Origin of the sequence: Arthrobacter sp. NPDC080031 (assembly GCF_040702485.1) — a bacterium.
Classification (GTDB): Bacteria; Actinomycetota; Actinomycetes; order Actinomycetales; family Micrococcaceae; genus Arthrobacter.
This window is the reverse complement of sequence record NZ_JBFBLA010000007.1, coordinates 115,343-173,013: the sequence shown is the minus strand read 5'-3', so window position 1 is coordinate 173,013 and position 57,671 is coordinate 115,343. Positions and strand designations below refer to the sequence as shown.

The window sequence follows — 57,671 nt, the reverse complement described above, 5'->3', positions numbered from 1 at the left end:
GGGGAGGGAAATCCGTGCGGCCCGTAATTGTCTGCACGGTAGCGGGTATCGACCCCCCGGAATCCAAAACCGTGAGACAATGGTTGCCGAGACCCGGTTGGGTCCGTGTTTCAAGTGCCGTAAACGTCCCCTGAACCAAGGGAACATTAAGGCGCCGTCGGGAGTTTTACCTAAAGACTCTGCAGTCGGCGATGGCACTTGATGTTGATCGCGGACTTGACAGGGTCATAGTGGTGTTGCCCCCATGGTGATTCCACAGACCGCCGCTAGAAAGGTTTTCTGTGACCCCGTCTTCCGCCGAGAAGGAACCCGCCGCCCTGGCCGAACTGTCCGCCGAAGAAAAGAAGGCGGCTACAGCTGCGAAGCGTGCGGCAACGCGTGCTGCCAGTGCTTCGACTGCAGGTGCAGAGAAGCCGGCACCCAAGAAGCGCGGGCCCAAGCCCGGCGCCAAGGCCGCTGCCGAAGCAGCCAACAAGTCCGCCGGCACCGACGAGGACTCCGAGGAAGAAGCCGAGGATTTTGACGCCGTGGTTCCCGACGAAGCAGAGCTCACGGAGGAACTCGAAGAAGGCGAAGAGGGCAAGAAGCCTGCCGCGACAGGTTCCGGCTTCGTTTACTCGGATGCCGACGACGACGATGCACCTGTCCAGCAGGTCATGTCAGCCGGTGCCACGGCCGACCCCGTCAAGGACTATCTGAAGCAGATCGGCAAGGTTGCCCTGCTGAACGCGGAGCAGGAAGTCGACCTTGCGCTCCGTATTGAAGCCGGCCTCTTCGCCGAAGAGAAGATCAACGCCGACGACGGCTCCATGGATCCGAAGCTCAAGCGTGAGCTCGAGTTCATCATCCACGACGGCAAGAGGGCCAAGAACCACCTCCTCGAGGCCAACCTGCGCCTCGTTGTCTCCTTGGCCAAGCGCTACACCGGCCGTGGCATGCTGTTCCTGGACCTCATCCAGGAAGGCAACCTGGGCCTGATCCGTGCAGTGGAGAAGTTCGACTACACCAAGGGCTTCAAGTTCTCCACCTACGCCACCTGGTGGATCCGCCAGGCCATCACCCGCGCCATGGCCGACCAGGCTCGAACCATCCGCATCCCCGTGCACATGGTGGAAGTCATCAACAAGCTGGCCCGCGTCCAGCGCCAAATGCTGCAGGACCTTGGTCGTGAACCTACGCCTGAGGAACTGGCCCTCGAACTGGACATGACCCCCGAGAAGGTCGTTGAAGTCCAGAAGTACGGCCGCGAGCCCATCTCGCTGCACACCCCGCTTGGCGAAGACGGCGATTCAGAATTCGGTGACCTCATCGAGGACTCCGAAGCCGTTGTGCCGGCGGACGCTGTGAGCTTCACCCTTCTCCAGGAGCAGTTGCACTCGGTGCTCGATACCCTGTCCGAGCGTGAAGCAGGCGTCGTCGCGATGCGTTTCGGCCTTACCGATGGCCAGCCGAAGACTTTAGACGAAATCGGCAAGGTCTATGGAGTCACCCGCGAACGCATTCGTCAGATCGAATCGAAGACGATGTCCAAGCTGCGCCACCCCTCGCGGTCGCAGGTTCTGCGCGACTACCTTGACTAAAGCAACGGACGCCATGCTTTAACCGGCACAGCCCGTCAAGAAGTGGACCCCCGGATGTTCCGGGGGTCCACTTCTTGCATCTAGGGGCTGTTCCGTTCGAGTGCTTTGCCGAGGATGCGGGCGCCCTCCGGGAAGGCGGAGGGGTTGGGTCCTGCGAAGTTGAGCCGGATGAACGGTCCCGCCGGTTCGGCCGGGAACCATTCCGTACCGACCGCGATCATTACCCCGGCACCCTCGCACTCACGGGTCAGACCTTCGAGGTCCGTCCCGTCGGGCAGGCGTGCCCAGAGATTCAGTCCTCCCTTCGGGATAAGGCTGAGATGGGCCCGGGGGGCGTGCTCGCGCAGGCTTGAGACAAGGAGGTCGCGGCGTGACTGGAGCTGATGGCGGAGGCTGCGCAGATGCGTCTGCCAGGCCGGCTGGGTGACGACATCGAGTGCCGCGGCCTGCAGCAATCCGCTGACGTACATCGACTCCGCCGCGCGGTCCGAAAGAATGCGTTCGCGGGCGGGACCGCGGGCGATGACGGCGGCAACGCGGATGGCCGGTGAAACGCTTTTCGTGAGGGAGCGCAGATAGACCACGTGGCCGGAGTCGTCACGGGCGGCAAGGGGTACCGCCGTCGACGTGATGCCGAAGTCGTGGGCCCAGTCGTCCTCGACGAGGAACGCGCCGTACTGTCGGACGACGTCCAGGACTTCTTCGCCCCGACGGCTGGACCATTGCGCTCCTGTGGGGTTGGCAAAGTTCGGTTGGGCGTAGAACAACCGTGCGCCCGTATCCTCAAAGGCCCTGGCCAATTCCTCGGGCTCCGGCCCATCGGCTCCGCTGGGCACCGGGACGATGCGGACTCCTGCTTGCGTCGCGGCAAGGATGGCTCCCCAGTAGCTCGGAGATTCCATGAGCAGCGGCTGCCCGTGGCCCACCAATGCAGTGAAGATGGAGCTGAGGCCGCCTTGGCTTCCAGGCAGCACGATGACGTCGCTCGGTGTTGGCGGGGTGAGCCCGGCATGCGTCGCGCTGCCGAGTTCGTGCGCGAACCAGGACTGCAACTCGGGAAGGCCCGCCGCCGGAGGCCGGGACAAAGCAGCGTCGCCGCGCGCCGCGCGGGCGAGGGCGGCCCGCACAAGCCGCTCCGGCAGGAGTTCCCGGTCCGGGTATCCGGAGTGGAAGGCAATAGTTGCGTTCGACGTGTCCCGCATCGTGGTGGAGGCTGAGCGCGGAGGCGCTTGCGGTGCGCGCAGTGCCGCAGTTTGCCAACCGTAATCCGAGGGGCGTGCTGTCCGGACCGCCCGCACGAAGGTGCCGACGCCGGGCCGGCTCTCGATCAAGCCCTGCGAGGTGAGTGCTTGCAAGGCTTTCTGCACCGTCACGGGGCTGGCCTGGTAGTCGGCAACCAGTGACCGGGTGGACGGCAGCCGGGATCCCGGCGCGGCCCCGGCGATCCATTCCCGCAGTCGCATCGCAATCCTGGAACTGCTATCGTTGTTCATGAGAGACAATAGTAGCGCTACTACGATTAATCGCCCAGTGATACTGTCCCGTCCCGCAACGGGCCTTTGGTGGGGCCTCCTGGGAGTAGCGGCGTTCTCGTTCACTGTTCCGTTCACCCGGGTGGCGGTTGGTGGCCTGTCGCCCTTGTTCATCGGCTCCGGCCGTGCCGTCGTCGCGTCGATGCTCGCGGCATCGGCCCTCTCGCTCACCAGGCAGCGGCTTCCTCGAGGCAGGCAATGGGCGCGCCTTGCCGTGGTTGCCGCCGGGATTGTTGTCGGATTCCCCTTGCTCACCTCGTTCGCACTCACGACGGCGCCAGCCAGCCACGGTGCCGTCGTGATCGCCCTCTTGCCGGCAGCAACGGCAACCGCCGCAGTACTCCGCGGACGCGAGCATCCGCCCGTCGCCTTCTGGCTCGTGACGGCCGTGGGCGCTGTTGCGGCCATTGCGTTCGCTTTCGCACAATCAGGCGGGCTAGGGCAGCTGAACTGGGCGGATGTGCTGCTCCTCGGCGCCGTCGTCGCAGCGGCCATCGGTTACGCGGAAGGCGGACTGCTCGCCCGCGAACTCGGCGCATGGCAGACCGTATCCTGGGCGCTCGTCCTGGCATTGCCGTTGATGGCCGGCCTGGCCGCCCTCTCCATGGCCCAGCAGCCGCCGTCAGCCTCACCGGGCCAGTGGGCTGCTTTTGCATATCTCGGAGTCATCAGCATGTTCTTCGGCTTCTTCGCCTGGTATCGGGGCCTCGCCGTTGGGCCCATGGCCAAAGTCAGCCAGGTACAACTCATCCAGCCCGTGCTGAGTATCTGCTGGGCAGCTGTGCTGCTGGGCGAATCCCTGGGCTGGGCCACGATTGTGGGCGGGCTGGCCGTCGTCGCCTGCGCCGGCGTCGCCGTCCGGGTCCGGCTCAATCCGCGGCCGGAACAGCATCGCTGAAGACCAACAGAACAGTTCGCCCGTCCCAAGATAGGAAGAATGGAACCATGTACATCCCAGCGCATTTCGAGGCCGGTCCTGACCTCGTCCACGACCTCCTGACCCGGCCAAGTGCAGCGAATCTGGTCACCATGACGTCGCAGGGCCTGCTCGTGACCCTCCTGCCGCTCATCTACGATCCCTCGATCGGCGAACACGGCGCGCTCCACGGACACCTCGCCCGGACCAACTCCCAATGGTCCGAGCCGGCGATCGGAGAATCACTTGCGATCATCCAGGGCGCGGACGCCTACATCTCGCCCTCCTGGTACGCGTCGAAGGCAGAGCATGGACGCGTCGTCCCGACGTGGAACTACTCCACAGCCCATGTCTACGGCACGCTTGCCGTCCATGACGATGCCGCGTGGCTCGGCAACCATGTCAGGCAGCTGACCAACCTCAACGAAGCCCGCTCCGAGCGACCGTGGTCCGTGGATGACGCGCCGGAGCGCTACGTCTCCGGCCAGTTGCGTGCGATCGTCGGCATCGAGCTGGTCATTACCCGTATCGAAGCGAAGGCCAAACTGAGCCAGAACCGGCCCGCCAAGGACATCGACGGGGTCGTGGCCGCCCTTGATGCCCAAGGGTACAAGGAGATTGCTGCCGACGTGGCCCGGGCCAGGAAGGGAAGTTAACGCAGCAGGGAAGTTAACGCAGCGGCCCCCTCCGTCCGGAGGGGGCCGCTGTCTCTCTGTGAAATTATGTCAGCCGGGCTGGCGCTGGGGCCGGCCCCTGATGGCTAGTCGGCGAGGACGGGTTCCTTCTCCTGAAGGCGGGCCGTCTCGTCATGCCAGTCCGAGGTCAGCGGCCGCAGCGTGGCCTCTACTGCACGTGCGTGGTGGCCGCAGAAGAGCAGCTCACCGCCGGAGGACTCGAGTACAACGCGGACATATGCCTGGGCCCCGCAACGGTCGCACCGGTCGAGTGCATTGAGTGTGCGGTCTGCAACTGCTGTTGTCATGTTCGGCCTCCTTAGTAGTTCTGTGTATCCATATAACCAGCATTCGAGGCAAAACCATGGCAAGGATGGGTCACGTTCGCTGTCCGCGTATCACATGTGCGTAACACCGGGAAGTGGCGTCCAGCACGATTGGGAGTGGCAGCTCTCGTCCTGGCTCCGGGGCGGCTAGCCTAGGAGAAGTGTTTTTTGCCTCTGTTACACCCCCGAAGGAGCGCCCCGCCCGTGGCACCGAGTTCTGAATACAACGCCCGGCACCTTTCCGTCCTGGAAGGCCTGGAGGCGGTCCGCAAGCGTCCGGGCATGTACATCGGCTCCACCGACTCGCGCGGCCTCATGCACTGCTTGTGGGAGATCATCGACAACTCCGTGGACGAAGCGCTGGCGGGCTTCGGGCATGACATCCAGATCATCCTGCACGCGGACAATTCGGTGGAAATCCACGACGACGGCCGCGGCATCCCCGTGGACCTGGAACCCAAGACCGGGCTCACCGGCGTCGAAGTCGTCTTTACCAAGCTGCATGCAGGCGGAAAGTTCGGTGGCGGCTCCTACACGGCGTCCGGCGGTCTGCACGGCGTCGGCGCGTCCGTCGTGAATGCGCTCTCTGCCCGCCTTGACGTGCAGGTGGACCGCGGCGGCAAGACGTACCAGATGTCTTTCCGCCGCGGCGAGCCCGGACGATTCAAGGACACGGGCTCGAAGCCCAGCCCGACGTCGGTCTTCGAACCGTTCATCGAGAACTCGGTGCTCGACGTCGTGGGCAAGGCCAAGCGGGGTGTCACCGGTACCCGGATCCGCTACTGGGCAGACCGGCAGATCTTCACCCCGGACGCGAAGTTCGCCTACGAGGATCTTGCGGCGCGCGCCCGCCAAACGTCTTTCCTGGTTCCGGGCCTCAAGCTCACGGTCCGCGACGAGCGCCGGCTCCCGGGTACCCCCGGCGAAAACGGGCCGCACCAGGAGGTCTTCCATCACGACGGCGGCATTTCCGAGTTCGTCGAGTTCCTCGCCGCGGATTCGGGCGTCACTGATGTCTGGCGGCTCCACGGTGCGGGCAAGTTCAAGGAAACCGTTCCGGTCCTTGACGAAAACGGGCACAGCAAGATCGCCGAAGTGGAACGCGACTGTGAAGTGGACATCGCGCTGCGCTGGGGGATCGGCTACGAAACCACCATGCGGAGCTTCGTCAACATCATCGCTACGCCCAAGGGCGGCACGCACCAGGCAGGCTTCGAACAAGCACTCCTGAAGACCTTCCGCAAGGCCGTCGAAACGAACGCACGCAAGCTCAAGGCGGGCAACGACAAGATTGAGAAGGACGACATCCTTGCCGGCCTGACAGCAGTGCTGACGGTCCGCTTGGCAGAGCCGCAATTCGAGGGCCAGACCAAGGAAATCCTGGGCACTTCAGCCGTCAGGGCGATCGTTGCCAAGGTGGTCGAGGAAGAGATCACGGCGCGCCTGAACTCGGCGAACCGCAACGACAAGGCCCAGTCCGCACTCCTGCTCGAGAAGATCGTCAGCGAGATGAAGTCCCGCATCTCGGCCCGCGTCCACAAGGAAACGCAACGCCGGAAGAATGCGCTGGAGACGTCGTCGATGCCCACCAAGCTGGCAGATTGCCGCACGGACGATGTTGGACGCTCGGAGCTGTTCATCGTGGAAGGTGACTCCGCGCTCGGCACTGCCAAGCTGGCGCGGTCCTCGGACTTCCAGGCGCTGCTGCCGATCCGCGGCAAGATCCTCAACGTGCAGAAGGCCTCGGTGGGGGACATGCTCTCCAACGCGGAGTGCGCAGCCCTCATCCAGGTAGTGGGTGCCGGCTCGGGCAGGAGCTTCGACATCGACGCCGCCCGTTACGGCAAGGTGATCCTGATGACCGATGCGGACGTCGACGGCGCCCACATCCGCACACTGCTCCTCACCCTGTTCTTCCGGTACATGCGCCCCATGATCGACGAGGGCCGGGTGTACGCTGCGGTACCGCCGTTGCACCGGGTGGAAGTCATCAACGCCGGCCAGAAGGCCAACGAGATGATCTACACGTACTCGGAGGCTGAGCTGCACGTCCTGCTGGCCAGGCTCGCCAAGGAAGGCAAGCGCTACAAGGAGCCGATCCAGCGCTACAAGGGCCTGGGTGAGATGGACGCCGAGCAGCTCGCCGAGACCACGATGGATCCGCGCCACCGCACCCTCCGCAAGGTGGGGATTGAGAACGCCAAAATGGCGGAGGACACCTTTGACCTCCTGATGGGATCGGACGTCGCCCCGCGCAAGGACTTCATTATTGCCGGGGCCGCGGACCTGGACCGCGAACGCATCGACGCCTGATTTCGGGTGGGCATGTCCCGTCCCGGCAGCGTGGAGTGGACATAGTCCGAATATGTCCACTGCGTTCTCCGGCGGCCGGACATGTCCGGTGGCCTGGATCAGCCCAGCAAACCCGGTACGATCAGCAAGCCTGTCGGCACTGCGAGCAACATGGCCGACGCCGCGAGCACCAAAGCGCGCTGAGCTGCCGGGAGCGGCGGCTTGGGTGAGAGCAGCCGGCTGACGCGCGACGCCGTCGTACGCGGTGAATCGGCACCGCCGGTGCCGCTCAAGGAGCTGCTTTCGGGGGAAGCGTCCGGATCGCTTGTCCGGGGGAGCGCGAATTGCTCCACGGGGCGGGCGGAGCCGCTGGCCACGATCGCGATCGCCTTGATGAGCGTTCCCTTGCTCTCGGTGCGCAAGGCCACATCGTCGGCGAGCATTTCGATCAGGGAGTTGACCGCAACCTGGGCCAGTCGCGTGGTGGGGAACCAGGGCAGTGCCTGGCGCCATGCCGCGAAGGCCCACAAGAGGAGGTCGTGGCGTTGCGAGAGATGGGCATTTTCGTGGATGAGGACGGCCCGCAGCTCGGCAGGCTCCAGGGCGGCCATCAGGCCGTCGGACAGGACGGTCACTGACCGGGCGCCGCCGGGCAGGCAGTACGCCACGGGGGAATCGTGGTTGATGACCACGGTCCCTGGGCCGTCGGCGGACGGCGAGGCCAGAAGCGCGAGGAGCTCGCGGTGCCTCCGCCGCTGCCGCTCGATCTTGACGTAGGTAAGCAGCAGGGTGAACACGAGATGGGCGCTCAGGAGCGCCGCGGCGGACAAGGCGAACAAGTGCCAGAAGCCCAACGCCGTGGTGGGCTCGTTGTGAAGCACCATGCCGGCCAAGGAACGCAGGCCGGCAATGAGGTTGTCGCCGATGGGCTCAAGCCCGTAGACCAGCATGGCCCCGATCATCGAGAGGCCACCGGCGAGTGCGATGGCTTGCCATAGGACCATGGCCATGAAAGGCGCGCGCGCCGGCCACTCAGCGCGCGACAAAAGGACGGGAACCGGCCATGCCAGCACCAAAGAAAGGACCGCCAGAAAATATGAGGTCCAGAACACGGGTGCTTAGTTTTCGCCGAGCAGCTTGCGCAGCGTGGCAGCTTCACTCTCGCTCACGGAACCGATGAACCGGGCCAGCACGGCTTCGCGGTCCGGGGCGGAACCCAGGGCCTCGTGCATGAGGTCCGCCGTGTGGTCCGCGCGGCTCGAAACGGCCTGGTAGCGGTGCGGGCGGGTGCCGCGTTCGCGCTCCACGAGGCCCTTCTTCTCAAGGCGGGACAAGACCGTCAGGACCGTGGTGACTGCGAGGTCCTTGCCTTGGTGTCCTGCAATGCCATCCGAGGCGGCAGAATCCTGCGCCAGCAGGTCACGAAGCTTGTTGGCTGTTGCAGCTTCCTGGCCTGCCCAGAGGAGATCCATGACCGCCCGTTCCAGTTCGCCAAGACTTGCCATCAATGCATCCCTACTTTCCGCGCTTCCCCGCCCCGTTTCCCAGGCTGAAGGAGCGCGATAATCCAACATTCCACCCTCAATCTACCGTTTTTTGGCCCGCGATTCTACGTGAGGTAGAACATGCGGCGTGGCGTGTCCTTGCGGCACTGTTACGCCACTGGAAGAGTGGTGAGCAGATCCCGGGGGGTTTGTTCTACACTGTGTAGAAGAAGTCAGTTCTACGCAACGTAGAAGAAAGGCGCCGCAAGCGGGCGTCGGGACAATGCCGGATAAAAAGGACAGCCATGGACGCCTTGGAAATCGCACGCTGGCAATTTGGAATCACCACGGTCTACCACTTCATGATGGTGCCGCTGACCATCGGGCTGGGGCTTGTCGTGGCCGTCATCCAGACCCTCTGGTACCGCACGGGCAAAGTTGAATACCTGCGGATGACCAAGTTCTGGGGCAAGCTCTTCCTCATCAACTTCATCATGGGCGTGGCCACGGGTATCGTGCAGGAATTCCAGTTCGGCATGGCGTGGAGCGAATACAGCCGATTCGTCGGCGACGTCTTCGGTGCGCCCCTGGCCCTGGAAGCGCTTCTGGCGTTCTTTGTGGAATCGACCTTCCTGGGGCTATGGATCTTCGGCTGGAAGCAACTCAAGCGTGGCGTCCACCTCGCGTGCCTCTGGATCGCCGTGATCGGCTCGGTCTTCTCGGCCTACTTCATCATCGTGGCCAACTCCTGGATGCAGCACCCTGTCGGCGTCACGATGGTCAACGGGCGTCCCGTCATGACCGACGCCTGGGCAGTCTTCACCAACAACACCGCCATGGTGGCCGTCCCTCACACGCTCTTCGGTGCGCTCGCCGTCGCCGGTGCGTTCCTCCTGGGCATCGCCTGGTACCACCTCTGGCGCCGCCGCCACGACGGCATTGACACCGTCGGAGCGGACGGCCGGGCCATCGCGGGCGAAGCCGACATTCCCGGACGGGACAAGGCCGACTACAAGGTGTGGATCAACTCGCTGCGGATCGGCGCCGTCGTCGCCATGATCTCTTTCGCCGGCACCGCCATTACCGGCGATTTGCAGGGCAAGCTGATGTTCGAACAACAGCCCATGAAGATGGCCGCGGCCGAAGCCGCCTGCCACGACGGTACGGGCTTTTCCGTGCTGAGCATCGGCAACCTCGGGTCCAAGAACTGCAACGACATCGTGGCCGTGATCGAGGTCCCCGGCATCCTTTCCTTCCTAGCCAAGGGCGATTTCAACACGGAAGTGAAGGGCGTCAACAGCCTCCTCGACGAATACCAGGCCAAGTACGGCACCCACCTGCCGAGCAATCCCCTGTACGGCGACCGGGCAGGCCAGCAAATCCAGTACGTACCCGTCATGGAAGTGACCTACTGGGGCTTCCGCATGATGATCGGCTTCGGCGGGATCGCCGCTCTTGCCGCATTGCTTGCCCTCTGGGTCACACGCAAGGGCATGGTCCCGCAATCCCGCTGGATCATGCGCCTGGCGGTGTTCGGCATCCTGGCTCCCTTCGGGGCCAACGCCGCCGGCTGGATCTTCACCGAAATGGGCCGCCAACCGTTCGTCGTCGCGCCCAATCCGGACGCCAGCGGCGTCGACCAAGTGTTCATGTTCACCGCCGCGGCCGTCTCACCAGGTGTCTCCGCCGCCGAGCTGATCACCTCGCTCGTCGCGTTGGCCTCCATCTACGCGGTCCTGCTGGTGGTCGAAGTCCGGCTCCTGGTCAAATACGCCCGGGGTGGCGTGGCGTCCGCGATGCCGGAGCTCGCCGAGGCTCGCGGGAGCGAAAAGAAGGAAAAGAAGGACGACGACGGCGGGACCCCGGGCGCCCCGGGCCAACCCGGCGACAGCGACGACGTCCTGGCATTCGCCTACTAGGAAGCAGAGGAATCTTTCGAATGGAACTGTTGCCTACCGTCTGGTTCGTGGCCATCGCCGTGCTGTGGACGGGATACCTCTTCCTGGAGGGCTTCGACCTGGGTGTCGGAATGCTCATGAAGCTCTTCGCCCGGAACAACACCGACCGCCGGGTGCTGCTGAACACGATCGGACCGGTGTGGGACGGGAACGAAGTCTGGCTCCTGACTGCGGCCGGTGCCACCTTCGCCGCCTTCCCGCTGTGGTACGCCTCGCTGTTTTCGGCGCTCTACCTGCCGCTCCTGATTGTCCTGGTGGCCCTGATCTTCCGGGCCGTGGCTTTCGAGTACCGGGGCAAAGTGGACAGCCCGCGCTGGCGGACCGCCTGGGACTGGGCTATTGCCTTGGGCTCGTTCGTTGCCGCGTTCGGCATCGGCGCCGCGCTGGCGTTGACCACCACCGGGCTGCCGATCGACGCGAACGGCGACCGCGAGGGCGGCCCCTTTGCCTGGTTCAGCGGATACGCCGTACTGGGCGGATTCGCCGTCGTCGCGTTCGCGCTGGTACATGCCCTGGCGTTCCTGGCCCTGAAGACCGACGGCGAAGTGCGCCACCGCGCGCGCCGCTGGTTTGTGCGGCTCGCACCGCTCGCGTTGCTTCCGCTGCTTGCGTGGATGGTGGCCGTACAGCTCCTCAACGGCAAACCGCTGACGTGGATCCTGGTGGTCCTCGGAGTCCTCGCAGCTGCAGGGGCCTGGGTACTCGCCCGCAAGGGGGCCGAGGGCAAGGCCTTCGGAGCCCTGGGTGCGTTCCTGGTGTGTGCCACTGCGTCCATTTTCGGTGCCGCGTTCCCCGTGGTCATCCCTTCCACCCTGAACCCCGCCTTCAACCTCACCATTTCCAACGCCTCGTCCTCCGCCTACACCCTGGGGCTGATGAGCATCGTTGCCGCCGTCGGCTTGCCCCTTGTCATCGCTTACCAGGCCTGGACCTACTGGGTGTTCCGCCGCCGCGTGAGCGCGGCACATATTCCCGCCGCACATGGCTTCCTCCCGGCCATCGCGGCCAAGGTCCTGGCCGGCCATGCGGCGCCGGGCGGACCAGCCGCCAAAAACGCATCCCACGACGCCGGCGAGTAACGGATGAAGCCCCAGCTGCCCGCCGGACCTGCCACCCGATCCGCCTTGTACGTCCTTGGCCTGCTGTCCTCACTCAAGGCCTTGTCCCTGGTTCTGATTGCGCAGGCCATCGCGGGAATGCTGTCCGGACTTGCAGCGGGCGGCATGGGGTGGCGCGAAGGACTCCTCTGGGGCGCCGCCGGTGCGGTCCTGCGGTCGCTGACGGTCTGGGGACAGGGCGTCGCGGCGCGCCGGGCGGCCCTTGGGGTCAAGGAAGAGCTGAGGTCCAGGCTGCTGGGGCGTGCCCTCGGCGCCGGGGCTGCGGGACGGGTCGGCGAAGTGAACGACGGCGGGCTCGCCGTGCTCGCGACCCGCGGACTTGATGCACTGGACAACTACTACACCCAGTTCCTGCCCGCTTTGGTCAATTGTGCAGCGTTGCCCCTGCTCCTTGGCGCGCGGATCCTCTTCGCGGATTGGGTCAGCGCCGTGGTTGTGGTGCTGACCTTGCCGCTGGTCCCGCTGTTCATGGTGCTGATCGGCCGCCACACCGAGGACCGGGTCCACGAAGCCCAATCCGCGCTGCGGAGGCTCTCGGGACACATCCTGGAGTTGGCCAAGGGACTTCCCGTGCTGGTGGGACTGGGCCGCGCGGGCGAACAGCGCGCCGCCCTTGAGGACCTCTCCGAGGAATACCGCTCGCGCACCATGGGAACACTGCGTACTGCCTTCTTGTCCGCGCTCGCCCTGGAACTGATAGCCACCATTTCCGTCGCGGTTGTGGCCGTCTTCATCGGCGTGCGGCTGGTGGCGGGCGACATGGGACTGGAAGCAGGCCTGCTGGCCCTCATCCTCGCCCCCGATTGCTATCTTCCCCTGCGCGAGCTGGGCACAGCCCACCACGCCAGCGACGACGGGCGCGAGGCCTTGGCCGCAGCCAACGCCGTGCTGGAGTCGCCGGCGGGCCGTCCGCTGAGCAGTTGTTCCGGCACCGAAGAGTCCGCCGCCGTCGTGGTCACCGGACTGACGGTGAGGTATCCGGGAAGGGTGGCCGCCGCCGTCGGGCCCATCGACTTCAAGGCGCCGGCGGGACAGATCACCGCCCTTGACGGCCGGAGCGGTTCGGGCAAGAGCACCATCCTGGGCGTCCTCGCCGGAACGATCGGCGACGGTCCGCTGGCAACCATTGAAGGTTCCGTAAACGGACTGGGCGCCGGCACCGTGGCTTGGGTACCGCAGCATCCGGTCATGGTGGCCGGAACGGTGCTGGACGAGGTCGTCATTTACCTGAACGGCGGCAGCCAGGACGTCGCGTCGTTGGACCCTGGGTCCACGCCGGAAGCGGACATTGCGAGGGCCATGCGTTGCCTGGAGCAGTCTGCCGCGGAGCACCTCGCGTTCAAACATCCTTCCGAGTTGAGCCCCGGCGAGGTACGGCGGGTGGCCGTGGCCCGCGGCTTGGCGCGGCTCAACGCGGGAGCCGCCGTCCTGCTGCTCGACGAACCCACCGCGCACCTCGACGCCGCATCCGCGGACGCGATCCGTTCGGCCATCGCCGGGCTGCGAGGGGCCGCGACTGTCATCATGGTGGCCCACGACGCCGCGACCCGGAAACTGGCGGACAACATCGTTAAAGTCGACGGCGGGACAGTCGACAGCGGGATGGTCGACGGCGGGATGGCGCAGGAGCGAACCGGGCCCTTGGGCCGGGAATCCGCCGCAACTGTGCCGGCTCCGCGCCAGCACGACGCGAATCCCGGCAACACACCGGACAGGGGAATCGAACCCCCCACCACCACCATCTCCACGCTCAAGGCCCTGGCCCGTATCCTGGCGCCCGTCCGCTACAAGTTCGCCGGTGCCGTGCTGCTCGCGGCGCTCGCTGCCTTGTTTGCCGTGGCGTTGTCCGGGCTGTCCGGCTGGCTCATCATCCGGGCCAGCGAACAACCGCCCATCCTGTACTTGCTCGGAGCCATCGTGGGCGTTCGATTCTTCGGCATTGGCAGGGCGGTGCTGCGGTACTCCGAACGGCTCGTCCTGCACGACACCGTCTTCGCCGCGATGACAAGGCTCCGGGGGGCGCTCTGGGCGGCGCTCAGCGCGCGGGCGCTGTCACTCCGCCGGCTCCTGCAGGGCGGCAATGTCCTCGGAGCGGTGGTGGACGACGTCGATACCCTGCGGGACGTGTTGCCGCGCGTCGTCCTGCCGCCCCTGTCCGCGCTTGCCGTCGCGGCCTCGGCCGTGGTCGCCTCGGCCCTGCTGGTTCCCGCCACTGTGCCGGCGGTTGTCGCGAGCGCCGTGGTTGGCCTTGTCCTGGCTCCTCTTCTTGCCCTGATGGCGGACCGCAACGCGGCCCGCTCAGAGCAGCAACTGCGCTCACTCGTTCTGCGCGACGTTGCCGCAGCCCTCGACGCCCGCGCGGAGCTCAGCGCAAACGGCGTGGCCGGAACGGTTCTGTCCTCCCTGACCCGGAGGGACAACTCAGCCACTGCGGCCGCGCAGCGCTCCGCGTGGGCTGACGGCATCGGCCAGGGGTTGACCGTGCTGGCCTGCACCCTGGGAGCGCTTGTCGCCGGCATTCTCGCGGCACCGTCGGTGCAATCCGGAACTGTCGCGCCGGCTGTGCTCGCCGTCGTCGTCCTGGTTCAGCTGGCGCTCGCGGAGCCCTACGGGGCGGTAGTGTCTGCCGTGCGGCAGGGTCCGGCTTTGGCCGCGGTGCTGCTGCGGATCGCCCAGTCAGGAGCCTTTGACGCCGCAGATTCCGACGGCGGTGTGCTGAGGCTGCCGAAGCGACCCGACGGCGCTGCGGGACTGCAGCTGGACGGACTCGCGGCTTCCTGGCCCGGCGGCGCGCCCGTGTTCAGCGGGCTCAGCGCCGAAGCGGCCCCCGGGCGCTGGCTTGCGGTCACGGGTCCCTCCGGCTCGGGGAAATCCACGTTGCTCTCCGTGCTGCTTGGCTTCCTGCCGGCATCATCCGGGAGGGCCTACGTCAGTAGAAATGCTGCTTGGTGTCCCCAGGAGGCCCACCTCTTCGACTCCACTATCCGGGGCAATCTGTTGCTCGCCCGCCCGGCTAGCCGTAAGCCTTCCGAAGCGGACATGTACCAGGCCTTGGGCGCCGTCGGGCTTTCAGGATTGGTATCCCGGCTTCCCGGGGGTCTTGACAGTCGCATAGGCCCCTCGGGTTCGTTCCTGAGCGGCGGCGAACGCCAACGGCTCGCCATGGCCCGCACGCTCCTCACCGGCGCAGCTGTCCTCCTCCTGGACGAGCCGACGGCCCATCTCGACGCCGAGGCCGGCCGCCTCATGATGGCGGAGCTGCGTGCCGGCCTGAAGGACGTCACGGTGGTCCTGGTGACGCACAATCCGGCCGACATTGCCGGGGGAGACTCCCTTTTGGATCTCGGTTCGCCGTCGGCGCTGCCGGTGCTCGTGCGTGGAAACTAGCCGTGGAGCCGTTCGAAGGTGGCGTCCACCGATTCGACAATGGTGTCCACGAGCTTCCGCGCGTCGTCTTCCCGGATGAGCGGAGTCGACTGACCTGCCCATAGGGACATCACGTCCGGTATTCCCTGTGCTGCCGCGGCGGGCCGGAACTTGCCCGTCAGCCAGTTCTGGATCGGGAACGGGGCATACGTGGCAGGATCGGCGAGCTCGGCGATGATCCGGTTGGGGATGCCGCGCGCCAAGCGGCCGCTGAGGGCGCGCGTCAGGACGGTGCGGGCGGCGTCGGGCCCGCGCATCGCGGCGAGGTGCGCGGGACTGATGGCTGACTGGCGCGTGGCCAGGAAGGCAGAACCGATCTGCACCGCGTCCGCGCCGAGCGCCAAGGCGGCAGCGACCCCGCGCCCGTCTGCGATGCCGCCTGCGGCGATGACTGGAACCGGGACGGCATCCACCACCTGGGGTACCAGGGCCATGGTCCCGACGAGCGAGTCCTCCGGGGCCCGCAGGAAGGAAACCCGGTGTCCGCCGGCCTCCATGCCCGTGGCCACGATGGCGTCCACGCCGCCGGTAGCCAAGGCCACGGCTTCGTCAACAGTGGTGGCAGTACCGACCACCACGATGCCGTTCCGGTGTGCCTCCTCGATGACAGCTTCGGACGGAACCCCGAAGACGAAACTCAGCACGGTCGGGCGGGCAGCGATGGCCGCTTGAATCTGTTCCTGCAGATCGGGCAGGTAGGTGTCCGGTTGCGCGGGTGGTTCCACGCCCACCAGCTCGAAATACGGCCGTAGTACGTCCACGTAGGCGGCGAACTGCCGGGCGTCCACGGTTGGCGGCTCTTCACCCTCGATGGGGAGCCAAAGATTCAGTGCGAAAGCTTTCCCGGTGGCCTCCCTGAGCTCGCGGGCCGTCGTGGCAATCCTCTCCGCATCGTATCTGTAGAGGCCGTACGAACCGAGCCCGCCGGCCTCGCTGACGGTGGCCGACAGTTCCACCGAGGACAAGCCGCCGAACGGACCGAGGACGATGGGCAGGTCAATCTTGAAGAGGCGGCTGGCCCGTGTGTCTTTCCAGGACATCGCAGCGCCTAGCCGTCGACGTCGTGCAGGTGATGGACGACGTCGTGCAGGAAGTACTGGGCAAACGTCAACACGGTGAACGTGGATCCGTTGCTGCGGACCCCCGTGCGGGGCCACTCGTCTTCGTGGACAGCGGCGAAGGAGTTGGCAATTTGAGTGCCCTCGGCGGCCAGCTGCGCAGCCACTTCCCCCGGATCCGCGTTGGCGTAGTCGCCGTCGATCGCGGCCTTGTCCTGGTCCCAATTGGCGAAGTGGGCGTCGTCCTCCCGCAGCATCAGGTTCAGGCGCTGGTCGAAGAGGCTGAAGACATCCCGCACGTGGCAGGCATACTCCAACGGCGACCACGTGTGCTCGTCAGGACGGGTGGACGCGTCTTCCCGGCGCAGCACGGCCCGCCAACGCGGCAGCATGTTCAGGACTGTCCCCGGGACGGTGGACGGGGTCACAGTGGCGGCGTCGAAGCCGCATTCGGGGCAGGGCGTCGACAGAACCCAGGTCCAGTCCTTGTCATCGGGAATGATCGGCATGGCAGTAGTCTAGGGCCCGGATTCCTGATCCGGTCACGCGACCTGCGAGAGGCTGAACCCCCGTCCGATCGGCCCGATCAGGAGTAAGGTTATGAGCTGGGGAAGCCTGGAAAGTGAAATTGCCATGCTTAAGGATCTAAACGTCGCCGGAGTGCTCCCTGCCAGCGATATCGCCCGCGCCCGCGACTTCTACCGCGACAAGCTCGGTCTCGAACCGGACAACCCGGAGGCCAAAGACAACCTGATGTACAAGTGCGCCAACGGCACCGGCTTCCTGCTCTATGAGACGCCCAACGCCGGAACCGCCAAGAACACCCAGTTGGGTTTCCAGAGCACGGACCTGGACAAGGACATGGCCGATCTCAGGGCCCGCGGAGTCGTTTTCGAAGAATACGACTTCCCGGGCCTGAAAACCGAAAACGGCGTAGCCACCTTGCCGGACGGCGAACGGGGAGCCTGGTTCCTCGACTCGGAAGGAAACATCCTCAGTATCGCCACGATGTAGCCGGGCGCATTCGGGTTTCAGCCTTCGACGGCTGCTACTTCGCTTCCGTTCCCTTCGTCCCACGCCATGCTCGCACCAATGGCATCCACGGGCTGGGAGAGGGGAACGCCGGAGCCGTCACGGCGGCCGTGTTCCTGTGGCAGGGCACGGGCCACCCCGGCGCTGGATGATGCCTTCGCCGGACCGTGCCCCGCCCACCCGAGCAGCAGTGTGTCTTCGCCCTTGAGGAAACGGTGGGCCCGGACCCCTCCCGTCGCCCGGCCCTTGGCGGGGTATTCCTCGAACCGGGTGATCTTCGCCGTGCCCGGAGCAGTCCCCGGCAGCGCGCCGTTGCTGCCGGCAATCGTCACGACGACGGCGGCCGGGTCGTTGGCGCGCACCGTGCCGAAGTGGATGACGTCGTCGCCGTCCGCAAGCTTGATGCCCGCCATGCCGCCCGCGGTACGGCCCTGCGGCCGAACGGCAGAGGCGCTGAAACGCAGGAGCTGCGCAAGCCGGGTGACGAAGACAAGGTCGACGTCGTCGTCGGGGGCCGGCTCCACCCCCACCACCGTGTCCTTGTCCTTCAGGGCGATGATTTCCCAGTCTTCCCGGTTCAACGGGTAGTCCGGCTGGACGCGCTTCACCACGCCCTGGACCGTTCCGATGGCCAACACGGCATCCAGCGGTACGAACGCCACGAGAGTTTCGCCCTTGAGCAGGGTGATGAAGTCTTTTGCCGCGACGCCCCCGGCAAGATTGGGCAGGCCGGACATGGGCGGCAGCACCGGCATGTCCATGACTTGTACCCGGAGCATGCGGCCCTGCGAGGTTACCGCGCCGATTTCGCCGCGCGCGGTTGTCTTGACCACGGATCGGTAGACATCATGCTTGCTCCGCGGGCCGGATTCGGCCAGCGGCTCCTGGTTGGATGTGCGTGCGATCTGGCCCGAGGTGCTGAGCAGTGCCCAGCAGGGGTCATCGGGGATCTCGAGCGGAAGTGCTGCAGCCTTCCCCTTGCCTGCCGGGACGGCTGCTGCAAGCGCGGCGGCGACCGTGGGGGATACGGCCTCGGACTCGAGGAGAACCGTGCGTCGCGGCGTGCCGTACTTCTCGGCCACTTCGGCCAATTCCCCGGACACCAGTTCGCGCAGGAGCACGTCGGACCTCAGGATCGCTTCGAGTTCGGCGATCTCCCGGCGCAGTTCTTCCTGCTCTTTCTCAAGTTCGATGCGCGAGTACTTGGTCAGTTGGCGCAGGCGGAGTTCCAGGATGTAGTTGGCCTGGATTTCGGACAGGTCGTAGATGGACATCAGCCGTTCGCGGGCCGCCGCTGCCTCGTCCGAGGAGCGGATGATCTGGATGACCTCGTCGATGTCCACGATCGCGATCAACAGGCCCTCCACCAGGTGGAGGCGGTCCTTCTTCTTTCCCAGGCGGAAGGCCGTGCGGCGGCGTACGACGGACAGGCGGTGGCCGACATACACCTGCAGGAGCTGGAGCAAGCCCAAAGTCTGCGGCTGCCCGTCCACCAGGGTCACGTTGTTGATGCCGAAGGAGTCTTCCATCGGGGTGAACCGGTAGAGCTGCTGGAGCACGGCGTTGGGGTTGAAGCCGTTCTTGATCTCGATCACGAGCCGCAGTCCGTGCTTGCGGTCAGTGAGGTCCATGACATCGCTGATGCCCGTCAGCTTTTTGGCGTTTACGGCATCCTTGATCTTCTCGATGACCTTCTCCGGACCCACCATGTAGGGGAGTTCGGTGACCACCAGGCCGGTGCGCCGCGCGGTCAGTTGCTCGATCTCCACCTTGGCGCGGGTCTTGAATGAACCACGCCCCGTGGCGTAGGCATCACGGATTCCGTCCAGGCCGACGATCCTGCCGCCTGTGGGCAAGTCGGGGCCGGGCACGAACCGCATGACGTCGTCCAGCGTGGCGTCCGGATTGGCGATGAGGTGCCGGGCGGCCGCGATGACTTCCACGAGGTTGTGGGGAGCCATGTTGGTGGCCATGCCGACCGCAATGCCCGTGGTGCCGTTGACCAGCAAGTTCGGGAAAGCCGCGGGCAGGACATCCGGCTGGGTGAGCTGGTTGTCGTAGTTGGGGACGAAATCCACCACGTCTTCGTCGAGGTGCTCGGTCATCGTCATCGCTGCCGCTGCGAGCCGGGCTTCCGTGTAACGCGGCGCGGCCGGGCCGTCGTCGAGCGAACCGAAGTTGCCGTGCCCGTCAATCAGGGGCAGGCGCAGCGAGAAGTCCTGTGCCATGCGCACCATGGCGTCATAGATCGCCGCATCACCGTGGGGGTGCAGCTTTCCCATGACTTCGCCCACCACGCGGGCGCTTTTCACGTGCCCGCGGTCCGGGCGCAGGCCCATGTCGCTCATCATGTACAAGATGCGCCGTTGGACGGGTTTGAGGCCGTCGCGCGCATCGGGGAGCGCGCGGGAATAGATCACCGAATACGCGTACTCCAGGAAGGAGCCTTCCATTTCGGAAGTGACGTCGATATCGATGATGTTCTCGGTGAAGTCCCCGTCGACGGCGGCCGAGGCTGCGTTTGAGCGGGAGGGACTTTGGCTTCGTGCCATGGAGTCGGTGGATCCTTAAACGTGTACTGCGGAAGACTTAGCTAGGCTAAGCCTATGGTGGATCAGCCCGGCACCGGCGTATATCCGGAATATTGGGAGGCCGATGTCGTGCTTCGCGACGGCGGAACGGCCCACTTGAGACCTATCTCACCCGAAGATGCCGACGCGCTCCAGGCCTTCCACACGGCGCAGTCCGAGACTTCCATCTACATGCGGTTCTTCTCGTTCAAATCCAGGCTCTCGAGCAAGGAACTGCGCCGCTTCACCGAGGTGGACCACAAGGACAGGGTGGCGTTCGTCATCACCATCGGAGGCGAGATCGTGGGCGTCGGCCGGTACGACCGGCTGGATGACCCCACCGAGGCCGAGGTGGCCTTCAATATTTCCGACGCCCAGCAGGGCCGGGGCATCGGCTCCATCCTGCTCGAACACCTGGCTGCGGCTGCCCGGGAGAACGGGATCCGCCGCTTCACGGCCGAGGTCCTGCCGGAGAACCGCAAAATGCTCCGGGTCTTCGCCGACGCCGGCTACGAGCTCGCGCGCAGATTCGACGACGGCGTCGTCAGCGTCGAATTCAACATCGACCCCACCGAAAAATCGCTGGCCGTCATGGAATCGCGGGAACACCGCGCCGAGGCCCGCAGCGTACGGGACTTGCTGGCGCCGTCGTCGATCGCTGTAGTGGGCGCCAGCCGCCGGTGGGGGACGGTCGGGCACCAGTTGCTTGAACACATCCTCGAGGGTCGCTTCACCGGCGCGGTCTATGCGGTCAACCCCGAAGCATTCGAACTGGCCGGCATGAAGTCCTTCGCCCGGATCGCCGACGTCCCCGGGCCGGTGCAGCTCGCCGTCATCGCGGTTCCGTACGAGGAAGTGCCGAAAGTCGTGAATGAGTGCGGGGCGGCCGGTGTCAAGGGCCTTGTGGTCGCCACAGCAGGGTACGCGGACGACGGCGAGCGGGGGCTGCGGAGGCAGCGGGAGCTGGTGCGCCAGGCCAGATCCTATGGCATGCGCGTGATCGGCCCGGAGTCCCTGGGGATCGTGAACACGAACCCGGAGGTTTCGCTCAACGCGTCGATGGCCCCGAGCCTGCCCCGGCGTGGAGGACTGGGTCTGTTTTCGCAATCCGCGGCCATCGGGGTTTCCGTCTACGCCGCGGCGAGCCGCCGGGGAGTGGGCATCTCCTCGTTCCTGTCCGCCGGCAACCGTGCCGATATCTCCGGGAACGACGTCATGCAGTTCTGGGAAGACGATCCCGACACCGTCGCCGTCGGGCTCTATCTGGAGTCGATCGGCAATCCCCGCAAGTTCTCCCGCCTGGCCCGGCGCTTGTCGCGCAGCAAGCCGGTCATCGTTGCCAAGTCGGATGTCACCGGGCTTCGCCTTCCGGCGGGGCATGTCGTCCGGACCACGCTGGCGCCTGCGGCGGCCCTGGATGCGATGATGCGCCAAGCCGGCGTCATCGCCGTCGAAACCATCGAACAGCTCATGGACGTAGCGCAAATCGTTTCCAGCCAGCCCCTGCCCAAGGGCCCGGCGCTCGCCGTCTACAGCAATTCCGCGGCCTTCGGGAAGGTCGTGGCGGACAACGCGGCGCCCCACGGACTCATCGTCGACAGGATCGTCACCGACGTGGACCTGGACGCGGGAATGTCCGCGGCGCGGGAAGGTCTGCGGCGCAGCCTCCGGGAGAATCTTGCGGACGATTCCGTGCATGCGGTGGTGGCGGCGATGGTGCCCTCCCGCAGCCTCACTATGGACGCGATCGCGGCAGTGCTCGCCGAATGCGCGGCGGAGGCAGGCAAGCCCGTCGTGGCTGCTTTCACGGGGATCCTCGACACTTCCGTGCAACTGGATGGATTGCTTGCCCGGAACCGTGAATCCGGTGAGTCCGGACCGTCCCTTCCTTGCTACTCCAGCGCGGGCAGCGCGGTGGCGGCCTTGGCGGCAGTGGTCCGCTACGCGAAGTGGCTGGACCGGGACCAAGGCATGTTCGTGGAGCCGGCGGGTTGCGACCGCGAGAGTACCCGCGAACACATTGAACGGCTCTTATCTTCTGTCCCGGGGGAACAATTGGTACGGCTCGACGACGGCGAAGCGGCCGCGCTGCTGTCCCGCTATGGCATCCCCGTGGTGCCCTCGGCCGTATTCGAGAGCGACGACGAAGCGGTCGCCGCTGCCGAACGGCTCGGCTGGCCCGTGGTGCTCAAGACCACTGATCCTGCCCTCCGGCATCGCCTGGACCTGGGTGGTGTGCGGCTCGACATCGAAGACGCCGACTCGCTGCGGCGCAACATCGCGCAGATGCGTCGCGCCCTCGAGCCCTACGGTTCATCGGCCATAGAAGTGCAGGCCATGGTTTCCGTGGGGCAGGCCTGCACGTTCCGGGCCATCGAGGATCCGCTCCTGGGGCCCGTGGTGTCCTTCGGTTTGGCCGGAGATGCCGTGAACCTCCTGGACGACTGGGCGCACCGGGTGCCTCCGCTGTCCTCCACCGATCTCCACGACTTCATCAGGGCCCCCCGGGCTTCCCTGAAACTCTTCGGCTACCAAGGGCTGCCGGCGGTGGACGTGGCGACCCTCGAAGACCTGGGAGCACGGTTGGCCCGCCTCAAGGATGAACACCCCGGTATTGCCTTGGTGGAGTTCAATCCCGTCCTGGCCGGGACCCGGGGCGCGAACATCCTTGCCGCGGAGGTGTGGATCGGGAACGCCGCACAGCGTACGGACAGTGCCCGGCGTGCGATGCTCGGCTGAGCTGACAGTTGACCGCCGAAGGGCCGGACGGTTATGAAGTCCCCAGCCGATCTGTGAAAATGGGGGAATGAGCTCGAAGTCCCCGACGCCTCCGTCCGGTCCGGCTACCACCGGGCACCATGCAGCACACAACCACAGCTCGCAGGGGCAGAGCCTGGACCAGGCACTTCAACGGGCAGGTTTTTACCCTGTCCTGGTTGCCGATGTTGTGGCCGACGCCTTGGACGGGCGCGATTGCCTTGCGCACCTGGTGCATTTGGAAACCCATTTCGACCGTGCCGAGGTCCGGCGGCACATCACGGTCCTGGTGCTCACCGAGGACATGCTGGTGATCACCCACGTCGACGACCAGCAGCTCGACGAAGCCGGCGAGCAGATCGTCGCCCAGATTTCCACGGAGTCCGTGCCTGTGGCACAAATCCGCTCGGTGGTCCTCAGCTACATGTATGCGCAGCCGCAGAACTACACTCCAAGCGACCCTGTCAGGGAGCTGACCCTGTCCATTGCCTGGTCCGGGGGCCAGCGACTGGATGTGGGACCTGCCAGCTGCGGCGATCCCCAGTGCGAAGCCGACCACGGATACACGGGCACCATCTCCCAGGAGGACATCGTGCTGCGGATCAGTTCCGAGGCCGACGGCCCCAGGGCTGTCCAGGACGCGAAGGTCTTTGCCCGCGCGCTGCGGGCTGTGAACACAGGCGCTCCCGGGCCCTCAGTCCACACGGGCACGATCTCCGCTCCACGACTCCGCTCGGGGGTCTTCGGCAACAGGCTGAGCCGCGGGCACCAGCGCTGATGGCGACGTCGGAACCCGTCGCCCAGGAAGCCGTCCCCGTTTCCAGCGCCGTCCCTGGGCTTCCAGGCGCGCCGCTGTATGGCAGCAAATCGATCGCCGAGGTCTTCAGCAGCGCAGCAGCGAGCATGGGCCTGCCCGGCTTCGAAAACAAACTGCAACTGCCTGCATCGCAACGCGTGTGCGTGGTTCTCGCCGATGGCCTGGGGCGCAATCTCCTGAAGCAGAAGGCCGCCCATACTCCGTTTCTGAGGTCAATTGCGAATTCGGAACAGGGCGCCGTCCCGGTGTGGCTTGATTCAGCTTTTCCTTCCACCACGGCATCGTCCTTGGCCAGCCTTGGAACCGGCCGGACGCCCGGTGAACACGGCATGGTGGGCTATGACGTCCTGGATCCTGACCAGGACAAGGTAGTCAACCTGCTCGGCAACTGGGACGCCGGAGTCGACCCCCTGCGCTGGCAGCCGTTCCCGACAATTTTCGAACGCGTGGCTGCCGACGCCGACGTCGTCACCGTGAGCTTGCCCCAGTTCGGCGCGTCACCGATGACCCGCGCGGCGCTCCGGGGAAGCCGGTTCGTGGCCGGCAGCTCGCTCCACGCCCGGACCGCAGCGGCGGGGGAGGAAATGGCCGCGGGAACCCCCTCGCTCATGTACTTCTACGTCAACGAGCTGGACAAAGCCGGGCACCGCTACGGCTGCCAGTCCGATCGCTGGGAGCACCAGCTCGAAGAAATCGATTCAACGGTCAAAAGGCTCTCCGCCTCACTGCCCGCGGGGACAACCATCCTCCTCACCGGCGACCATGGAATGCTCGACGTCCCCGAGTCGCAGCGCATCGACTACTCCGCCGATCCCGCCCTCATCGCCGGGGTCCGGCACACGGCAGGGGAACCGCGCATGGTCCACCTGTACCTGGAACCCGATGCAGGAGAGCGTCACCGCGAAGCGCTGTTGGATGCCTGGCGCGCCCGCTTCGGCGGGAGGATCTGGGCCTTCACCCGCGAGCAGGCCCTTGACGCCGGATTCTTCGGGACCCTTCGGGCAGAGGTTTCCCCCCGGATCGGGGACGTCATGATCGCCGCCCGGGACACTTTGGCGCTCTACGACGTCCGCCGCGTCCGTCCGACTGCCTTGGAGGTGGTGGGACAACATGGTTCGCTGACCAAAGCGGAACGCGAAGTTCCGCTGCTTTGCTTCCAAGCCGGGGGTCCCAAGGGCCGCCGTGGCTGAGCTTATTTTCTTCTCCGGAACCATGGACTGCGGCAAGTCCACCCTTGCGTTGCAGATGGACTACAACCACCGTGCGCGCGGCCGGGGCGGGGTCCGCTTCAGTTGCAACGACCGCGCCGGCGGTTCCGTCATCTCCAGCCGGCTCGGCCTCCAGACGGACGCCGTGGAAGTCATTGGCACCACAGATTTCTGGGACGAAGTTGTCCGACGCCGGACCACGGGCCTCAAGGTGGACTACCTGATCTGTGACGAAGCCCAGTTCTACTCACCGGAGCAAGTGGAACAGCTGGCGCGCGTCGTTGATGAGATGGGCGTCGACGTCTTCGCTTTTGGCATCACGTCCGACTTCCGCACGCGGCTTTTCCCCGGATCCCAGCGTTTCGTGGAACTCGCGGACAGGGTCCAGGTCCTGCAGGTCGAGGCCCTCTGTTGGTGCGGCCGCCGGGCAACGCACAATGCGCGGACCGTGGACGGCATCATGGTGGTCGAAGGCGAGCAGGTCGTGGTGGGAGACGTTGCCACGGACGCCGACAGGGACGCTGCACCGGAGCAAGCCGAAGGGTCGCACCCGGTCGTCGGATACGAGACCCTATGCCGCAGGCACTACATGCGCCGGGTGACGGCGCACGGGGCCAACCTCATGGCGAGCCGGGATCAGTTGCTGCCGTTCGACGTCGACGCCTGCCTTTGGCACGGCACCAGCTGAAGCCGCAACGAACTGAAGGCTGCCTAGTCTCCGCGGGTCCCGAAGACGATCTCGTCCCAGCTGGGAATACTGGAGCGCTTGGGCCGTGACGGCTGGCGTTCGGCCGCCCCGGCGTCGGAAGCTTCTTCATTCTTCTGCCCGGCGCGGGTTGGCTTCGGCTCTTCGCGTTCCCGCCGGGGAGCGCCGCCGAGAAGTTCGTCCAGGCCCGCCCGCGGTGCTGCCGCTCCCGGGTTTCGTGCCTCGTCGTGGCCGGTGTGCGTGTCGTTCTCGTTCCGGCCGCGCAGCATGGTCACGGGGCGCAAGGCAGCGGGGATCAGAGTGATTTCACGGGTGTCCGTGCTCACGCCGTCGTGAAGATGGAGGGAATCGTCTTCCTTGTCGTCATGCTTCGGGGCCAGGCTCAGCCGCGACATCATGGATGCGCGCGCGTCACGGCGGCTGGGGGCGGGTTCGGCTTCAACCTGCTCGTCCGTGTCTGTGTCGGCGGGCTCTTTGTCAGCTGTTTCGCTGTCTGCGGGTGCGTCTTCGACATCGCCGGGCCGCGGATGCGCAGCCGGAACGCCGCTGCTCAGAAGTAGCGCCAAAGCGTCGTCACTGTCTTCGTCAAGCCCCAGCCTCTGTCCGCGACGTGAGCGCAACATGTCAAGGAGGCCATCGGCTTCCTTCGTCGCAGCGGCGGCGGCCGCACGGGCGGCGGTCCCGGCGTCGGCCTCAAAGTCAAAGGGCCGGTCGGAGACGGCCGCGAGCCGCCGGGCCGGTACGGGTCCGTCAAGGGGTTCCAGTTCGCTGAGCTGCTGGGCCCAGCGGTTGGCATTCTGGATGGATTTGCGGGCGGGATGGAAGGTCCACATGGCAGGCGGCTCTTCGCCGATGCTCTCCAAGCTGCCTGGCTTGGTTTCGAAGCGTGCGACGACGGTCCACGTGCCATCGGTCCGGCGCCAGGAATCCCATTCCACCGTAGCGGAATCGATCCCGTGGGCCGTGAGCCGGTGTGCAACCATGTCGCCCAGGCTCGCGGGTTCGTCGCCGAACGCTGCGCGGTAGGTGTCCTGGCCGGGGGCCGGGGCGGCGACTTCGACTTTGCGGGCTTGCTGGGCGATGTACTCGCGCTCGGCAAGAACAGGACCCTCATAGCGCTGCACGTTGGCGAGCGGCAGCCCTGACAGTTCCGCCACTTCCGCGGCCGTGGCGCCGCTGCGGATACGTGACTGGATGTCACGGGGGGACATGGCGACGGGCGTGATGGAAGCGCGTGCGGCCACCTGGGCAGGTGTCCGGCTCGCTGCAGCCCGCAACGCCTCATCAATCGGAAGCTGGAACATCTCGCCGCCGGTACTGCTCAACAGAAGATGTCCGCCGTCGTCGTGGACGCCAACCAGCCGTAGATCCCGCATAAAATCCTCCACCATGGCCTATCTGACATTCGAAACTCTGCCACCCGGTACGGCCTTTTCCTACTAGGACAAAGGGCGCGCCGCGATATTCCGCGAATTCCGGCATTCCCTGCGCAGGCGATCGGAACATGGGTATGGACATTCGAGTCCGCCGGGAGGACAATCTGCCCGGTATCGGGCACAAAAAAGCGGCCTGCTGCGTTACACCCTTAGACCGGAGGAGGCTCTGGTCGACAGGACCGCAAGCCCTGCGTGAAGCACAAGGGAGAATGAAGAAGGGACCATGGCAACGGACTACGATGCCCCTCGGAAGACCGAAGAAGACACCGAGGACTCGATCGAGGAACTCAAGTCGCATCGCACCGAGAAACAGTCATCATCGGCTGTCGACATCGATGAGACTGATCTGGCAGATGCCTACGAGCTCCCCGGGGCGGACTTGTCTGGCGAAGAGCTGCTGGTCCGGGTGCTGCCTCCGCAGGCGGACGAATTTACTTGCTTCAACTGCTTCCTGGTCAAACACCGCTCCCAGATTGCGCGGGAGAAAGACGGGCACCTGTACTGCAAGGAATGCGAAAGCTAGCCTCGGGAGGCCTGCTTGGCCAGCGCCGCCACAAGTTCTTCGGGGCGGCGCGTGGACGTCAGCCAGTACGGGGTACGGTCCGCCGGGTCGGTGATTTCAATGCGGACCACGGGGTCTATCCAGCCGCGGAGGCACAGGAACGCGAGTCCGTGGAGCCGGGTACCGCGCTCTGCCGTGGCTTCGTCCTTGCGGTATGCCGTGACAGCGCCGATAAACTCGCGCTGGATGGTGGCCCGTCCCACCTGGACGGTGTCACGGTCCACCACAATCGCGGGAGTGGACACCACAAGCATGGTGGTCATGATCGCGAAGAGAACCAGCGCGGCGATGATGCCCGCGGTGATGCTGATAGGCGCGAACATCAGGATGCCCGCGGCGGACAGTCCGAGCACCACGATCCAAATCCAGGGCGAGGGCCAGAGCTTTTCCGTAAACAGGACGCCCGTTCCACTCGAGGAATGGTGCGGCACGGGTACGGAAGCAGTCGATTCAGGCATGCCACCAGCTTAAGGGACCGTGACCCCGGGAATTAACGCCCCCGTTGCAGTGCGACTAACCTGCGGCCGCAACCGGGGGAGTGTTCCGTGGGCGATAGAATATGTGACTGTGAGCCACGAGACAGCAGTAGCCAACCCAGCAGACACCTCCGCCGAATACGGTGCGCCGACCCTTCAGGTCCAGCTGAAAATGCTCGACGCCGGTTTGGAAGCGCCGTCGTACGCCCACCCCGGTGACGCGGGCGCGGACTTGCGGGCCCGCGCGGACGTATCCCTCGCGCCGGGAGAGCGGAAGCTCGTTCCCACGGGCGTCTCAATCGCCCTGCCGAACGGCTTTGTCGCACTGATCCACCCCCGGTCAGGGCTGGCAACCAAGCACGGACTCACCGTGGTGAACGCTCCCGGAACGGTTGATGCCGGCTACCGAGGTGAAATTTCCGTGACGCTTTTGAATACCGACCAAAACCACGCAATCGAACTCAAGCGCGGCGATAGAATTGCTCAAATGGTGATACAGCGCGTCGAGTATGCGCAGTTCGTTTCCGTGGAGGAGTTGTCCGACACCTCGCGGGGCACCGGCGGCTTTGGATCCACCGGGGGCTTCGCGCCGGCCGTGAGCTAGAAACAACCCTCGACAATCGGCGCTGCACGGAGCTGATTGCCATGCTGCCCGCGAGTTGACGGGCAGTCTGCGGTTTACTGGGGGATGGACCACTACTAAGGAGAAAACCCGATGCTTTTTGGGCGCGGAAAGAAGTCCAAGGCTGAGCAGCCGAAAGACAACGGCACTGAGCAGGCCGATGCCGCGACGACGCGGCAGGACGACGGCCCGGTAGCCGGTGGAGCCGCCAAGGGGGACTTCCGCCTGTCCAAGGGGCCATTCGACGCCAGCGAAATTGACAGCCAGGATGGCTACGTGGATCTTGGCGCCCTGCTGATCGAACCTTCCGAAGGCCTTCAATTGCGCCTCGAAGTGGAAGAGGCAACCCAACGGGTGGTGGCGGTCACTATGGACCTCGATGGCTCGAGCCTCCAGCTCCAGGCGTTTGCCGCCCCACGTTCCGAAGGGCTGTGGGACGAGATCCGCGAACAAATCGGCCAATCCGTATCCAGCCAAGGAGGGGAAGTCGAGGAGATCATCGGCACCTTCGGCACGGAACTCATCGCCAAACTTCCTACGGAATCCGCAGACGGCGGACGTGGCTTCCGGGCTGCCCGGTTCATGGGCGTCGATGGGCCCCGCTGGTTCCTTCGCGGAGTCATCGGCGGCAACGCGGCTTTGGACAGGAAAGCGGCCGAAGGACTGGAGAACCTCTTCCGGAAGGTTGTGGTCGTTCGCGGAGACAACCCCATGCCGCCCCGTGAGCTGCTTCAGCTGAAGCTGCCCAAGGACGCCGTAGCGCCGGGGCAGCACGGTGCTCCCCATGAAGCGCCGCCGCTTCAGCAACCCGAACGCGGCCCGGAGATCACCCAGATTGGCTGACGAAGCGGGGCGTTCCGCTTCCGCCCCAGGCAGCCCGGCGCCCGTGCCCCTCACTGAGCTCCCGGTTCGGGGCCGGGTCGACTGCACGGGTTTCATCGAGTCGGTGACCTACCAGCCCGCCAGCGAGCAAGCACACTTCTCTGCGATCGTCGTTGACCGGATTGCGCACAGGGGCGACACGGGTCCGTTGACCCGGCTGCGCGTCATCTGGCTCGGGCGACGCAAAGTGCCCGGGATCGAACCCGGGACTGTCCTGCGGCTCGAAGGCATGGTCACACAGCGGGACGGGATGCCCACGATGTTCAATCCGCGCTATGAAATCCTCTCCCGGCAGGAGCACCAATGACAGTCGCCAACGGATCCGGCCCCCACGAAAAGCCGGCCCGGGGAAAGCCCGGTCCGGAGGAGGAATCCAGGCGGGGCACCCAGGGCCCGGGCATTGCGGACATCGCCGCCGGCTACGCCGAAAAAGCGGGACTCCAACGCAACAGCCACGGGCATGTGGACATCCTCAAATCGGCCGGAGGTGTCCAGGGGATAGCCGAGAGCATCGTACCCGGCCTCGTATTCCTGATCGCCTTCATGGTCACCCGCGACCTTCCGGCGTCCCTGATTGCCTCCCTCGCCGCGGCAGCCGTCTTCACCGTGGTCCGGCTGGTCCAACGGCGCCCGTTGACCCAGGCGCTTGCCGGGATCGCCGGCGTCGCCATCTCCGCTTGGCTGGCGAACACCACGGGCAAGGCCGAGGACTTCTACGTCCTGGGTTTCTACACGAATATCGCCTACATCGTGGGAATGGTGCTCTCGATCCTGCTCAAGTGGCCGATCGCCGGCCTGCTGTTCGGCTTCGTCCGCAACGAAGGCTTCGAATGGCGGAAGAACCCGGAGCGCTTGCGGGCATATGCCATCGGCACGTGGGTGGTCATTGCCGTGCTGGCACTACGGCTTGTGGTCCAGGTGCCCCTGTATTTCCTGGGCGAAACCGGCCTGGCTGCGCTCGCTACCATGAGGTTGATCATGGGTGCTCCGCTGTACATCCTGGGTCTCTGGATTGCCTGGCTCCTGACCCGGCCTGCGCCGGGCCCGAAGCCGGAGCGCGATCCTCAGCCGTCGAAACCGTCGTCGTCGGACTGATCCGAAAATTCCTCCTCGACGCCGGCCGAACCGTGGTCCCCGGCGGACGGGGAGAGCAGGGCCCTGAGGCCGTCTTCGGCCTCGATGGTCGTGACGAAGAACAGTTCGTCGCCGCCGTCGATCACGTCGTCGCGGCTTGGTGTGATCGGCGCGTGGTCCCGGAGGATCGCCACCAGGGTCGCGTCGTCGGGCCATTCGATGCCGCCCACAGTGCTGCCGATGATGTGCGAGTCGTGGGGAACCGTGAATTCGACCAGCGAGGACACGCCTGTCTGCAAGGTCAGCAAACGGACGAGGTCACCGATTTCCACGGCTTCTTCCACGAGCGCCGTCATGAGCTGCGGGGTGTTGACTGCGACGTCGACGCCCCAGGAATCGTTGAACATCCAGTCGTTCTTGGGATTGTTGACCCGGCCCACCGTGCGGCCCACACCGAATTCGGTCTTGGCAAGCAAGGACACCACAAGGTTGACTTTGTCGTCGCCGGTCGCGGACACGACGACGTCGGCCCCTTCCAATTTCGCGTCCTGCAGCGTGCTCAATTCGCACGCATCGCCCACCAGCCAGCGGGCACCGCGGAGCCCGCTGCGCCCGATGACCTCCGGTTTGAGGTCGATCAGCATGATCTCGTGTTTGTGGGCGAGCAATTCGCGCGCGATCGATGAACCGACGCTGCCTGCGCCGACAATAACGACTTTCACTCAGACTCCTTGGCGGGTGCGCTGGAAAGGATGCGCGCCACCTCGGCGCTGCGGTCAAGATTCAACATGGCGTGCACGGTGTCGCCCTCCTGGTAGGCCGTTCCGGCCTGCGGCAGGACGCCTTCGCCAAAGCGGGTAAGGAAAGCGATGCGGATGCCGGATGCTGCTTCGATGGCAGTCAACGGGTGACCGATCCAGCCTTGGTCAAGGTCGACTTCGGACAAAACCAGCCGACCCGAGGGTTCGCGGTAATCGCCTGCCAGGTGCTGCTCGGGCAGGATCCGGCGCAGGACCTGGTCCGCGCTCCAACGCACGGCGGCGACCGTGGGGATGCCCAGGCGCTGGTAGATTTCGGCGCGGCCGGGATCGTAGATGCGGGCAACAACATGCGAAACATGGAAAGTTTCACGCGCTACCCGGGTGGCGAGGATATTGGAATTGTCACCGCTGGAAACGGCGGCGAAGGCGTACGCCTCCTCGCAACCTGCCTGCTTGAGGGTGTCCCGGTCGAATCCGACGCCCGTGACTTTCCTACCGGTGAATCCGCTGCGCAAGCGGCGGAAGGCACGGTCGTCCTGGTCGATGATTGCCACCGAATGGCCGGCGTCTTCCAAGGTGTGCGCCAACGTTGCGCCAACTCGTCCGCAACCCATGATCACAAAGTGAGCCACGGTTTCTCCTTCACTCTTATGCATGCCGCTCGGTAAGACTCTACCGGGGCAAGTCGCGGAAGCCAGTCCGCCGTCATGACATCGCGTTCGATTCAGAGTAGCTTTGCGGAGTGCTGACAATTCTCAACGCCGCGAAGCGGGTGTTGGTGGGGCGGCCGTTCCGGAACGACCGCCTGGCCCACACCCTGCTTCCCAAGCGCATTGCGCTGCCGATTTTCGCTTCGGACGCCCTGTCCTCCGTGGCGTACGCTCCCGATGAAATCCTGCTGACGCTGGCCCTCGCCGGCGTGAGTGCCGTGGCCATTTCGCCGCTCGTAGGCCTCGCAGTCATGGTGGTCTTGCTCACGGTTGTTGCCTCGTACCGGCAGAACGTCCACGCCTATCCCTCAGGTGGCGGCGACTACGAAATCGCCAACGTCAATCTTGGGAAGTTCGCTGGCCTGACGGTCGCCGCTGCCTTGTTGGTGGACTACGTCCTCACCGTCGCCGTGTCGATGTCCTCCGCGGCGGCGTACCTGACCACGGCGATCCCCTCGATGCACGGGCAGCAGGCGCTCATCGCCACAGTCGGCGTCGTCATCCTGGCACTGGTGAATCTGCGCGGAATCAAGGAAGCCGGCAGCGTCTTCGCGATTCCCACCTATATCTTCATGTTCTCCATCCTTGGCATGACGGCCGTCGGTATCTTCCAGGCAGCCATAGGACAACTCGGCCAGGCTCCCTCGGCGGCCTTCACCATCGTCCCGCAAGAGGGATTCGACCAGGGACTCGTGGGCCTGGCAGGCGCGTTCCTGCTCTTGAGGGCCTTCTCCTCCGGCGCCGCCGCCCTGACCGGTGTGGAGGCCATCAGCAACGGCGTGCCGAACTTCAAGAAGCCCAAGAGCAAGAATGCGGCCACCACGCTCTTGCTGCTCGGAGTCATCGCCTCGGCCATGCTCGCGGGCATCATCTATCTTGCCAACGCCACCAAGGTCCACATCGTGCTGGATCCGGCCAAGGAATTCCTCCTGAATGGCCAACCGCTCCCGGACGACTACATCCAGAACCCCGCCATCAGCCAGATTGCACAGACGATCTTCGGCGCCGGGTCCATCCCGTTCTACGTTGTTGTCGCCGCCACGGGGGTCATCCTCGTCTTCGCCTCCAACACCGCTTTCAACGGATTCCCGGTCCTGGGCTCGATCCTCGCCCAGGACGGCTACCTTCCCCGTCAGCTTCGGACCCGCGGAGACCGCCTGGCCTTCAGCAACGGCGTCCTGGCCCTCGCGGCGGGGGCCTTGGTCCTCATCATTTCCTTCAACGCCGATGTCACCAAGCTCATCCAGCTGTACATCGTTGGCGTCTTCATTTCCTTCACGATGAGCCAGCTGGGCATGGTGCGTCACTGGGGCAGGGAACTCAAACTTGCGCAGGACAAAGCCGTCCGCCGCAGGATCGTGAAGTCCCGGACCATCAACATGCTCGGCTTTGCCATGACGGCGTTGGTGCTGACCATCGTGCTGATCACCAAGTTCGAGCAGGGCGCCTGGATCGCCCTTTTGGCGATGTTCGTGCTGTTCCTCATCATGTGGAGCATCCGCGCCCACTACGACAATGTGGCCAAGGAATTGGCCGTTGATGAGGATTCATCCCCGCGCGCATTGCCCACCCGGGTCCATGCGGTGCTGCTTGTTTCCCATGTCCGCAAACCGGTGCTGCGCGCACTGGCCTACGCGCGGGCGTCGAGGCCGTCCCGGCTGGATGCCATCATCGTGGATATCGACCACGAGGAGACGGCGCGCACCGTGGAGGCTTGGGAGAAGCTGGACATTCCTGTCCCGTTGACCGTGTTGGCGAGCCCGTACCGTGAAACCGTCACGCCCATCCTGGACTACGTCAAGAACATGCGCCGCGATTCCCCGCGCGACCTGATCGTCGTCTACATCCCGGAGTACGTCGTCGGCAAGTGGTGGGAACAGCTCGTGCACAACCAGACCGCCTTGCGCATCAAGGCCCGGCTCCACTTTGAACCCGGCGTCATGGTGGCTAGCGTTCCATGGCAATTGAAGTCCTCCGAAGAAGCAAAGGCATTGCAGGATACCTGATGACCCACCCCAGCAACACCGAATCCAGCTCGCCCACGGCCCAGGACGGAGCTGCCATGGAGCTGGTGGTGGACGTCGGCCCCGTCGCCCACGGCGGCCACTTTGTCGCACGGCACGAAGGCCGGGTCATTTTTGTCCGGCACGGCATCCCGGGGGAGAAGGTCCGGGTCCGGCTGACCGATGCGGGGGAGTCTTCCCGTTTCTGGCGTGCCGACGTCGTCGACGTCCTGGAAGCATCAGAGGATCGGACGCGCCATTTCTGGCCGCTCGCCGACTCGCTTGCCGCCTGGCGCAAGGGCGGTCCGCCCGTGGGCGGCGCCGAACTGGGACACGTGACACTCGAACGGCAGCGCCTGCTCAAATCCGAAGTCCTCGCCGAGCAACTGAAGCGGCTCGCCGGCGTCGAACTCCATGTCGAGGTGGAGCCGGCGGCCGCCGGTGACCCGGGCTCCGACCGCGTTTCGGGCTCCGACGGCGATACCGGGCTCGGCTGGCGGACCCGTGCGAGCTTTGCTGTCACCCCCGGTGGCCGGCTGGGGATGCATGCCCACCGCTCCGACGTCGTGATTCCGGTCCACGAGATGCCTTTGGCACTACCGGGCATCAACGAGTTGCGGCTCTGGGACATCGACCTGCGGGGAATTTCGCGGGTGGAAGTGGCCGCGCCTGCCAACGGATCGCGTCCGCTTGTCCTTCTTGCCCCGGAAGCAGGTGCCGATGCCCGGCGCCTCAACCGGATCCTGGGCCAGCTCCCGCACGAAGTGTCGGTGGCCAGCTTCGACCCCGTGGGCGGAGAAGTCCTGCAGCTGCGCGGCAGGACGTGGGTCCAGGAATCGGCTGCAGGCCACGAATACCGCGTAACGGGAGAAGGGTTCTGGCAGATCCACAAGGATGCGCCCGGGACCCTGGTGGGGGCGGTGACGGGTTTCCTGCACGACGGCGGCTACCTCCTTCCGGGATCGGCCGTCGCCGACCTTTACGCGGGAGCCGGATTGTTTACGGCGCCCTTGGCGGATGCTGTGGGGGTCACCGGTTCGGTGCTCTCCGTCGAAGGATCGCCCGGGACGAGCCGGGATGCCCGCAAGAATCTGCATGGAGAGACCCAGGTGGAAATTGTCCAGGGCAGGGTGGAACGTGTCCTCCGGCAGCGCCCCCGCAGCTTCGACGCCTTGGTGATCGACCCGCCGCGGGCCGGCGCTGGCAAGGCCGTGGTCAGCCAGCTCATCGAGTCCGGGCCGCGGGCAATCGCCTATGTGTCGTGTGATCCGGCCTCCTTCGCTCGTGATCTGGGGTACTTCCGGAACGGCGGATGGCGGCTTGAATCCCTCCGGGCCTTCGACTTGTATCCGCACACGCATCACCTCGAGACCGTTGCGTTGCTGGTGCCCGCGGCATAGCCGCCACTACGATGGTGGAGAAGTCCTACGTCGCGCTTCATTTCTCCATCGGCCGCCCGACGCCCAGATTAGGTTTGCCTAACTAGCTAGCGGTCAACCACGCGACAAAGATGAAAGCTGTTGCGAGAGGAGTCCTGCCATGAGCACTGTGGACAGCTTCGGTTCCAAAGGCGTACTGAATGTAGCCGGCACCGATTATGAAATTTTCCGGTTGAACTCCGTTGAGGGCGCAGAAAGCCTTCCGTTCAGCCTTAAGGTATTGCTTGAAAACCTCCTGCGGACGGAAGACGGCGCCAATATCACGGCCGACCACGTCCGCGCCCTGGCCGGCTGGGACCCGGATGCTCAGCCAGACACCGAGATCCAGTTCACCCCGGCCCGCGTCATCATGCAGGACTTCACCGGGGTTCCCTGTGTCGTTGACCTTGCCACCATGCGTGAAGCCATCAAGGACCTCGGCGGCGACCCCAAGCGCGTCAACCCGCTGGCTCCGGCTGAGATGGTCATCGACCACTCCGTGCAGATCGACGCCTTCGGCAACTCCGGCGCCCTTGAGCGCAACATGGAGATCGAATACCAGCGCAACGGCGAGCGTTACCAGTTCCTGCGCTGGGGCCAGACTGCTTTCGACGACTTCAAGGTTGTTCCCCCGGGAACCGGCATCGTCCACCAGGTCAACATCGAATACCTGGCACGCACCGTCATGACGCGCGAAGTTGACGGCGTCCTCCGCGCATACCCCGACACCTGCGTCGGCACGGACTCGCACACCACCATGGTCAACGGCCTGGGCGTGCTGGGCTGGGGCGTAGGCGGCATCGAAGCCGAGGCTGCCATGCTGGGCCAGCCCGTCTCCATGCTGATCCCGCGCGTTGTCGGCTTCAAGCTCACGGGCTCGATCCCCGCGGGCGCTACCGCCACGGACGTCGTCCTGACCATCACCGAGCAGCTGCGCAACCACGGTGTGGTCGGCAAGTTCGTGGAGTTCTACGGCGAAGGCGTTGCGGCTGTGCCGCTGGCCAACCGCGCCACTATCGGCAACATGAGCCCGGAGTTCGGCTCCACGGCAGCGATGTTCCCGATCGACGACGTCACGCTCGAGTACCTGCGCCTCACCGGCCGCTCCGAGCAGAACGTCGCCCTGGTCGAGGCCTACGCGAAGGAACAGGGCCTCTGGCACGATCCCTCGCACGAGATCAAGTTCTCCGAGTACCTCGAGCTCGACCTGTCCACGGTTGTTCCCTCCATCTCAGGCCCGAAGCGTCCACAGGACCGCATCATCCTCACGGAAGCCAAGGCCCAGTTCCGCGAGGACCTGCGCAACTACGTGAAGGAAGACCTGGTAGGCGGAAGCCTGGACGAAGCGATCGACGAAAGCTTCCCGGCCTCCGATTCGCCGTCGTTCACCGCCTCCGCGACCCACCTGGCCGACATCGCGCCGCACGCACACGGCCCGAAGTCCAACGGTCGTCCGTCGAACAAGGTGAGCGTCACAACAGCTGACGGCCGCGAATTCGAACTGGACCACGGTGCCGTCTCGATCGCTTCCATCACCTCCTGCACCAACACGTCCAACCCCTCCGTGATGCTGGCCGCCGCGCTGCTCGCCCGCAACGCCGTTGACAAGGGCCTCACGTCCAAGCCGTGGGTCAAGACTTCGGTCGCTCCCGGCTCCAAGGTTGTCACCGACTACTACGAGAAGTCCGGCCTGACTCCCTACTTGGAGAAGCTCGGATTCTACATCGTGGGCTATGGCTGCGCCACCTGCATCGGCAACTCCGGACCGCTCGACGCCGAAATCTCCGAGGCCATCCAGGCCAACGACCTTTCCGTCACCGCTGTGCTCTCCGGCAACCGCAACTTCGAAGGCCGGATCAACCCGGACGTCAAGATGAACTACCTGGCTTCGCCGCCGCTGGTCATCGCCTATGCCCTGGCCGGAACCATGGACTTCGACTTCGACGCCGATCCGCTGGGCCAGGACCAGGACGGCAACGATGTCTTCTTGAAGGACATCTGGCCGAACCCTGTCGAGGTCCAGAAGGTCATCGATTCCTCGATCGACAAGGAAATGTTCGCCCGCGGTTACGAAGGCGTCTTCGACGGCGACGACCGCTGGAAGGCACTCGAAACCCCGGCAGGCGACACCTTCGCCTGGGACGCCAAGTCCACGTACGTCCGGAAGCCCCCGTACTTTGAAGGCATGAAGGCCCAGCCGGATCCGGTAACGGACATCGCCGGCGCCCGCGTGCTGCTGAAGCTCGGGGATTCGGTCACCACTGACCACATCTCCCCGGCCGGTTCCTTCAAGTCGGACACCCCTGCAGGCCAGTACCTTCTGGCCAACGGTGTGGAGCGCAAGGACTTCAACTCCTACGGTTCACGCCGTGGCAACCACGAAGTCATGATCCGCGGAACCTTCGCGAACATCCGCATCAAGAACCAGCTGCTCGCGGACTTCAACGACGGCGCGGGCGTCGAGGGTGGCTTCACCCGCGACTTCACCCAGCCGGACGGCCCCCAGGCCTACGTCTACGACGCTGCCCAGAACTACCAGGCAGCCGGCACCCCGCTGGTGGTCCTGGCCGGCAAGGAGTACGGCTCCGGCTCTTCCCGTGACTGGGCTGCCAAGGGAACCGCGCTTCTGGGCGTGAAGGCTGTCATCGCCGAAAGCTACGAGCGGATCCACCGCTCCAACCTCATCGGCATGGGCGTCCTCCCGCTGCAGTACCCGGCCGGCGAATCCGCTGCGTCGCTGGGCCTGGCGGGCACGGAAACGTTCTCCGTCGAGGGCGTCACCGAGCTGAACAACGGCACGACGCCGAGGACGCTCAAGGTCACGGCAACGGCCGAGGACGGCAGCACCAAGTCCTTCGATGCCGTGTTGCGCATCGATACCCCGGGCGAAGCGGACTACTACCGCAGCGGCGGCATCCTGCAGTACGTTTTGCGCCAAATCTCGGCTCACTAGCGCGGACAACGCCTGAGCCGAAAGGCAATCGCTACAGCCCCGGCTGGTCATCGACCTGCTGGGGCTGTAGCCTTTCCTGCGGCTTGGTTCCGGCCAAGGCGTTAGAGTTGTATAGCACGTCAATCACCTAAGGAGGGGCCGTTGGGACTTTTGGAGACAATCCGGAACCCGCAGGACCTGAGCAAGCTCACCAGTGAGCAACTGGAGCAGCTTGCAGGCGAGATCAGGACTTTCCTCATCACCAACGTCGCTCAAACCGGTGGTCACCTTGGACCGAACCTTGGCGTGGTGGAGCTCACCATGGCCATCCACAAGGTCTTCGATTCGCCGCGCGACAGCATCGTTTTCGACACCGGCCACCAGTCCTACGTCCACAAATTGCTGACCGGCAGGCAGGATTTCAGCACCCTCCGGCAGCAAGGGGGCATGTCCGGCTACCCCGATCGTGCCGAGTCCGAGCACGACATCGTCGAAAGCTCCCACGCGTCCTCTTCCTTGTCCTGGGCCGACGGTATCTCCCGCGCCCGCCAGTTGACCGGTGAGGGCGACCGCTGCGTCGTCGCCGTCGTCGGAGACGGGGCCCTGACGGGCGGCATGGCGTGGGAGGCGATCAACAACATCGCCGCGGATAAACGACGCCGCGTGGTGATCGTCGTCAACGACAATGGACGCTCCTACGCCCCCACCGTCGGCGGAGTGGCGGACTACCTCGCTTCATTGCGCCCCACGATCGACTCCCTCCGGGCAGCGCCCACCTACGAAGTCGTGTTGGACTGGTGGAAGAAGAAGCTGCAAAGCGGCGGACCGATCGGCCAGTTCACCTACAAGAGCCTGCATGCCATGAAGAAGGGCATCAAGGATTGGTGGGCTCCGCAAGGCATGTTCGAAGACCTCGGCATGAAGTACATCGGCCCTGTCGACGGCCACAACGTGCGGGCCCTTGAACACGCGCTCACCACCGCCCGCAACTACGGCGGCCCCGTGATCGTCCACGCGATGACCGAAAAGGGCCACGGTTACGCGCCTGCCCTCGCCAACGAGGCGGACCAGTTCCACGCCGTCGGGATCATCGATCCCGAAACCGGCGAACCCACCGAAGCCGGTGGAGCCCGCTCGTGGACATCGGTGTTCGCCGAGGAAATCGCGGACATTGCCGACGAACGCGAAGACATCGTAGGCATCACCGGCGCCATGCTGATCCCCGTCGGATTGCACAAGTTTGCGGAACGGCACCCGGAACGGGTGATCGACGTCGGCATCGCCGAACAGCACGCCCTCACCTCGGCAGCTGGCATGGCCTTCGGTGGACTGCACCCGGTCGTCGCCGTTTACGCCACGTTCCTGAACCGCGCCTTCGACCAGCTCCTCATGGACGTCGCCCTGCACAAAGCCGGAGTGACGGTGGTGTTGGACCGCGCAGGCGTGACCGGTCCGGACGGAGCAAGCCACCACGGCATGTGGGACATGGCGATGGTCCAGATCGTTCCGGGGCTGCATCTCGCGGCTCCGCGCGATGCCAGCCGCTTGCGGGAAGAGCTCCGCGAGGCGGTTGCCATCGCCGACGCACCCAGCGTGGTGCGCTTCTCCAAAGGCAGCGTCGGAAGTGAGATCGAAGCGATCGAACGGCTCTCCGACGGCGTCGACGTGCTGGCGCGCCGCCCAGAAGGCTCCACCGAGAACGATGTCCTGATTGTCAGCGTCGGCGCGATGTCCGAGCTCGCCCTCGACGTCGCGTCCCGGCTCGGATCCCAAGGCATCAGTTCCACAGTGGTTGATCCGCGGTGGGTCCTGCCTGTACGCAAATCGATCATTGCCCTCGCAGCCCGGCACCGATTGGTGATCTGCATCGAAGACGGCGTCCGGGCGGGCGGCGTCGGATCCCGGATCCGCCAGGAGATGCGCGCGTCCGGCGTGGATACGGCCCTCAACGAGGTGGGCCTTCCAGTCGAATTCCTCGACCATGGAACCAGGACCCAGGTCCTTGAGCGGGTGGGGCTTACCGCCCAACAGATAACGCACGACGTCGTCGCGCAGGTCCTGGGGACAAAGGTGCCTTTCGCGCGGCCACTGCCAGGACAAGAACATCCCAGCACAGGCAGTATCCCCACGCTGTGAACGGCCTGTTCCGGCCGCCATCACACATACACAGGCACCCTTCGACGGCACAGGTCCAAACAGTACCTGCGCGGAGTGGTTCAGAAAAGGACGGGCATGAGCGGCATCATCCGCACGTATAAGCGCGACGACGAAGCGGTCCTGCATTTCCGGGAGGCTTGGTATGACGAGGAATTCAAGCAGTTCGTCATCAACCACGGGGTCGTAGGGCACCAGAGCAGTACCGACGAAACCGACGTCGAGGACGAATCCGCTGTCGAAGGACTCATGACCGCCTTTGCCGCGCAATGCGAAGAGGACGGCTATGCGGAGATTCCCGAGGAAGAGCAGTTCTGGGTGGTCGCCCAGATTGCACTGAAGACGAAAGACGGTACCGACCGCGACCGCTACCTTGAACGCAAGGCCAAGGCCGCATTGACGAGCGAACTGGCCTGGCGGGGCCTGGGTACGGTGGATCGATCGGAAATCGGCGACTCGAAGCTCAACATTTTCTGCCTGTGCCCGGACGTCAACAAGGCCGTCAACGCCATCAAGGTGAGCATCCGCGGAGAAGACCTGGACTTCACCAAGCTGAGCATCGCGGCCGCACCCCATGCCGAACCCGCCGCCTTCAAAGTGAAACACTCGCCGAAAACCGGCGCGGGCTTTACTCTCTAAGGACCATATCTCCGCTTCGAAGGGACAACCATGGCGCCCAAGAGCAACTGGCCCGGACACACTCCGCTGCCCAAGGGCTTGTCCGCTCCCGCACGAAGGGCACTCGCCCACGAGGGCCTGGAAACCTTGGAACAGGTCGCCGAATTCGGTGAAGGGCGGGTGGCGGCCCTGCACGGCATGGGCCCCAAGGTCATGGCCCAGTTGCACGACGCGATGGAAGAGGCAGGAATCGCCTTCGGGTCCTGAGCGGCGGGTCGGCCACCACGGGCGTTGTAGGGTGAAACCATGACTGAATATCGCCGTCTTGGAAATTCCGGATTGACTGTCTCAGTAGTTGGTTTGGGGTGCAATAACCTCGGCCGGGCCAATACGGCCACGGAATCGCAGGAGGGCACCAACGCGGTAGTGCATGCCGCATTGGATGCCGGTGTGACCCTGTTCGATGTCGCAGACGTCTATGGCCGGGAGCCTGGCCTCAGTGAGACCATGCTGGGGGTCGCCCTGAAAGGCTGCAGGGACGATGCCATCGTGGCCACGAAATTCGGCATGGACATGCACGGCGCCAACGGCAACGATTTTGGTGCCCGGGGATCGCGCCGCTACATCATCCAGGCTGTCGAGGCGTCGCTGCGCCGCCTCGGCACCGACTGGATTGACCTGTATCAGTACCACACCCCGGACCCTCTCACCCCAGTGGATGAGACCCTCGCCGCCCTCGACGACCTCGTGACAAGCGGCAAGGTCCGGTACCTCGGCCATTCCAACCGCGCAGGCTGGCAGATCGCCGAAGCCGAATACGTCGCCCGGATGCAGGGCGGTGCGCGGTTCATTTCGACCCAGAACCATTACAACCTGCTGGACCGTCGCGCGGAGCTCGAAGTGCTGCCGGCCGCCCAGGCCTTCAGGCTCGGTGTCCTGCCGTATTTCCCCTTGGCGAACGGCCTCCTGACGGGCAAGTATGCGCCAGGCAACGTCCCGGAAGGATCGCGCCTCAGCCACACGCGGACCAACATGGTCAACGACGCCGACTGGGTCCAGCTGGGCCGGTTCAGCCAATTCGCCAAGGAGCGGGACCTGAACGAACTGCAGCTGGCCTTTTCCTGGCTGGCCGCCCAGCCCGCAGTCAGCAGCGTGATTGCCGGTGCCACCCGCCCGGCGCAAATCACCGAAAACGCGAAAGCCGTGCGATGGGTACCCACGGCAGAAGAACGCGCCGAACTGGATGACATCTTCCCGCGCACGCCCAAGGTTGCGCTTTTCTAAGGAGGGTTCCATGAGCGGGGAGCACGCAGCCGCTGCGGCCCGTCGCGGGTCCGTGAGCCTGCTCGTGGACTGCGACACGGGAATCGACGACGCCCTCGCCTTGGCCTATCTGTGCAGCCAGCCGCAGGTGGAGCTCGTTGCCGTGAGCAGCACCCCGGGCAACGTTGGAGCAGAGCAAGTGGCACGGAACAACCTGGCCCTGCTCGAGCTGTGCGGGCGTCCGGACGTGCCCGTTGCCATCGGTGCCCGGGCGCCGCTGCGGATCCCGCTGGTCACCACCCCGGAAACCCACGGACCGCAAGGCGTCGGCTACGCCGAGCTGCCGGAACCGCACGGAAAGGTGCACGACGTCGACGCCGTCGAGCTCTGGGTCGAAGCGGCCCGGTCACGGCCGGGGGAGCTGACCGCCTTGCTGACCGCGCCCCTCACCAACTTCGCCCTCGCCCTGCGGGCCGAGCCGCGCCTGCCGGAGCTGCTGCGCGGCGTCGTGATCATGGGCGGGAGTTATTACTATCAGGGCAATACGACGCCCACGGCCGAGTGGAACACGCACGTTGATCCGCATGCAGCGGCGGAAGTTTTTGCTGCCTTCTCCGGCCTTCCGGAGGACCGGCTGCCGGTGGTGTGCGCCCTGGAGACCACGGAACGGATCGAACTGACGCCCGGACACGTGGCCGCCCTGGCTTCGGAGGCAGGCTGCACGGAGCCGGAACTTGTCCTTCCCGAACAGCCCGAGGGGCGGCGCAGCACCGCTTCGAACGAACTCGTGCGGCACATTAGCGACATGCTGCGCTTCTATTTCGAGTTCCATCGCCGTTATGGCCCGGGCTACGTGGCGCACATCCACGACTACTTCGCAGCATCCGTCGGCGCCGGAACAGCCAGGTATCGCACCCGCATGGCAACAGTGCACGTCGAGACTGCAGCCCCCAGGCTCATCGGAACCACCGTGGCTGACTTCCGCGGACTGTGGGGAGAGCCTCCCAACGCGCGCATCGTTTCGGAGAACGACCCGGGGGAGGCCTTTGCCGAATTGGTGAGCGCATTGGGAGGCCTTGCCCGGAGGCTGCCGGACACTCCCGGACGGCAGGGTTAGCCCGCGTTCGGCTTCGACGCGATACCGGGTGCCAGGAAGCGCTTGCCGTTGATGCGCTCGGAGGCGCCCACCCGGTCCAAATAGGGTGTGATCCCGCCGAGGAACATCGGCCAGCCGGCACCGAGGATGACGCAGAGATCGATGTCTTCGGGCCCGGCCACGACGCCTTCGGAGAGCATGAGCCCGATTTCCTCCGCCAATGCGTCCTGCGTGCGCCGCAGGACTTCCTCGGCCGTGGAAGGCGTGGTGCCGAAGGACATGAGCGCCAAGGTGTCGGCCGGGATGACCGGCTTTCCGTCAGGACCTGGGACCCAGAGTGACTTCACGCCATTGTCAACCAACTTCTGCAGGTTCTGCGATACCGCGAAACGCTCGCCGAAGGCAGCGTGCAGCGATTCCTGGACGTGCTGGGCGACCGGAAGGCCCACCATCGCGCTGAGGGTGAACGGACTCATTGGCAGGCCCATGGGGCGCAGCGCCGAGTCGGCTACTTCGGCCGGTGTCCCTTCGTCGAACGCGGCAATGACTTCGCCCATGAGCCGCAGCAGGATCCGGTTGACGACGAAAGCGGGCGCGTCCTTGACCAGCACGGCTGTCTTCTTCAAGCCCTTGGCGAGCTCGAACGCGGTGGCCAGCACGGCGTCGTCGGTCTTCGGAGCACGCACGATTTCCAGGAGCGGCATGACCGCAACCGGGTTGAAGAAGTGGAAACCGACGAGCCGCTCCGGGTACTGCAGGTCTTCGGCCATCGCGGTCACGGACAGCGAGGATGTGTTGGTGGCCAGGATGCATTCGGGGGAGACGATCGCTTCCACTTCCGCGAAGACCTGCTTCTTGACATTGAGTTCCTCGAAGACAGCTTCAATGACGAAGTCGGCGTCGGCGAATGACTCTTTGGAGACGGAACCGCTGACGAGGGCCTTGGTCCGGTTGGCGGCGTCGGAGCTGATCCGCTTCTTGCCGAGCAGCTTGTCCACCTCCGCGTGGACGTAGGCAACGCCCTTGTCCACGCGCTCCTGGTCGATGTCCGTCAGGACGACTGGCACTTTGAGCTGGCGGGCGAACAGCAGGGCGAGTTGGCTCGCCATCAGGCCGGCACCGACGACGCCGATCTTCGTCACCGGACGTGCGAGCTTGCGGTCGGGCGCACCGGCGGGCCGCTTGGACCGCTTCTGCACGAGGTCAAGGAAAGCGTAGACAGTGGAACGGAACTCGTCCGTCTGCATCAACTCGGCGAGCGTCTCGCATTCAAGGGCCGCGGAATCCGCCTTGCCCATGGTCCGGTTGGCCTCGAGGATGTCCAGGACCTTGGCCGGAGCCGGTGATGCGTTTGAGGTCTTGGCTTCCACGAACGCCCGGCCCGCTGCTACCGCACCGGCCCAGCGTTCGGCAACTGCGGGATCCGCTGGATCCACGGAATTGCGCCGTTCCGGGACGACCTCGCCCGCGATCACCTTCGCGGCCCAGGCAAGGGACTGCTCCACGAAATCAGCGGGCTCGAAGATGGCGTCGGCAATGCCTAGCTGGAAAGCCTGGGGGCCGGTGAGCGTTCGGTTGTTGCTCAGCGGATTCTCGATCATGACCTTGACGGCGTTTTCCGGGCCAATGAGTCTCGGCAGGATGTAGACGCCGCCCCAGCCGGGGACGAGCCCGATGAAGGCTTCGGGCAACCCGAGGGCCCCCGCACCGGTCGAGACCGTACGGTAGGTGGACTGGAGGGCGATTTCAAGGCCACCACCGAGCGCGAGGCCATTGATGAAGGCGAAACTCGGAACACCGAGGTCGGCGAGCGTTGCGTAGACGTCGTGGCCGAGCTGGGCCATCCACAGGCCGTGTTCGCGCTCTTCGAGCCGCTTGACTGCTGAGAGGTCCGCTCCGGCCACCAGGAAGTACGGCTTGCCCGTGACGCCGACGCCGACGATCTCGCCGCGCGCAGCGCGAGCCTTAAGGCCTTCAAGTACCGTCCCGAGCTCCACCAGGGTATTTGGTCCGAGGGTGGTGGGCTTCGTGTGGTCCAGGCCGTTGTCGAGGGTGATCAGGGCGAACGTTCCGGCGTTGCCGGGGAGTTCGATGTCCTGGACATAGGAGTGGGTCACGGTCTCGTCCGGGAAGAGTCCGGCCAGTGTCTGGAATTCGGCGGCGCTCATGCTGCGGCTCCCTTGGTTTCGGTGTCGACGGAGGTCTCTGTTGCGCTGTCGTAGTCTCTGTAGCCGTTGTAATCCACGTGATGCGGGTTCTCCCAGATTACTGTTGCGCCCATTCCCAGGCCGATGCACATGGTTGTTATGCCGTACCGGACTGAAGGGTCTTCTTCGAACTGGCGCGCCAATTGGTTCATGAGCCGCACGCCGGAAGACGCCAAGGGATGCCCGACGGCGATCGCCCCGCCGTAGCGGTTGACGCGCGGGTCGTCGTCGGAGATTCCGAAGTGGTCCAGGAAGCTCAGGACCTGAACCGCGAAGGCCTCGTTGATCTCGAAAAGGCCGATGTCCTCGATGCCCAGTCCGGCGTTCTTAAGCGCCTTCTCGGTGGCGGGGACCGGTCCGATGCCCATGACTTCGGGTTCGACGCCGGCGAAGGCATAGGAGACCAGGCGCATCTTCACGGACAGGCCGAGCTCCGCGGCAGCTTCGGCGGAGGCCAGGACTGCCGCCGTCGCGCCGTCGTTCAAGCCGGCGGCATTGCCTGCGGTGACCCGGCCGTGGGCCCTGAACGGGGTGCGCAGCTCCGCGAGGTCTTCCACCGTGGTCCCGGGGCGCGGCGGCTCGTCGCTCGTGTTTACTGTCCAGCCCTGTCCCGGCTTCATCGTGGCGACCGGGACCAGGTCGGGCTGGATCTGGCCCTTGCCGTAGGCCGCGGCGAGTTTTGCCTGGGATGCCGCGGCGTAGGTGTCCGTTCGCTCTTTGGTGATCGAGGGGAAACGGTCGTGCAGGTTCTCGGCGGTGTTGCCCATGTTCAGCGCGGCCGGGTCCACGATCCGCTCGGACATGAACCTGGGGTTGGGATCCGCGCCCGCGCCCATGGGGTGGTTGCCCATGTGCTCCACGCCGCCGGCAATCACGACGTCGTACGCGCCGAAACCGATGCCGCTCGCCGTCGTCGTGACCGCGGTCATTGCTCCGGCGCACATGCGGTCGATCGCAAAGCCGGGAACGCTGCGGGGGAGGCCGGCAAGGAGGGCGGCTGTGCGGCCGATGGTCAAGCCCTGGTCGCCCGTCTGCGTCGTAGCGGCGATGGCGACTTCGTCAACGCGTTCGGCGGGTAGGCCCGGGTTGCGGCGCATCAGTTCGCGGATGCACTTGACTACGAGGTCATCGGCACGGGTGCCCGCATAGATGCCTTTTTCGCCGGCTTTGCCGAACGGCGTCCGGACACCGTCGACGAAGACGACGTCCCGGACTGCCCGAGGCTTGGCGGTGTTCCCTGTTTGGCTCATGTGTGGCTCCTCGTTGAGACATGGATGCCGGACAGCCCTCGCAGGGGAAGCCGGTGTCATTCACCGCCATGTTACTCGCCAGTAACTTAGCGTGCAAGGAGTTCAATACCGATCCTCGCTCACATATGAACGGTTCCCGGCGGATCCTCGCTCACGTATGAACGGTTCCCGGCGGATCCTCGCTCACGTATGAAGGGTTTCCGGCGGATCCTCGCTCACGTATGAAGGGTTTCCGGCGGATCCTCGCTCACATATGAACGGTTCCCGGCGGATCCTCGCTCACGTATGAACGGTTCCCGGCGGATCCTCGCTCACGTCACCCAAGGATTGCCCTTGGAAAGGGCCTATATCTGAGCGGGCGTCGTGCCGGAAGGGCTTGTTTGTGAGCGGGGGTCGGGCTTGAGGGGCTTGTTTGTGAGCGGGCGTCGTGCCGGAAGGGCTTGTATGTGAGCGGGGGTCGGGTTTGGGGGGCTTGTTTGTGAGCGGGGGTCTCAAGGGGGGCGCGGGAACCTCGGGCTAAGGGGCGGGGGTGGGTTCCTTGGTAGCCGGGTTCCGTGGCTCTTTGGGTTCCTTGGGCGGGAGCGGTTGCGGATACAGTGACGCCTCGGTGAGGATCGGCGCCGTGATGGCGATTTGCCAGTCACGGGCGCCCAGCGCGCGCAGTTCTTCCGACACGGACTCCACAGTGATGTCCGACGGCGGCCGCCACAGCACGCGCCTCATGTAATCCGGGGTGAGCAGGTTCTCCACGGGGAGCTTGAGCCCGTCGGCCGCCTCTTGAAGCCGGGGCCGGGCAGTCCCCAGGCGCGCCGCGGCTTCGGGATCGCGGTCTGTCCAGACGCGCGGCGGCGGGGGAGCGTTGGTTGGAAGATGCAGGGGTGGAAGGTCGTCGGTGTTCCTCGCACCGGCGATGCAGCGCAGCCAGCGTGGTGCTTCGCGTTGCGCGGCCCGCCCGTGGAAGCCTTTGGTGGCCAGGAGCTGCGGAACGGTTGTGGGCATGGCCTTTGCTGCGGCGACCAGGGCGGAATCGGGAATGAGGCGGCTGGGAGCAACATCCCGTTTCCGAGCGAGCTGATCCCGTTCGTACCAAAGCTCGCGAACGGCAGCCAACTGACGGCGGTCACGGATCTGGTGCAGTCCGGAGGTCTTGCGCCACGGGTCAACCCGCGGGGCTGGAAGGCCTGCTGCGAGGATGCCCGCGAATTCCTGTTCGGCAAATTCCAGCTTGCCGTCCGCTTCCAGGAGTTCAATGAGTTCTTCGCGCAGTTCGGCGAGCACCTCGACGTCGAGGGCCGCGTACCGCAGCCAGGGTTCGGGGAGGGGGCGGGTGGACCAGTCGGCGGCGGAGTGTTCCTTGGCGAGGCCGAACCCCAGGAGCTGCTCGATGACGGCTGCCAGGCCCACGCGGGGCAGTCCGGCAAGGCGCGCGGCGAGTTCCGTGTCGAAGAGCTTGTCGGGCCACATGCCGAGCTCGGCCAGGCACGGAAGGTCCTGCGTGGCGGCGTGCAGGATCCACTCGACGCCGCGCAGCGCTTCGTTGACGATTTTCAGGTCATCGAAGGGTTCGGGGTCGATCAACCAGGTGCCTGCGCCGTCGCGCCTGATCTGTACGAGGAAGGCACGCTGCCCGTAGCGGAAGCCGGATGCACGTTCGGCGTCGACCCCGGCGGGGCCGGATCCCGCGGCGATGGCAGCAGCGCATCGCTCCAGGCCGGCCATGGTGTCAATGACAAGGGGCACGCCCTCGCGCGGGGCGTCCAGATCGATGATCTCGGGTATCCGGCCTTCGAAGCCGTCTACCGTGATGTGTGGTTTGGGATCAGCAGCCGGAGCGCCGGCTGTGGTGGGTTCCAGATTTTCAGGGGTCATGGTGCCTTCAGTTTACCGACTCTGTGCTCGGCCGGTCCGGCCAGGGGTTCGGGCGGACTCTCACGGACTTCATGTGAGCCGCCGATTAGGCAAGGGAGTGACGCCGGGAGGCAGGGGAGGGAGCCCCGCGAACGTGCAGACCATGTCGCACCACGCTTCCAGATGTGCCTGGACATCCGATGACGCAGGTGTCCATGAGGCACGGAGCTCGATGTCAATGGTTTCCGGTCTTTCGGCCAGCGTCCCGAAACTCTCGGACAGGATGCGTGTGGCGGTTCCGCCCGCCGCGCGGTACTGGGCCGAATGGTTCTCGAGGGCGTCCACGAGCCACGTCCAGGCCACGGAACCGAGCATGGCATCGTTGCCCATGTCGGCTTCCAGCTGCGCCCGGATATAGGTGACGATCCGGAATTCCCCGTCCCATACAGCCGAGCCGTCGGGATCGTGGAGCAAGATGAACCTGCCTGTTGCGAGCTCATCGTCTTCATCATCGGCCGTGCCGGGGGAGCCCGGGGTGTTCTCGCTGGAGAATGCCATGGCCGCGGGTCCATGGAGAGGGGTCCGGCCGGGACGCGTCGACCGGCTGAAGACCTCTGCCCCCAAGGCCACGGCGTAGGGGGCCAAGCGGGAGGGTGCCGGGATTTCCGCGAGCCGCAGCTCACTCCGGCACTTTGCTTTTCGTAGCGTTCCCAACGCATGCAAGAAATCCGCGGGAACCTGTGCGAGTGCGTTCACCTTCGCAGATTATGTGTCAGGGGCGGCGAAACCTTGAAGCCACGCCGCCCCGTGGGGTGCCCTATGCGGACGCCAGTTCACGCTTGATTGCTGCAACGAAGGAATCGATATCCTCTTCCGTGGTGTCGAAGGAACACATCCAGCGCACCTCGCGGTTCGCTTCGTTCCAGTCGTAGAACTTGAAGGACGAGCGGAGGCGATCGGCGACGCCGGCGGGGAGCACCGCGAAGACGCCGTTGGACTCCGTGGCCTGCGTAGGCTCCACACCCTCGATGGAGTCAACCGCAGTACGGAGCCGTGAGGCCATGGCATTTGCGTGTTCCGCAGAGCGAAGCCACAGCCCGGACTCAAGAAGCGCAATGAACTGGGCCGAAATGAAGCGCATCTTGGAGGCCAGCTGCATGTTCATCTTGCGCAGGAACTTCAGCCCATGGGCTGCCTCCGGATTGAGGGCGACCACTACTTCGCCGAACAGCAGCCCGTTCTTGGTGCCGCCGAAGGACAAAATGTCCACTCCGGCGTCGCGGGTGAACGTCCGCAACGGCACGCCAAGGTGGGCGGCGGCATTGGCGAGCCGTGCGCCGTCCATGTGGAGTTTCATGCCCTTGGCATGGATGTGGTCGGCGATCGCCCGGATTTCTTCCGGCGTGTAGCACGTGCCGAGCTCCGTTGTCTGCGTGATGGAGACGGCAAGGGGCTGCGCACGGTGCTCGTCGCCCCAGCCCCACGCTTCGCGGTCGATCAATTCCGGAGTCAGCTTGCCGTCGGGCGTCGGGACCTGGAGGAGCTTGATGCCGCCGATCCGCTCCGGCGCCCCGTTCTCATCCATGTTGATGTGCGCGGTCGAGGCGCAAATGACCGCACCCCAGCGCGGGAGCAGCGACTGCAGGGACAAGACGTTCGCCCCGGTGCCGTTGAACACCGGGAAGCACTCGATGCCTGTGCCGAAGTGCTGCTCCATGACTTCCTGGAGCCGTTCCGTGTACTGGTCCTCCCCATAGGAGACCTGGTGGCCGCCGTTGGCTGCGGCGAGGGCCGCCAGGATTTCAGGGTGGACGCCGGAGTAGTTGTCCGAGGCGAAACCGCGGACGGAGGGATCGTGGAGCCGCCCACTGGCTCCCGTTTCGAGGGCAGCCGGGAATTCTTTTGTAGTGCTCGTCACTTGTTCATTCACGCTTTCAGTCTATTTGGCCAGGAGGAGGCGCTGTCCGTTCAGTTCGGCTGCCGGCTTGTCGAAGAGCCCGACGGCGGCCGCCGCCAAGTCTTCAACGTCCGTGTATCCGGGGAATTTCCGCTCCGGATGTTCCCTTCGCATCGCCGCGTCCAGGAGGGACTTCACCACAAAGACCACGGCGGCGCTGTGCTGCTCCACGGGTTCGTCCTTGATTCCGGAGTTTCCGGATTGATCACGACGGAACCCGTCGGCCACCGCCAGGGTCCAGGTCTCGGCGGCGGCTTTGGCCGCCGCGTAGGTGGCGGCGCCCGCGGTAGGTGCGGCGACCGCCGTCGAGCTCACCATCGCGAAACGTCCCGTAGGGGAGGAAGCGAGATCGTTGTAGAAGACCCGGGAGACGTTTCTCAGGGTTGTGATGGCGCTTTGCTCAAGGGCGGACCAGTCTTCGTCCGGCTGGTCTTCGATTCCCTTGGCCCCGCGCCACCCTCCCACCAGGTGGATGACGCCGTCGACCCTTTCTGTGCTTCCGTGGATCTCCGATGCGAGTTCGCGCACGGACTCCAGCCGGGAAAGATCGCACACCAGGGCGGTGACGTCGTTGCCCGCTTCGGCCGCGGCGGCCTTGATGCGTGCTTCGTTCGAGCCGATCGTGAAGACGCGGTGCCCGGCCAGAGCGAGAGCGCGGGCGACAGCGATCCCGGAGGAGTTGCTGCCACCTGTGACGACGACAGTCAGCGGTCCGCCGGTCATGATGCTGCGGTCTGCCCGGTGATACCGGTGGTGGATTCGATGATGGGACGCATTTTCTTCTCCAGTGCTTCGTAGAACATGGACAGGGGGAATTCGTCGTCGAGGACCTGGTCGGTGAGGCCGCGGGGCGGTCCGTCGAGCGGCAGTGCCTCCGGGCCCTTCGCCCAGACCGAAGCCGGGTGGGGAGTGACCGTACCGGAAATGAGCTTATACGCTGCGAGCCAGTGGGCAGCCTTGGGGCGGTCGATCGAGCGCCAGTACAGTTCTTCGATCCGGGCGCCGAGCTCGATGACGACGTCGGCGGCCTCGTCCCAGTCGATGCTGAGTTTGCTGTCGGTCCAGTGCAGGACGTGGTGCTGGTGCATCCATGCGAAGAGGAGCTGGCCACCCAGGCCGTCGTAGTTGCGGACCCGGTTGCCGGTGATCGCGAAGCGGAAGATACGGTCGAAGATGACGGCGTACTGGACGAGCTTCGCGTGGCGGCGGGCGTCGGGGGAAGCGTCCTCGTCCTTCTCGATCCGGACAGATTCGCGGAAGGCTGTCAGGTCGCAGCGGAGCTCCTCGAGCGAATAGAGGAAGAACGGCATCCGTTGCTTGATCATGAACGGATCGAAGGGAAGGTCGCCGCGCATGTGGGTGCGGTCATGGATCAGGTCCCACATGACGAACGTCCGCTGCGTGAGTTCCTGGTCATCCAACAGCTTGGCGGCATCTGCGGGGAGTTCAAGGGATGTCGTTGCGGCAGCTGCCTTGAGGACACGGCGGAAGCGTGCGGCCTCGCGGTCGGCGAAGATGGCGCCCCACGTGAAGGCAGGCGTTTGCCTCACCGCTACGGTCTCGGGAAAGAGCACAGCCGAATTGGTGTCGTACCCGGGGGTGAAGTCCAGGAAACGGATAGGTACGAACAGCTTGTTGGAGTATTCGCCGGCCTCCAAAGCGCCGATGAACTCGGGCCAGATCACCTCGATCAGGACTGCTTCCACAAGACGGCTCGTGCTGCCGTTCTGGGTGTACATGGGGAACACCACGAGGTGCTGGAGCCCGTCTTCGCGGTGTTCCTGCGGCTTGAAGGCCAGCAGAGAGTCGAGGAAGTCCGGGACTCCGAAGCCGGCGTCGGCCCAACGGCCGAAATCCGTGACGAGGAGTTCGAGATAGGCAGCGTCGTGCGGGAAAGCAGGAGCCAGGGTCTTGATGGCCTCCATGATGGTGGCTGTGTAGGCCCGTGCAGCCTCGTGGTGGAGGGAATCCTGGATGGAACCATCCTGGCCCTGGAATGCCTGGAGGGCAGTGGCTGCGGCCTTCAGGGCGATCCAGTCCCGGTTGTCCGGGGTGATGCGCGGACGGGTGCTGGTAACGGTGGTGGTCATCGTTGACGGTGCCTTTCCTCAAGAAATCATTGTTCTGAGGTGAGCGTAGCAAGCGGCCAGAGTCGCTAATTCAAAAGCGGCCTGAGCATAAGAAACTCTTGGTCAAATGGTTCCGGTGGCCCCCGGAAGATCCAGCCCGGGGAGGGCTGGCCATCGGGGACCGCCGGTAGCTTGCCGTTTGCGTCCGGAGCCGGGGCCCGGATATACCGCCCGGGACTACTGCCCGGCCGGGGACTCGACAAGCTTGAGTGAAACGGAGTTGATGCAATACCGCTGGTCAGTAGGTGTGCCGTAGCCCTCACCCTCGAAAACGTGTCCCAAGTGTGAATCGCAATTGGCGCAGCGGACCTCCACCCGTTCCATTCCCAAAGTGCGGTCGTGAAGGTACCGGACGGTGCCTTCCGCGAGCGGTGCCCAGAAGGACGGCCAGCCGCAATGGGAATCGAATTTCTCGTTGCTGGTGAAGAGCTCTGCGCCGCACGCGCGGCACTGGTACACGCCTGCCGTATGGGTGGCCCAGTACTCACCCGTGTACGGACGTTCCGTTCCGGCCTGGCGAAGCACCCTGAACTCCTCCGGGGTGAGTTCTTCACGCCACTCCGCTTCCGTTTTCTCCACGCATTGCCCGCCCTGCGGGACATCCTGGAGGGGAACCCCGGCCAAGGGGTCCGCGGCCTGGAAATACTTCCTGTTATCTGCAGTGCTCATGTTCTCTCAACGTTCACGAGTCGCCGATAAATCCCGAGCCCGCGTAGAGATGCAGCACAGGCAGCCCCAACTGGTCCTGGGCTTTGTTCGCCCAGTCTGTGTGGAAGGTATCGGCAATCGCGTGCGGGCGGGTGACCACGACGGCCTGTGCCGCATTGAGTGCCTTGACCTTGGACACCAAGCCCGCCACGGCACCGCCGTCGACGATTTCACCAGTCACCCCGCCGCCCAGTCCGTCCAAGGCCGCGAGGGATACCGACAAGGCCTCCGCAGCCTGGGCCCGCTCCGATTGTGGATCCGGCGCTTCTGCGAGCAGCTCCCGGAATGCCTTGGCTATCTCAAGCAAGGAGAGGTTCTCGAGGAAGTCCACCAATAAGTGCCGTTCGGTGTTCGCGGGCACCAGCACCACCAGGGGCGAGTCTCCGCCGTCGACCAGTTTGGCAATATTGACGCGGTCGTCCGGGCCGAGAGGCTCTTCGGTAAGGATGACGATTGGTTCACTCATGGCTACAGCGTAGACCTGAGCCGCGCCGGGAGGCATGGTTTAGCGCGGCAATTCTGTTCCCGCAGCGGCGTAGCCTCCCGGGGGAAACGCCATGGAGGGCGCTGTTCGGAACAAGGCCCCGCAACCGGGAGAATGGTCACATGGCATCCATGACCCGAGCTGCGCCAACCGTTGAGAACGGCGCGAAAATGTCCGTCCGCGCCAAATGGACCGTTGCGGGGATCGTTGCGGGAAGCAGCATTGCGGGCTTGCTGGGCGCGGGCTCTTCGGCGCTCGCAGCCTATTTCGCCCGGCGGGTCATCACCCCGTCAGTGCGCGAGGCCGACCAGGAGGTGTTGGCGGTGGTGCGCGGTGACAGCGGGCTTCAGGTCATCCTCGCAGCTACGCCGGACACCACCATCGACGGCGTGTTCAGCCTCTTCTTCGCGGGCGGGACAGGTTTCGCGCGGATCGGACGGATCGTGTCCTATTCGCCCGCGGAGCGGACCGTGCAGCGCGAAGTCGAGGAAGTCTACAGCGGGGACCTGGCAACGGCCCGGCGCGGATGGTGGAGCGGTGTCGTCTATGACTCCCCGGCGGCGCTTGGCCTGGATTCGGAAGATATACGGATCGATGTCGAGGGGGGCCAGGCGCCCGCGTGGCTGATTCCGTCAGCCGCAGGGAAGCCCGCGAAGGTGTGGGCGATCATGGTGCACGGCCGTGGCGCTACCCGCCTCGAAGGCTTGCGCGCGGTGCGAGTGGCGCACGATCTCGGACTCAACAGCCTGCTGGTTTCGTACCGGAACGACGGCCTGGCGCCGTCTGCCCCGGACGGGCGCTACGGCCTGGGCTCCACGGAATGGCACGACGTCGACGCTGCCATTGAGTACGCACTCGCCCACGGCGCCCACGAAGTGGTCCTGTTCGGATGGTCGATGGGCGGGGCGATCTGCCTGCAGACGGCCGATCTGTCGCATCACCGCCTTGTGATCAGGGCCATGGTCCTGGACGCACCGGTGATCAACTGGGTCAACGTCCTGGCACACCACGCCCAGATCAACCGGATCCCCTACGCCGTGGGCCGTTACGGGCAGTTGATGTTGGGGCACCCGTTGGGCCGGCGCCTTACCGGCCTGGCCGCGCCCGTCGACTTGAAGGCAATGGACTGGGATGCCCGCGCCGTTGAACTGCGGACTCCGACGCTGGTGATCCATAGCGTGGATGATGAGTACGTTCCCTACGAACCTTCGGCCAGCCTTGCTGAAAAGAATCCGGACATGGTCACCTTTGAACCCTTCGAAGGCGCGCGCCACACGAAAGAGTGGAACGTGGATCCGCAGAAGTGGGAGCGGCTGGTGCGCTCGTGGCTCGCTCCGCACCTCGCGCCCCGTGGCGGGCCGTCGTCGGCTTGAGGGCGGCCCAGCGGCGGGTTGAGAATACGTGCGCTGCTCCCGGAGTTTCCTAAGGGCTGCCGATGGGCGCAGTCCGGGCACCGGTCAGCCGGATAAGGTCCGTGGGGTCCAGCTCGATGTCCAGGCCACGGCGTCCACCGGAAACGAGCACCGTTCCGAAGGCCAACGCCGATTCGTCGAGCACGGTGGGCGATGGCTGTCGTTGACCCAGCGGGGAAATCCCGCCGAGGACATAGCCGGTGCGTCGCTCGGCCGTTTTGGGATCGGCCATGGTGGCCTTCTTGGAGCCTAGGGCCGCGGCGATCGCCTTGAGGTCAAGGGTGCCACTCACCGGGACGATGCCCACCGCGAGCTTGCCTTCGACGTCCACCATCAAGGTCTTGAAGACCCGGCCGGGATCGATACCCAGGACCTCGGCTGCCTCAAGCCCGTAGCTGGCCGCCGATGGATCATGCGTATAGGGGTGCAGGGTAAAAGGAACGCCGGCCGCAGCCAGTACGGCTGTGGCCGGCGTTCCCTGTGAAGCCTGTTTCTTGGCCATTCCCGGTACTCCGGCTCAGGAGGACAAGCGGTCCGCCGCGGCGACCTTGCGCTTGATCCGCCCCAACATGGCCGTCATGCCACGCATGCGCAGCGGTGTGATCGCCCGGGTGAGGCCCAGCAGTTCCGGCATGTCATCCGGAACAGCCAGGATCTCGGCGGCAGTCAGCCCGTCCAAGCCTTCATGCAAAACGCCCGCAAAGCCGCGCGTGGTGGGCGCCTCCGGCGGTGCCTTGAAAAACAAACGGTAGGCGACGCCGTCGGGCTTCTTTTCCTGCTCGATGGTCAGGAACAGCGGCGACTGGCACTCCACCACTTGCTCAAGGAGTTCAGGGTGGTCCAGCAGCCGCTCCGGCAGGGCCGGGAGCCCGCGCGAGAATTCAAGCAACAGCTGAAGGCGATCGGGCTCGGTCAGCGCCTGGAAGTCATCGACAATTTCCGCCAGTGCGGCGGGCAACGTATAGGTACTCATCACTTCCAGCTTACGCACGTCCGGGCCGGTCTGGTTCCCGTTGCTTCAATATGGCCGGACCAGTGGCAAGGCACAGGGACTCCGGATTACTTTCCAGCGAGTGCGGGGACGGAGCCCCGCTCGGCGCCCTTGACGATCGGGACGCGCACGGCATTGCCCCACTCCGTCCAGGAACCGTCGTAATTGCGGACCGTTTCGAACCCAAGCAGGTATTTCAGTGCGAACCAGGTGTGGCTGGAACGCTCGCCGATGCGGCAGTACGCCACGACGTCGTCGCCTTCCGTGAGGCCGGCTTCTCCAAGGTAGAGGGCCTCGAGTTCGGTCCGGTTACGGTAGGTGCCATCTTCGGCAGCGGCGCGTGCCCACGGGATGGAGGCCGCGGTGGGGATGTGTCCCCCGCGCAGGGCGCCCTCCTCGGGGTAGGCCGGCATGTGGGTGCGCTGGCCGGTGTATTCCTCGGGGGAGCGGACGTCGATCAGCGGCTTGCCGAAGTGAGCCAGCACGTCGTCCTTGAAGGCGCGGATCGGGGCGTCGTTCCGTTCGATCACGGGGTACTCGCCCGGGGCAGGCTGGGGGACGTCAGTGGTGATTTCGCGGCCTTCGGCGATCCACTTGTCGCGACCGCCGTCCAGGAGCCGGACGTCGTCGTGGCCGAAGAGCGTGAAAACCCAGAGGGCGTAAGCGGCCCACCAGTTGGACTTGTCGCCGTAGATCACCACGGTGGTGTCCCGCGAGATGCCCTTGGCTGCTGCGAGGGCTGCGAACGCTTCACCGTCGACGTAATCCCTGGTGACTTCATCGTTCAGGTCCGTGTGCCAGTCGATCTTGACAGCGCCCGGAATGTGGCCGGTCTCGTATAGGAGGACGTCTTCGTCGGATTCGACAACAACCAGCTTGCCGTCGCCAAGCGCGCCGCCCTCGAGTGCCGCGGCAAGCCACTCGGTGGACACGAGGCGTTCGGGGTGGGCGTACGCGGCGAACTTCTCGTTCTGTTCAACGGGGTAGGACATTGGTATGGCCTTTCACTGACACTTTCACTGACACCGGGCGGCGCCGGGCGATGGTGCCCGGCATTGATCCCACATTATCGAGGGCCGGGGTCTAAAGCTCCTCCCCGTTCATATGGTGAAATATGGCCTTCATCACGTGTCCGTCCGGGGCGTGGCATTGCCGGTATTCTTGCTGGGGACTTACGACACGAAGAACGGACCGCATTGGTACAGATCGAACAGCTCGTCGCGC

At 65.2% G+C, this 57,671-nt stretch carries 50 protein-coding genes (1 of these 50 cut by a window edge); 27 read left to right on the top strand and 23 right to left on the bottom strand.

The window, feature by feature from the left end:
* Window positions 1-281: 281 nt before the first annotated feature.
* Complete coding sequence (locus AB0323_RS08170; protein ID WP_366176865.1) at window positions 282-1,580, top strand: RNA polymerase sigma factor; 1,299 nt, start codon at window positions 282-284, stop codon at window positions 1,578-1,580.
* An 80-nt stretch (window positions 1,581-1,660) separates the two neighbouring features.
* Here AB0323_RS08170 and AB0323_RS08165 read toward each other — a convergent pair whose 3' ends face one another.
* On the bottom strand, window positions 1,661-3,073 hold the full coding sequence (locus tag AB0323_RS08165; protein ID WP_366176864.1) for a PLP-dependent aminotransferase family protein: 1,413 nt from the start codon (window positions 3,071-3,073) through the stop codon (window positions 1,661-1,663).
* Here AB0323_RS08165 and AB0323_RS08160 point away from each other — a divergent pair.
* The gene (locus AB0323_RS08160; RefSeq protein WP_366176863.1) at window positions 3,072-4,010 is read left to right on the top strand and encodes a DMT family transporter; all 939 of its coding nucleotides are present in this window, start codon (window positions 3,072-3,074) and stop codon (window positions 4,008-4,010) included. The two genes, AB0323_RS08165 and AB0323_RS08160, sit on opposite strands and share 2 nt — an antisense overlap.
* A 47-nt stretch (window positions 4,011-4,057) precedes the next feature.
* Entirely contained in the window at window positions 4,058-4,684 is a 627-nt protein-coding gene (locus AB0323_RS08155) for an FMN-binding negative transcriptional regulator (protein ID WP_366176862.1), read from the top strand.
* Between the two features lie 104 nt (window positions 4,685-4,788).
* Here the strand turns inward: AB0323_RS08155 and AB0323_RS08150 are convergent, their stop codons facing one another.
* Complete coding sequence (locus AB0323_RS08150) at window positions 4,789-5,010, bottom strand: hypothetical protein (protein ID WP_366176861.1); 222 nt, start codon at window positions 5,008-5,010, stop codon at window positions 4,789-4,791.
* A 222-nt stretch (window positions 5,011-5,232) separates the two neighbouring features.
* On the opposite strand from AB0323_RS08150, the gene AB0323_RS08145 reads away from it, so the two are divergent.
* Entirely contained in the window at window positions 5,233-7,341 is a 2,109-nt protein-coding gene (locus AB0323_RS08145) for a DNA topoisomerase IV subunit B (protein ID WP_366176860.1), read from the top strand.
* Window positions 7,342-7,439: 98 nt separating this feature from the next.
* Here the strand turns inward: AB0323_RS08145 and AB0323_RS08140 are convergent, their stop codons facing one another.
* Entirely contained in the window at window positions 7,440-8,432 is a 993-nt protein-coding gene (locus tag AB0323_RS08140; RefSeq protein WP_364538266.1) for a M56 family metallopeptidase, read from the bottom strand.
* A 6-nt stretch (window positions 8,433-8,438) separates the two neighbouring features.
* On the bottom strand, window positions 8,439-8,825 hold the full coding sequence (locus AB0323_RS08135) for a BlaI/MecI/CopY family transcriptional regulator (protein WP_364538268.1): 387 nt from the start codon (window positions 8,823-8,825) through the stop codon (window positions 8,439-8,441).
* A 284-nt stretch (window positions 8,826-9,109) separates the two neighbouring features.
* Here AB0323_RS08135 and AB0323_RS08130 point away from each other — a divergent pair, with 284 nt between their 5' ends.
* From AB0323_RS08130 to cydD, 3 genes are read left to right on the top strand one after another with little or no spacing between them, the layout of a single operon-like run.
* Window positions 9,110-10,723 (top strand): cytochrome ubiquinol oxidase subunit I, encoded by a 1,614-nt coding sequence (locus AB0323_RS08130; protein ID WP_366176859.1) that lies wholly within the window; start codon window positions 9,110-9,112, stop codon window positions 10,721-10,723.
* Window positions 10,724-10,743: 20 nt separating this feature from the next.
* A complete protein-coding gene (gene cydB / locus AB0323_RS08125) occupies window positions 10,744-11,841 on the top strand; it encodes a cytochrome d ubiquinol oxidase subunit II (protein ID WP_366176858.1) in 1,098 nt (365 codons plus the stop codon).
* Between the two features lie 3 nt (window positions 11,842-11,844).
* Window positions 11,845-15,267 carry a thiol reductant ABC exporter subunit CydD gene (cydD, locus tag AB0323_RS08120; protein WP_366176857.1) on the top strand — a complete coding sequence of 1,141 codons (3,423 nt, stop codon included), beginning with the start codon at window positions 11,845-11,847 and terminating at the stop codon, window positions 15,265-15,267.
* Here cydD and AB0323_RS08115 read toward each other — a convergent pair.
* Together AB0323_RS08115 and AB0323_RS08110 are read right to left on the bottom strand one after the other, a co-directional pair.
* Window positions 15,264-16,346, bottom strand: coding sequence for a nitronate monooxygenase (locus AB0323_RS08115; protein ID WP_366176856.1), 1,083 nt, complete (start codon window positions 16,344-16,346; stop codon window positions 15,264-15,266). The genes cydD and AB0323_RS08115 overlap by 4 nt on opposite strands.
* Before the next feature lie 8 nt (window positions 16,347-16,354).
* Entirely contained in the window at window positions 16,355-16,873 is a 519-nt protein-coding gene (locus AB0323_RS08110) for a DinB family protein (protein ID WP_366176855.1), read from the bottom strand.
* A gap of 124 nt (window positions 16,874-16,997) precedes the next feature.
* Between AB0323_RS08110 and AB0323_RS08105 the strand changes: the two genes are divergently transcribed.
* Window positions 16,998-17,378 carry a VOC family protein gene (locus AB0323_RS08105; protein ID WP_364538322.1) on the top strand — a complete coding sequence of 127 codons (381 nt, stop codon included), beginning with the start codon at window positions 16,998-17,000 and terminating at the stop codon, window positions 17,376-17,378.
* Between the two features lie 17 nt (window positions 17,379-17,395).
* Here the strand turns inward: AB0323_RS08105 and AB0323_RS08100 are convergent, their stop codons facing one another.
* Window positions 17,396-19,948: a DNA topoisomerase IV subunit A gene (locus tag AB0323_RS08100; protein ID WP_366176854.1), complete on the bottom strand. Its 2,553-nt coding sequence runs from the start codon at window positions 19,946-19,948 to the stop codon at window positions 17,396-17,398.
* A gap of 54 nt (window positions 19,949-20,002) precedes the next feature.
* Between AB0323_RS08100 and AB0323_RS08095 the strand changes: the two genes are divergently transcribed.
* The 4 genes from AB0323_RS08095 to AB0323_RS08080 all read left to right on the top strand — a co-directional run bounded on the left by AB0323_RS08095 (window position 20,003) and on the right by AB0323_RS08080 (window position 25,436).
* Window positions 20,003-22,705, top strand: a complete 2,703-nt coding sequence (locus AB0323_RS08095; RefSeq protein ID WP_366176853.1) for a GNAT family N-acetyltransferase — start codon at window positions 20,003-20,005, stop codon at window positions 22,703-22,705.
* 67 nt (window positions 22,706-22,772) lie between these two features.
* The gene (locus AB0323_RS08090; RefSeq protein WP_364538283.1) at window positions 22,773-23,501 is read left to right on the top strand and encodes a DUF5998 family protein; all 729 of its coding nucleotides are present in this window, start codon (window positions 22,773-22,775) and stop codon (window positions 23,499-23,501) included.
* Window positions 23,501-24,730, top strand: a complete 1,230-nt coding sequence (locus AB0323_RS08085; protein ID WP_366176852.1) for a nucleotide pyrophosphatase/phosphodiesterase family protein — start codon at window positions 23,501-23,503, stop codon at window positions 24,728-24,730. The genes AB0323_RS08090 and AB0323_RS08085 overlap by 1 nt, the downstream gene beginning before the upstream one ends.
* Window positions 24,723-25,436, top strand: a complete 714-nt coding sequence (locus AB0323_RS08080) for a thymidine kinase (RefSeq protein WP_366176851.1) — start codon at window positions 24,723-24,725, stop codon at window positions 25,434-25,436. The genes AB0323_RS08085 and AB0323_RS08080 overlap by 8 nt, the downstream gene beginning before the upstream one ends.
* Window positions 25,437-25,459: 23 nt before the next feature.
* Here the strand turns inward: AB0323_RS08080 and sepH are convergent, their stop codons facing one another.
* Window positions 25,460-26,830 (bottom strand): septation protein SepH, encoded by a 1,371-nt coding sequence (gene sepH / locus AB0323_RS08075; protein ID WP_366176850.1) that lies wholly within the window; start codon window positions 26,828-26,830, stop codon window positions 25,460-25,462.
* Between the two features lie 283 nt (window positions 26,831-27,113).
* Here sepH and AB0323_RS08070 point away from each other — a divergent pair, with 283 nt between their 5' ends.
* Window positions 27,114-27,413, top strand: coding sequence for a DUF4193 domain-containing protein (locus AB0323_RS08070; RefSeq protein ID WP_078105507.1), 300 nt, complete (start codon window positions 27,114-27,116; stop codon window positions 27,411-27,413).
* Here the strand turns inward: AB0323_RS08070 and AB0323_RS08065 are convergent.
* Window positions 27,410-27,910 carry a DUF3093 domain-containing protein gene (locus tag AB0323_RS08065; RefSeq protein ID WP_366176849.1) on the bottom strand — a complete coding sequence of 167 codons (501 nt, stop codon included), beginning with the start codon at window positions 27,908-27,910 and terminating at the stop codon, window positions 27,410-27,412. The genes AB0323_RS08070 and AB0323_RS08065 overlap by 4 nt on opposite strands.
* A gap of 109 nt (window positions 27,911-28,019) precedes the next feature.
* Here AB0323_RS08065 and dut point away from each other — a divergent pair, with 109 nt between their 5' ends.
* The 4 genes from dut to AB0323_RS08045 all read left to right on the top strand — a co-directional run bounded on the left by dut (window position 28,020) and on the right by AB0323_RS08045 (window position 30,527).
* Window positions 28,020-28,532 (top strand): dUTP diphosphatase, encoded by a 513-nt coding sequence (dut, locus tag AB0323_RS08060; RefSeq protein WP_364538293.1) that lies wholly within the window; start codon window positions 28,020-28,022, stop codon window positions 28,530-28,532.
* Between the two features lie 111 nt (window positions 28,533-28,643).
* Window positions 28,644-29,393, top strand: a complete 750-nt coding sequence (locus AB0323_RS08055; RefSeq protein ID WP_366176848.1) for a DUF3710 domain-containing protein — start codon at window positions 28,644-28,646, stop codon at window positions 29,391-29,393.
* A 43-nt stretch (window positions 29,394-29,436) separates the two neighbouring features.
* Entirely contained in the window at window positions 29,437-29,739 is a 303-nt protein-coding gene (locus AB0323_RS08050) for a hypothetical protein (protein ID WP_366176847.1), read from the top strand.
* Entirely contained in the window at window positions 29,736-30,527 is a 792-nt protein-coding gene (locus tag AB0323_RS08045) for a DUF3159 domain-containing protein (RefSeq protein WP_366176846.1), read from the top strand. The genes AB0323_RS08050 and AB0323_RS08045 overlap by 4 nt, the downstream gene beginning before the upstream one ends.
* On the opposite strand, the gene AB0323_RS08040 is transcribed toward AB0323_RS08045, so the two are convergent.
* Window positions 30,497-31,228, bottom strand: a complete 732-nt coding sequence (locus AB0323_RS08040) for an NAD-binding protein (RefSeq protein WP_366176845.1) — start codon at window positions 31,226-31,228, stop codon at window positions 30,497-30,499. The genes AB0323_RS08045 and AB0323_RS08040 overlap by 31 nt on opposite strands.
* On the bottom strand, window positions 31,225-31,899 hold the full coding sequence (locus AB0323_RS08035) for an NAD-binding protein (RefSeq protein WP_284752024.1): 675 nt from the start codon (window positions 31,897-31,899) through the stop codon (window positions 31,225-31,227). The genes AB0323_RS08040 and AB0323_RS08035 overlap by 4 nt, the downstream gene beginning before the upstream one ends.
* Before the next feature lie 110 nt (window positions 31,900-32,009).
* On the opposite strand from AB0323_RS08035, the gene AB0323_RS08030 reads away from it, so the two are divergent.
* The 8 genes from AB0323_RS08030 to AB0323_RS07995 all read left to right on the top strand — a co-directional run bounded on the left by AB0323_RS08030 (window position 32,010) and on the right by AB0323_RS07995 (window position 43,482).
* The gene (locus tag AB0323_RS08030) at window positions 32,010-33,983 is read left to right on the top strand and encodes an APC family permease (RefSeq protein ID WP_366176844.1); all 1,974 of its coding nucleotides are present in this window, start codon (window positions 32,010-32,012) and stop codon (window positions 33,981-33,983) included.
* Window positions 33,983-35,380 (top strand): TRAM domain-containing protein, encoded by a 1,398-nt coding sequence (locus AB0323_RS08025; RefSeq protein ID WP_366176843.1) that lies wholly within the window; start codon window positions 33,983-33,985, stop codon window positions 35,378-35,380. Before AB0323_RS08030 ends, AB0323_RS08025 begins: the two co-directional genes overlap by 1 nt.
* Before the next feature lie 139 nt (window positions 35,381-35,519).
* Complete coding sequence (locus tag AB0323_RS08020) at window positions 35,520-38,351, top strand: aconitate hydratase (protein WP_366176842.1); 2,832 nt, start codon at window positions 35,520-35,522, stop codon at window positions 38,349-38,351.
* Between the two features lie 141 nt (window positions 38,352-38,492).
* The gene (gene dxs / locus AB0323_RS08015; RefSeq protein ID WP_366176841.1) at window positions 38,493-40,466 is read left to right on the top strand and encodes a 1-deoxy-D-xylulose-5-phosphate synthase; all 1,974 of its coding nucleotides are present in this window, start codon (window positions 38,493-38,495) and stop codon (window positions 40,464-40,466) included.
* A 96-nt stretch (window positions 40,467-40,562) separates the two neighbouring features.
* Window positions 40,563-41,123: a hypothetical protein gene (locus tag AB0323_RS08010; RefSeq protein WP_366176840.1), complete on the top strand. Its 561-nt coding sequence runs from the start codon at window positions 40,563-40,565 to the stop codon at window positions 41,121-41,123.
* Between the two features lie 30 nt (window positions 41,124-41,153).
* Entirely contained in the window at window positions 41,154-41,369 is a 216-nt protein-coding gene (locus tag AB0323_RS08005) for a hypothetical protein (RefSeq protein WP_366176839.1), read from the top strand.
* 39 nt (window positions 41,370-41,408) lie between these two features.
* Complete coding sequence (locus AB0323_RS08000; protein WP_366176838.1) at window positions 41,409-42,386, top strand: aldo/keto reductase; 978 nt, start codon at window positions 41,409-41,411, stop codon at window positions 42,384-42,386.
* Between the two features lie 10 nt (window positions 42,387-42,396).
* Entirely contained in the window at window positions 42,397-43,482 is a 1,086-nt protein-coding gene (locus AB0323_RS07995; protein WP_366176837.1) for a nucleoside hydrolase, read from the top strand.
* Here AB0323_RS07995 and AB0323_RS07990 read toward each other — a convergent pair.
* The 9 genes from AB0323_RS07990 to AB0323_RS07950 all read right to left on the bottom strand — a co-directional run bounded on the left by AB0323_RS07990 (window position 43,479) and on the right by AB0323_RS07950 (window position 54,026).
* Window positions 43,479-45,629, bottom strand: a complete 2,151-nt coding sequence (locus AB0323_RS07990; RefSeq protein WP_366176836.1) for a 3-hydroxyacyl-CoA dehydrogenase NAD-binding domain-containing protein — start codon at window positions 45,627-45,629, stop codon at window positions 43,479-43,481. The genes AB0323_RS07995 and AB0323_RS07990 overlap by 4 nt on opposite strands.
* Window positions 45,626-46,918: an acetyl-CoA C-acyltransferase gene (locus AB0323_RS07985; protein ID WP_366176835.1), complete on the bottom strand. Its 1,293-nt coding sequence runs from the start codon at window positions 46,916-46,918 to the stop codon at window positions 45,626-45,628. Before AB0323_RS07985 ends, AB0323_RS07990 begins: the two co-directional genes overlap by 4 nt.
* Before the next feature lie 516 nt (window positions 46,919-47,434).
* On the bottom strand, window positions 47,435-48,787 hold the full coding sequence (locus AB0323_RS07980) for an HRDC domain-containing protein (RefSeq protein WP_366176834.1): 1,353 nt from the start codon (window positions 48,785-48,787) through the stop codon (window positions 47,435-47,437).
* 69 nt (window positions 48,788-48,856) lie between these two features.
* Window positions 48,857-49,522 (bottom strand): DUF3000 domain-containing protein, encoded by a 666-nt coding sequence (locus tag AB0323_RS07975; protein WP_366176833.1) that lies wholly within the window; start codon window positions 49,520-49,522, stop codon window positions 48,857-48,859.
* A 61-nt stretch (window positions 49,523-49,583) separates the two neighbouring features.
* Complete coding sequence (locus AB0323_RS07970; RefSeq protein ID WP_366176832.1) at window positions 49,584-50,696, bottom strand: low specificity L-threonine aldolase; 1,113 nt, start codon at window positions 50,694-50,696, stop codon at window positions 49,584-49,586.
* Between the two features lie 9 nt (window positions 50,697-50,705).
* Window positions 50,706-51,446 (bottom strand): SDR family oxidoreductase, encoded by a 741-nt coding sequence (locus tag AB0323_RS07965; RefSeq protein ID WP_366176831.1) that lies wholly within the window; start codon window positions 51,444-51,446, stop codon window positions 50,706-50,708.
* Window positions 51,443-52,813, bottom strand: coding sequence for a DUF6421 family protein (locus AB0323_RS07960; protein WP_366176830.1), 1,371 nt, complete (start codon window positions 52,811-52,813; stop codon window positions 51,443-51,445). Before AB0323_RS07960 ends, AB0323_RS07965 begins: the two co-directional genes overlap by 4 nt.
* A gap of 216 nt (window positions 52,814-53,029) precedes the next feature.
* Window positions 53,030-53,521, bottom strand: a complete 492-nt coding sequence (msrB, locus tag AB0323_RS07955; protein ID WP_366176829.1) for a peptide-methionine (R)-S-oxide reductase MsrB — start codon at window positions 53,519-53,521, stop codon at window positions 53,030-53,032.
* A 13-nt stretch (window positions 53,522-53,534) separates the two neighbouring features.
* Window positions 53,535-54,026, bottom strand: a complete 492-nt coding sequence (locus tag AB0323_RS07950) for a hypothetical protein (RefSeq protein WP_366176828.1) — start codon at window positions 54,024-54,026, stop codon at window positions 53,535-53,537.
* A gap of 140 nt (window positions 54,027-54,166) precedes the next feature.
* Here AB0323_RS07950 and AB0323_RS07945 point away from each other — a divergent pair, with 140 nt between their 5' ends.
* Window positions 54,167-55,417, top strand: coding sequence for an alpha/beta fold hydrolase (locus tag AB0323_RS07945; RefSeq protein ID WP_366176827.1), 1,251 nt, complete (start codon window positions 54,167-54,169; stop codon window positions 55,415-55,417).
* Between the two features lie 49 nt (window positions 55,418-55,466).
* Here the strand turns inward: AB0323_RS07945 and ybaK are convergent, their stop codons facing one another.
* The 3 genes from ybaK to AB0323_RS07930 all read right to left on the bottom strand — a co-directional run bounded on the left by ybaK (window position 55,467) and on the right by AB0323_RS07930 (window position 57,439).
* Window positions 55,467-55,958 carry a Cys-tRNA(Pro) deacylase gene (gene ybaK, locus AB0323_RS07940; protein WP_366176826.1) on the bottom strand — a complete coding sequence of 164 codons (492 nt, stop codon included), beginning with the start codon at window positions 55,956-55,958 and terminating at the stop codon, window positions 55,467-55,469.
* A gap of 15 nt (window positions 55,959-55,973) precedes the next feature.
* Window positions 55,974-56,429, bottom strand: coding sequence for a SufE family protein (locus tag AB0323_RS07935; protein WP_364537035.1), 456 nt, complete (start codon window positions 56,427-56,429; stop codon window positions 55,974-55,976).
* Between the two features lie 86 nt (window positions 56,430-56,515).
* Entirely contained in the window at window positions 56,516-57,439 is a 924-nt protein-coding gene (locus tag AB0323_RS07930) for a sulfurtransferase (protein ID WP_366176825.1), read from the bottom strand.
* A gap of 204 nt (window positions 57,440-57,643) precedes the next feature.
* Between AB0323_RS07930 and zapE the strand changes: the two genes are divergently transcribed.
* Window positions 57,644-57,671, top strand: partial view of a cell division protein ZapE gene (gene zapE / locus AB0323_RS07925; protein WP_366176824.1) — the 5' portion only. The gene runs 1,010 nt beyond the window's last position; the window shows 28 of its 1,038 coding nt (coding positions 1-28); it begins with the start codon at window positions 57,644-57,646; the stop codon falls past the right edge of the window.

Coding starts and splice junctions, on each gene's coding strand:
- AB0323_RS08160 (WP_366176863.1), top strand. CDS start 3,072: ATGAGAGACAATAGTAGCGCTACTACGATTAATCGCCCAGTGATACTG.
- AB0323_RS08165 (WP_366176864.1), bottom strand. CDS start 3,073: ATGAACAACGATAGCAGTTCCAGGATTGCGATGCGACTGCGGGAATGG.
- AB0323_RS08155 (WP_366176862.1), top strand. CDS start 4,058: ATGTACATCCCAGCGCATTTCGAGGCCGGTCCTGACCTCGTCCACGAC.
- AB0323_RS08150 (WP_366176861.1), bottom strand. CDS start 5,010: ATGACAACAGCAGTTGCAGACCGCACACTCAATGCACTCGACCGGTGC.
- AB0323_RS08135 (WP_364538268.1), bottom strand. CDS start 8,825: ATGGCAAGTCTTGGCGAACTGGAACGGGCGGTCATGGATCTCCTCTGG.
- AB0323_RS08130 (WP_366176859.1), top strand. CDS start 9,110: ATGGACGCCTTGGAAATCGCACGCTGGCAATTTGGAATCACCACGGTC.
- cydB (WP_366176858.1), top strand. CDS start 10,744: ATGGAACTGTTGCCTACCGTCTGGTTCGTGGCCATCGCCGTGCTGTGG.
- cydD (WP_366176857.1), top strand. CDS start 11,845: ATGAAGCCCCAGCTGCCCGCCGGACCTGCCACCCGATCCGCCTTGTAC.
- AB0323_RS08115 (WP_366176856.1), bottom strand. CDS start 16,346: ATGTCCTGGAAAGACACACGGGCCAGCCGCCTCTTCAAGATTGACCTG.
- AB0323_RS08110 (WP_366176855.1), bottom strand. CDS start 16,873: ATGCCGATCATTCCCGATGACAAGGACTGGACCTGGGTTCTGTCGACG.
- AB0323_RS08105 (WP_364538322.1), top strand. CDS start 16,998: ATGCTTAAGGATCTAAACGTCGCCGGAGTGCTCCCTGCCAGCGATATC.
- AB0323_RS08100 (WP_366176854.1), bottom strand. CDS start 19,948: ATGGCACGAAGCCAAAGTCCCTCCCGCTCAAACGCAGCCTCGGCCGCC.
- AB0323_RS08095 (WP_366176853.1), top strand. CDS start 20,003: ATGGTGGATCAGCCCGGCACCGGCGTATATCCGGAATATTGGGAGGCC.
- AB0323_RS08090 (WP_364538283.1), top strand. CDS start 22,773: ATGAGCTCGAAGTCCCCGACGCCTCCGTCCGGTCCGGCTACCACCGGG.
- AB0323_RS08085 (WP_366176852.1), top strand. CDS start 23,501: ATGGCGACGTCGGAACCCGTCGCCCAGGAAGCCGTCCCCGTTTCCAGC.
- sepH (WP_366176850.1), bottom strand. CDS start 26,830: ATGCGGGATCTACGGCTGGTTGGCGTCCACGACGACGGCGGACATCTT.
- AB0323_RS08070 (WP_078105507.1), top strand. CDS start 27,114: ATGGCAACGGACTACGATGCCCCTCGGAAGACCGAAGAAGACACCGAG.
- AB0323_RS08065 (WP_366176849.1), bottom strand. CDS start 27,910: ATGCCTGAATCGACTGCTTCCGTACCCGTGCCGCACCATTCCTCGAGT.
- AB0323_RS08055 (WP_366176848.1), top strand. CDS start 28,644: ATGCTTTTTGGGCGCGGAAAGAAGTCCAAGGCTGAGCAGCCGAAAGAC.
- AB0323_RS08045 (WP_366176846.1), top strand. CDS start 29,736: ATGACAGTCGCCAACGGATCCGGCCCCCACGAAAAGCCGGCCCGGGGA.
- AB0323_RS08025 (WP_366176843.1), top strand. CDS start 33,983: ATGACCCACCCCAGCAACACCGAATCCAGCTCGCCCACGGCCCAGGAC.
- AB0323_RS08020 (WP_366176842.1), top strand. CDS start 35,520: ATGAGCACTGTGGACAGCTTCGGTTCCAAAGGCGTACTGAATGTAGCC.
- AB0323_RS08010 (WP_366176840.1), top strand. CDS start 40,563: ATGAGCGGCATCATCCGCACGTATAAGCGCGACGACGAAGCGGTCCTG.
- AB0323_RS08005 (WP_366176839.1), top strand. CDS start 41,154: ATGGCGCCCAAGAGCAACTGGCCCGGACACACTCCGCTGCCCAAGGGC.
- AB0323_RS08000 (WP_366176838.1), top strand. CDS start 41,409: ATGACTGAATATCGCCGTCTTGGAAATTCCGGATTGACTGTCTCAGTA.
- AB0323_RS07995 (WP_366176837.1), top strand. CDS start 42,397: ATGAGCGGGGAGCACGCAGCCGCTGCGGCCCGTCGCGGGTCCGTGAGC.
- AB0323_RS07990 (WP_366176836.1), bottom strand. CDS start 45,629: ATGAGCGCCGCCGAATTCCAGACACTGGCCGGACTCTTCCCGGACGAG.
- AB0323_RS07985 (WP_366176835.1), bottom strand. CDS start 46,918: ATGAGCCAAACAGGGAACACCGCCAAGCCTCGGGCAGTCCGGGACGTC.
- AB0323_RS07980 (WP_366176834.1), bottom strand. CDS start 48,787: ATGACCCCTGAAAATCTGGAACCCACCACAGCCGGCGCTCCGGCTGCT.
- AB0323_RS07965 (WP_366176831.1), bottom strand. CDS start 51,446: ATGACCGGCGGACCGCTGACTGTCGTCGTCACAGGTGGCAGCAACTCC.
- AB0323_RS07960 (WP_366176830.1), bottom strand. CDS start 52,813: ATGACCACCACCGTTACCAGCACCCGTCCGCGCATCACCCCGGACAAC.
- msrB (WP_366176829.1), bottom strand. CDS start 53,521: ATGAGCACTGCAGATAACAGGAAGTATTTCCAGGCCGCGGACCCCTTG.
- AB0323_RS07950 (WP_366176828.1), bottom strand. CDS start 54,026: ATGAGTGAACCAATCGTCATCCTTACCGAAGAGCCTCTCGGCCCGGAC.
- AB0323_RS07945 (WP_366176827.1), top strand. CDS start 54,167: ATGGCATCCATGACCCGAGCTGCGCCAACCGTTGAGAACGGCGCGAAA.
- ybaK (WP_366176826.1), bottom strand. CDS start 55,958: ATGGCCAAGAAACAGGCTTCACAGGGAACGCCGGCCACAGCCGTACTG.
- AB0323_RS07935 (WP_364537035.1), bottom strand. CDS start 56,429: ATGAGTACCTATACGTTGCCCGCCGCACTGGCGGAAATTGTCGATGAC.
- AB0323_RS07930 (WP_366176825.1), bottom strand. CDS start 57,439: ATGTCCTACCCCGTTGAACAGAACGAGAAGTTCGCCGCGTACGCCCAC.